The sequence below is a fragment of the Paenibacillus oryzisoli genome, from assembly GCF_001653565.1.
Taxonomy (GTDB): domain Bacteria; phylum Bacillota; class Bacilli; order Paenibacillales; family NBRC-103111; genus Paenibacillus_E; species Paenibacillus_E oryzisoli.
In genome coordinates this window covers 1-57,671 of the sequence record NZ_LYPB01000089.1, presented here as the reverse complement: position 1 = coordinate 57,671, position 57,671 = coordinate 1, and the positions used below count along the sequence as shown (strand labels likewise).

Sequence of the window (57,671 nt, the reverse complement as noted above, 5' to 3'; positions counted from 1 at the left end):
ACGTTGGCGAATACCTCGCCAAAGCGATTGCGCGTGATGGCGAAGGCGCGACGAAGCTGATCGAGACGACGGTTATCGGCGCTGAGAGCGACGATGCGGCTCGTAAGATCGTGAAGTCGATCATCGGATCGAGCCTCGTGAAATCCGCCGTATACGGCGCTGACGCGAATTGGGGCCGGATCATTGCGGCTGTCGGTTACTCCGGGCAGCCGGTGAACGTGAACACAGTTGATATCCGCCTCGGCGATATCCCCGTGTTAGAGCAATCGCGCCCCGTGAAGTTTGACGAGGAAGCGGCGTTGGCATATTTGAAAACAGATACGATTCAAATTCATGTGAATTTACATATGGGCGAAGGCAAAGCAACGGGCTGGGGCTGCGATTTGACCTATGATTATGTCCGCATTAATGCGGCATATCGGACGTAAGGGGGAGCTTCAGTGAAAAACAATTGCTTTGTGATGAAATGCGGAGGCAGCACGCTTGCGGCGCTGCCTGCTAGTTTTTTTGAGGATATGCGTCACCTTCAAGAAGAGGGCATTGTTACGGTCATCGTACATGGCGGCGGGCCTGCGATTTCGGACACACTTGGGAAGCTCGGCATTGAGTCTGGTTTCGTGAACGGCTTGCGGGTTACGAACGAAGCGGTACTGGACGTCGTGGAAATGGTGCTATCCGGCCAAATTAATAAAGAAATCGTACGCCGTATTCAGTTGACGGGTGCGAAAGCGCTTGGTTTGTCCGGTGTGGATGGACATTTGATCGAAGCGAGGGCTGTGGCGAATAGCCACGAAGTCGGTCTTGTAGGCGATGTGACGAAGGTTAATGCGGAGCTGATTCAAGGCATTGTCGGTATGGGCTACATCCCGGTTATCGCGCCAGTTGGTTTAGGTGCAGATGGCGGACAAAGGTATAACATCAACGCCGATACGGCGGCTGGTGCTGTCGCTTCTCATCTTGGCGTGGAGCAGATGGTTGTCGTGACCGATGTTCCTGGCATCATGAAAGTTGTAGATGGCGAGAAGCAAGTACTTCCTGTCGTCAGTGTAGCGCAGATTGAAGAAATGATTACAAGTGGCGACATCTATGGCGGCATGATTCCTAAGGTTCGTGCAGCGATTGCTTGTATACAAGGGCAAGTGCAAGAAGTGGTTATCGTGAACGGTTCGAAGCCGAACGTGTTAAGCAAGGTTTTGAAAGGTGAGGGCATTGGTACGCGTATTGTACGGTAAAGGTACAGGAGCGTTCTAGGTGGTCTGCGAATTGTTGCGAAACGGAACGTCATTCCGCTATTTCCTTGAATTAGAGGAAATTCGAAGTGTTACGGAACATGAGGGCGCTATTTTAGCTAAAAAGGTGCATTAACTCTCCTTTTGGACGAAATAGAGGAACCACGTTCCGTTGGCTCACGCTTTTGACTAGAATGCGATTGAATAGAGGAACCACGTTCCGATAGCTCAGGCATACTCCACCGATCGAGGGCAATCGCCCCATCAACCCAAACAACCCATAAGGAGGGAATGTACATGACAGAACAAGGGAAAAGCTCGTTATTTCCAACCTATGCCAGATATCCGATTACGCTAGTGAAAGGTGAAGGCAGCCGACTGTGGGATGACACAGGCAAGGAATACATCGATATGATGAGCGGGATCGCGGTTGCGGCTCTTGGGCATGCACCACAAGGTGTTAAAGAGAAATTGATTGAGCAACTAGATCAGTTATGGCACGTGGGTAATTTATTTCATATTCCAAATCAGGAAAAATTGGCTGGTCTATTGACGGACAATAGCTGTGCGGATGCTGTGTTTTTCTGTTCCACAGGAGCGGAAGCGAACGAGGCTGCGATCAAAATCGCACGTCGCTACTCACAAAAAGTGCTGAACAATGGCCGTTATGAGATTATCACGTTTAACATGTCCTTCCATGGGCGTACGATTGCTACATTAACAGCGACGGGTCAGGACAAAGTAAAGGAAGGTTTTCTTCCGCTTCCAGAAGGCTTCGTCTATGCGGATTATAACGATATCGAGTCTGTTCGCAGGCTTGTGAATGACCGTACATGTGCGGTTATGCTGGAGTTCGTGCAAGGGGAAGGCGGCGTGTTGCCGGCAGATCCGACATTTGTTAAGCAGCTTGCTGACCTTTGTAAGGAGCATAATCTGCTTCTGATCGCGGATGAGATCCAGACGGGCGTAGGGCGTACGGGTAAGCTTTTTGCCTATGAGCATTATGGCGTAGAGCCGGATATTTTCTCATTAGCGAAAGGTCTTGGCGGTGGCTTCCCAATCGGAGCGATGCTGGCTAAAGGGTACTTGGCGGAAGCGTTCAGCGCAGGTAGTCACGGTTCCACGTTCGGTGGTACACCGATTGCAACCGCAGCGGCTCATGCAACGTTAAGCACGATTATCGACAGTCAATTGCCAGAGCGTGCAGCAGAGTTAGGCGCATATACGGTGAAGACGTTAGAGAGCAAGCTGGCGGGCAATCCGTTAGTGAAAAGCATTCGTGGTATCGGCCTTCTGATTGGAATCGAATGTACACAGCCGAGTGCCGATATCATTAGCGAAATTCATAAGCAAGGCGTGTTGGTTATTCCGGCAGGACCTAACGTGATTCGTTTAGTGCCAGCGTTAACGATACCGCAAGAAGATTTGGATAGGGCGTTAGAAGTCGTGTGCGGTGTCCTCTCTCAGAAGGCATCCACCATTAGCGGCGTCTAACCGAAGTTTATCGTAGAAAGGTTGGATCACATGAATAGCACGGTTAAGGAAGAACTGGCTGCCCAGTTGAAGGGCAAGGATTTTCTTGCTTTAATTGATTATACAGCGGAAGAATTGGAGTATCTGATTCAATACGCAATCGAGTTGAAACGCAAGCAGAAGGCGGGAGAGCCTCATGCGGTACTAGCTGGTAAAACATTGGGCATGATTTTTGAGAAATCCTCCACGCGTACGCGAGTTTCCTTTGAAGTAGGGATGTACCAACTTGGCGGTCAAGCGCTTTTCTTGAGCAAAAATGACCTGCAACTGGGTCGCGGAGAGACGGTATGGGATACCGCTCAAACGTTGTCCCGTTATTTGGACGGGATTATGATTCGTACGTACGAGCACCGTAAGGTGATCGATTTGGCCCGCGGAGCGACGGTGCCTGTTATTAATGGCTTAACTGATCATGCGCACCCTTGCCAAGTCATGGCGGATTATCAGACGGTTTTGGAGAAAAAAGGCCGTTTGAAAGGCATCAAAGTCGCCTATATCGGCGATGGCAACAATATGGTTCACTCCTTAATGATGGGAGCTAGCAAGTTGGGGATGGATTTCGCGATTGCTTCGCCAGAAGGCTATGACGCTGACAAAGAAGTGATTCGCCAATCCAAGGAAAATGCGGCAGAAACAGGCGGAAGCCTGCTCGTTACGCGCGATCCACGCGAAGCTGTTGAGAATGCGGACATCATCTATACCGATGTATGGGCAAGCATGGGGCAAGAAGCGGAGCAGCAGGAGCGGGAAATTGCGTTCAAAAACTTCCAAGTCAACGAGGCTTTGGTGAAATATGCGAAGCAAGATTACTTGTTCATGCATTGCTTGCCTGCACACCGCGGGGAAGAAGTGAGTGAAGGCGTCATCGATGGCGGCCATTCCATTATTTTCGACCAAGCAGAGAATCGTCTTCATGCGCAAAAGGCCATCATGGCCGCGACAATGATATAATTTTTATAAAATGAGAGAGTAGAAACGGAGCGAAGCGTAGACATGGCTAAGGAAAAAATCGTACTCGCCTATTCAGGCGGGTTGGATACATCAGTTATCCTCAAATGGTTAAAAGAAACGTACGACGCAGAAATCATTGCATTCACAGCGGATATTGGGCAAAAGGATGAGCTTGACGGATTGGAAGAAAAAGCACTTGCAACCGGCGCATCCAAGATCTACATCGATGACCTACGTGCTGAGTTCGCAAAAGATTTCATCAACCCGATGTTCCAAGCGGCTGCTCTTTATGAAGGGCAATACCTGCTTGGCACCAGCATAGCGCGTCCTTTGATCGCGAAGCGCATGGTTGAGATCGCTCGCGCTGAAGGCGCAACTGCGATTGCTCACGGTGCAACGGGTAAAGGTAATGACCAAGTGCGTTTCGAGCTGACAGCTGCGGCGTTAGCGCCTGAGATTTCCGTTATCGCGCCTTGGCGTTTGGAAGAGTTCCGCGAGCAGTTCCCAGGCCGCGCAGAGATGATCGCTTACGCTGAGAAACATAACATTCCAGTAACGGCATCCGCTTCGAAGCCTTATTCGACAGACCGCAACTTGCTGCACATCTCCTTCGAGAGCGGCATGTTGGAAGATCCATGGTTCGATCCATCAGCAACGTCCAACAAAGATATGTTCGTGCTGAGCGTTGACCCCGAAGATGCACCAGACCAAGCAGAATACATCGAGCTTGAGTTTGCTGCCGGTGATTGCGTAGCGATTAACGGTACACAGCTTTCTCCGCTTGAAGTGATGGAAACGTTGAACGAACTTGGCGGCAAGCACGGTATTGGCCGTGTGGACATGGTTGAGAACCGTTTCGTCGGCATGAAGAGCCGCGGTGTGTACGAAACTCCGGGTGGTACGATTCTTTTCACAGCTCACCGCAAAATGGAATCCCTGACGATGGACCGCGACGTTATGCACCTTCGTGACTCCTTAATTTCCAAATATGCATCTCTTGTATATAACGGTTTCTGGTTCGCACCTGAGCGTCTGGCTATCCAAGCGCTTGTGTCTGAGAGCCAAAAGAACGTATCCGGTACAGTTCGTCTGAAATTGTACAAAGGTAACGTAATCGGCGCTGGCGTGAAAAGCCCAGTATCCCTTTACAACCCGGATATCGCAACGATGGAAGCTGATCCTACGAAGGCTTACGATCAAGGCGATGCAACAGGCTTCATCCGCTTGAATGCACTGCGTTTGAAAGTCGGTTCCGGCGTAGAACAGAACGCAAAGAAATAAAATTTCAATAGCCTCAGCCGTGGGCTTTCCCTTTGTGGAAAGCCTTTGGGCTGTTCAAGGGCTTGTCCATATAGCCGTGAAGAATGTTAAAACGAGAGGGGTCATGCAAGGTGTCTAAGCTTTGGGGTGGACGTTTCACGAAACAAACCGACCAATTGGTTGAAGAATATACAGCTTCTATTACATTCGACAAAGAGCTTGCTGAAGAAGATATCGAAGGCAGCTTGGCGCACGTGACGATGCTGGGCAAATGCGGGATTCTTCCTGCTGACGATGTAGAGAAAATCAAAGACGGCTTGCTGCAAGTACAAGCTATGATTCGCCGCGGCGAGCTGGAATACACGATTCAGAATGAAGATATTCACATGAATATCGAGAAGACCTTGATCGACCTGATCGGTCCTGTCGGCGGCAAGCTGCACACGGGCCGCAGCCGTAACGATCAGGTAGCGACAGACATGCATCTCTACCTGCGCAAGCGTGTGGTTGAGTTCGTTGGCCTGCTGATCAAGCTGCAGGAAGCCCTGCTTGAGAAGGCGAAGGCTAATCTCGATACGATTATCCCTGGGTATACGCATCTGCAGCGTGCGCAGCCGATCTTGTTCGCGCACCATCTGATGGCTTACGTCAGCATGTTCCAGCGTGATCTCGAGCGCTTGCAGGACAGCTACAAGCGCGTAGACATGTTGCCGCTCGGCGCTGGCGCGCTCGCGGGCACGACCTTCCCGATCGACCGCCATTTCGTGGCGGAGCAGCTCGGGTTCGGACGCGTGTACGAGAACTCCTTGGACGCGGTCAGCGACCGCGACTTCATCCTAGAGTTCCTCTCTAACGCGTCCATGATCATGATGCACCTTTCTCGCTTCAGCGAGGAAATGGTGCTGTGGTCTTCGACCGAGTTCGCGTTCATCGAACTCGATGATGCGTTCTGCACCGGCAGCTCGATCATGCCGCAGAAGAAGAACCCGGACGTAGCGGAGCTTGTCCGTGGTAAGACGGGCCGCGTCTATGGCAACTTGTTCGGTCTGATGACCGTGCTCAAGTCGCTGCCGCTGGCGTACAACAAGGACATGCAGGAAGACAAAGAAGGCATGTTCGATACAGTTCGTACCCTGCAAGGTGCGCTGCAATTGTTTGCACCGATGGTATCCACGATGAAAGTGAACACGGAGCGCATGCGCCAAGCTGTGAACCAAGATTTCTCGAACGCAACGGACATTGCGGATTACCTAGTGAACAAGGGGCTTCCTTTCCGTCAAGCGCACGAAGTGATTGGTAAAACAGTTCTGTATTGCATCCAGAACAAAAAATACTTGCTCGATATGAGCATCGAGGAATTCAAAACTTTCTCTGAACTGTTTGAGTCCGATATTTATGCCGTTCTTCAACCTGAGCAAGTTGTGAACGCACGTAATGTGTTCGGCGGCACGGCGAGTAATCAGGTAAGTGAGGCGATTGGTCGCGCAGAGCAAGTGTTGGCAGAATCCCAGGCATGGTTGCATGACTTTTTAGAGAAAAGCAAATAGATGCCTAAAAAAGCTCTTTCCAGCATCCATAGGATGAAGGATAAGAGCTTTTTTCTACATGCTATGGGATTAGCTAAGAGAAGCGCAATGTGCATGTACAATAGGCTGGCTGCGAATAGGGTCGGGGTGAAGGGAGACGACATCATTGCAGAAGCAGACATTTAGGTTTGCTTTGGTTTTACTGTATAGTTGGGGTGAAAAAGCTGTTGGCGGGAAAGCAGCGTAACTCCACGGTGTTCCAGGGAATAGATGGATTTTATACAGTTATATTTTGAGTTTTTCCTACTAAATGCGCAATAGATGGAAAATCTACAGCTAATTATGTCCTTTTAACCAATATAGACGGGTATAGGCGATTTTAACTACATAATTTCCAGTTAAATTGATTTTCCGAAGCCAACCCCGACAAATAACTGTATATTTTCCATTTAATTCAAATATTCGCCGTAGGCATCTCTTCAAATCATCAACATCATCTGAAATTTTGAGGAAACGTAGTCGGTTACTGCATGTACTATCACCCTACACCTTAAACTGCTGGATAACACCCTGCAACTGAGTAGACATATCGTTTAAGTTTCTAACAGAGGCCGAGATGCCATCGATACTGGCTAACTGTGTTTCGGTCAAAGCAGATATCGTTTGCGCTGTTCCTGCGGACTGATTGGCGGAATTCTCCATCTCAGATAAGGATGACATGATTTGTTGAGAGGTAGCTGACATGCGTTCGGCTTCTGAGGATGCTTGCTGTACCTGCCCTAACACCTGATTAACAGCGCTGTGAATGCGTTCAAAAGCGAACCCCGTTTCCTTCAACGTCCCTACGCTGGATGAGATTTCTTCGTCACCCTTATGCATGGTATCTACGGCGCCGAGTATGTCGGCTTGGATGCCAACGATCAACTCGGTGACCTGTTCGGAGGACATTTTGGAACGCTCGGCAAGTTTCTTAACTTCCCCTGCGACGACAGCAAAGCCTTTGCCATGTTCCCCGGCTCGAGCTGCTTCAATTGAAGCGTTCAGAGCTAACAGGTTGGTTTGTGACGAAATCTCGGAGATGATCGATACGATTTCGCCAATCTGCTGGGAGCGGTCACGCAGCAAGTCAATCGTAGTAGACAGGTCGTCCATGGTAGAGCTAACAATCTGCATCTGCGCATTTGTTTGTTGGATATAAGCATTGCCTTTCTCTGCTTCCAATGCTGTGTTTTCTGATAGATCGAAGGCAATAGAAGAGCTGGACGCGACCTGCTGAATGCTATCGGTTAATGCTTTCATGGCGGATGAGCTTTCTGTGACACGGAGTGCGTGTGTGTTTGTACTGGCTGCGACACCATGCATTACGGAGGAAATATGATTCGCTGCTTGTGCCATCTGTTCTAGGGAATGCGAGACTTGATTGGATTCCTCATTTAATGCACCAGAGCTTGATTTGGCTTGGGAAACGAGCTGCTTGATATAGGCTTTCATCTGATTGAATGATCCAGCCAACTTGCCTATTTCATCACGGTTTAGCACGTTCAAATCGGATATCGATAAATTGCCTGTCGCAATTTGACTGGCTTGACGTTCCACTCGGACGAGAGGCTTAGCGATATGTCTAGCGAAGAGGATAAGAACCAGAAGACCGCCGAGCAAACAACTGACAAGTGTGATGATAATCGTGTTTAATATATCTGTTTGTCCGCCGTTATAATCTTGCATATAGGAGCCGGCAGCCACAACCCATCCCCATAATGGATCTTTCTCCGCGTAGGTAATTTTCATAGCTTCCTTCGTGGAACCGCCAGGTAGTGGCCACATGTAGGTTGTGAATCCACCGTTATTCTCTGCTTTTTGAATCATTTCTTGAATGAAAAGTTGACCATCATTCGATTTTTTATCCCAGATGTTTTGGCCTTCCAAAGAGGGGTGTGCCAGCTCAGTTCCCTTATTATCCAGCACAAAGAAGTATCCATTTTTGCCTAAATCAATTTTGGGATTGATGGGTCTTTTCCCTTCGGTTTTAGGTCCAAGCATCCATACCTTCACTTTCTCTTGCGCTTCTTCCCTGGTAATATTCCCCGATTTAACGGAATCGTCGAGGGATTGAATCAGTTGGATAGACATTTGCACGGCATTCCTTAAGTCTTTTTCGATCAAGGAATTCGTGACATTGGAAGAGACATAGTAGGAGATACTGCCGAGGATGAGAATGGGAATAAGTAGTAAAAGCAGAGATGTTGTCACAATCTTCATCTGAATGTTCATCTGAAAACTTTTTAACATATGGTTAATTTACCTACTTTCTGTATTATTTTGTATGTATTCTTGGCGATTGTTGAAATCCCTTTATTTCGACAAATTTTTTACAGTTCGAGTTAATGGAATCTATGTGAACTTATACCCTGAATTTTGACAAAAAACCCCTCCCGACATCCGTTGGATGCGCGAGAGGAGCTTTTTCGATTGCGTTTGTTGACTAAGTTCCAAGCCATAATACTCCGACAAAAAAAGCTTTCTCTGAAGGTCTACTTCGACCTACGAGAAAGCCTCTGAAAAAACTATCTACTCTTAAATTCAACATAACCTGTATCGGCCCGTACCGTTACCTTTTTGCTGCCGTTGCCGATAGAGCCTTTGGCTTGATTACGGCTGGCTCGCTGTTGAAGGTTCACACCTGGCACATCTAATGTAGCGCTGCCCGTATCTGTGCTGACATCGAAAGTTGCATCTGTAGGAGCAGAATCTAGTTGGATGCGTATGGATCCCGTATCGGATTCAGCGGTAACCGTATCACCAAGATCACGCAGCTTGGCAGTAATCGAACCTGTATCGGTTTTAAGTTTTACATTGCCCTGACCGTCATTAAGATGAATGCTGCCTGTGTCGGTTTGCAGATTTACCGTTTTTCCTTCATAGCGGTCAACCGTAATCGTTCCGGTATCGGTCCTAGCAGTTAGTTTCTCCGCTTTTACTTCCTTGAAGTTGATGCTGCCTGTGTCTGTGCTAACGGTAATGGCTTTGTACATCTTGTCGGGCAGACTGACCTCTGTCCGTAAACGAAGACGTTGACCGCTCAATAAGCTTTTGAGTTCAGTAAGGTCGATGCCGAAGTTAATGTGTGTCTTTTTATTCGTACAGACGTCGACTCGCCATGTATTTGTGCCTTCAGTAGTGGCCTCGACTGTGCAATTCTGAGCGTATTCCGTTCGCGCTGCCCCAACGAGATGAACGCTAATTTCATCCGAGTTGCTAGGGACGAAGGTTACGCCTGTGATATCATTTTCAATAATTAAAGTGTCAATATTCGCTGCGGCAATTTTCTTCTCGATATCTATGTTCGAGGCACCTGTTTCTAAATCTAAGGACTGGAAAGACACGGCTGCTCCAATAAGGCCTATTGCGAGGCAGATAAAGCCAGTCACTAAGAAAAATTTCACTTTACGTTGCATGGCTTAAGCCCCCTTGATCAATTTGGCATTAAATTGGATGTACTTCCAGCTAAGCTTGAAAAACTGTTTAAGCAGCCAAGAGCTAAGCGTCGTGATGATGATGCCTAAGCCAAAGCAGGCAAGAAGTGTGAAGGAGATGAATTGGAAGTCACTCCCAGAGGTTCCGGCTAAGCTAGTAAGCACACCAATAATAGGAGCGATCAGAAGAGCAAATCCGGAAGCGAACAACGCAATCAATGCTGAGCAGACGCCAACCCATGGGCCTACAACGAATACCAGATTAAAGAAACCGAGCATAATTGAAATAATGATCGCCTTAATCCCACTTTCGGGCTTTGTAGTCGGATAGGCAGGTGGGTAAGGTGCGTGATACACAGGCGGGTAATTCGGTTGAGGCGGCTGTGTATAAGCAGGCGGTGCCCAGGTCTCTGGGGCTTGTACGGGAATTTTCGGTCCTATGGCCGGATCGGACTGCTTTGCATAAGAGATAGCTGGCTCCTCAGAATCATTCGAATAAGGAAGATCCTCAGCTGGTGTCACCTCAGAATCAAAAGCATCGATAGGACGCTTAGTAACTTCCTCTTGAACAGGTGGTGTTTCTTTCTGTGCATCCCAGTTCGGTACCCGCGGGTATCCGAGAGACTGTGAAACGTCATCTTCATGTTTGCCATTTTCAACGGCTTTTTGGAATAGTTCTTCGTACACTTTTAATATATTTTGGCGCTCCTTCTCAGGAAGTCCGCGCAGACGATAGTTTAATTCTTTGAAATAATCGACTTTACTCATCGTTATGCCTCCTTCAATACGCTTTCTATAGTCTTATCATAAAAGAAAAAAGTCATAATGACGTAGTAACTACAGTCACATGACCTTCATGATTTCATCACAATTTTTGTGTATCATTGGACAGCAAGCGTACTGACGCCATCTTCCACCATAGGCTTATTGGGCGTGGTGTTCTCTGTTTGGGAATCTTTACGGTTGGCCGCGATAACGGTTGGCACAGGTGAATACTGATCCTTCGAGATTAACTCTCTGCTCACGATTGTGCCATTTTCTCGTTTGGTTCGATAGGTCTCAACCTTGTAACCGACCTTTCCTATGGAGATGGGACGTTCTAATCCTGGTCGCAAGCTCGGATTGTTCACATACTTGATAGGAGGTTGAATTGTTTCTACGATGTTGGAATCGACGTCGTACGTGACGGTTGGTGTTTGATGTCCAAAAAGTTTGACAGTAACCTTGGAGTCTGTCGTTATCGTACGAATCCAGACGTAACTAGTCGTATTGTTGCGAAATTTGAAATTAATATAGCCACTTGCGAATGTGGCATCCTGTCCTAGAGGGGCATAGCTGACTGGGAGAGAATGATTGCGTCGTTCAACGATTTCAAGGCCGCTGCGTAAGACGGCATTATAGAGCGTTGTGGACACCTGACATATACCTCCGCCGATTCCTGGGACAAGACTGCCATTGAGAATAACAGGGGCTTCCTTGTAGCCGAATTTAGCTTCCGTCTGCGCAATAATTTTACTGTAATCAAAGGTGTCGCCTGGTGCCATCAAATAATCCTGAATGGACGTAGCGGTTGCTCGTATATTGTGAACCCTTCCTTCGCCCGATGGGGGAAACGATGTTGTGAATTCGGAAATTTTGCCATCAATACCTTGCCCTTTTAAGGTTGCCATTGTGACAGAGGGACTCAACTCGTAAACGGGTAATGAGAGTCCTAGTGGTGCAGTATGCGTAAGGGTACCCATGCTAGGGGCGATGCTTTGTAGCTGCTCCTGCAAGTGCACGGTATCAATGCGCAGTACATTTTGCTCGGGTTCGTATGCAACCTGATCTTGAGATTGGAGAATGCGTTTGGCGGCAATGGGCTGTTTCGTGTATAACTCTTTCCATGTGTTCTTTATAGTAGTCGTTAGCTGAGTGGGATCCACCGAGACATTCATTGGGATATTCGCATTTCGCAGGGTCCAGCGGGCTTTGGCACGTGCGAAGGGAGATCCGTTAGTTAGTTGTTGGAGGGATTGGGTCAGGGGACCCTTGTCATAACTTATGCCTAGTTGTCCTAGGGGCAATTCTTTGGCCGTAATTTCTGGATAGGATGTATGCAAAAGGACAGGGAAAGCGGCTAGTCGCTTCAATCGCTGCTCAGACTCAGACTGAAATGCCGCATAAGACATTCCACCCACACGCCAACCTGCAATTGTAACATTTTTAGAAAAAGTAGATTGAGATCCGTATAGGTAAAGTGCGGTGCCGCACGTCACGAACACACCAAGCGCGACCGAGAAATAGAGAATGGGGTTTCTGAATGAGCGTGTCATGAAGAGCCACTCCTTTACATACGAATGTGATACGGCCTGTCTCTTTATATGTATCGATGGCAATGCCAATTTAGTACAGAATCCTGATTCGGCTAAAAGTTGTACAATGCATGGTATAATGACGGTATTCCCTACGAATTTCAAAGTGGTTTTAGAAGGATTTTCACCTTTTGTGTCGAATTGATATAGGCTATCTATATAATTAGGATGTGATATTGTGATCGAAATGCAGGACGTATGGAAAACATACGCCAACGGGACCCATGCATTAAGAGGTATTAATGTAAAAGTGGACCGCAATGAGTTCGTCTATGTGGTTGGACCTTCAGGCGCAGGTAAATCTACTTTCATGAAGTTGATGTATAGAGAAGAAAGACCGACGAAAGGTCAAATTTTCGTTAATGGGTTTAACTTAGAGAAGCTAAAACAACGCAAAATTCCTTATGTGCGTCGAAATATCGGCGTCATTTTCCAAGATTATCGCTTACTTCCGAAATTATCGATTTTTGAAAATATAGCTTTTGCCATGGAAGTTATTGAGGCGCCCAAGAAGCAAATCAAGAAACGCACCATGGAAGTTCTTGAGCTCGTGAAGTTGAAAGACAAGGCGAATTCTCTCCCATCGCAGTTATCCGGGGGCGAACAGCAGCGTGTTGCTATTGCCCGGGCAATAATAAACAGCCCTTCCGTCATTATCGCGGATGAACCGACAGGAAATTTGGACCCTGAAACATCGTGGGGCATTATGAAGTTGATGGAGGAAATTAATTTCCGCGGGACCACCATTGTGATGGCTACACACAACAAAGAAATCGTAAATACGATGCGTAAGCGCGTGATTGCGATTGAGAATGGCCTTATTGCTCGCGATCAAATCCGGGGGGAATATGGCTATGAAGATTAGTACAGCTTCTCGACATCTGCGAGAAGGTACGAAAAATGTCGTGCGAAATGGTTGGATGACGTTCGCATCGATTAGCTCCATCGCGATTTCTCTATTTATTCTTGGTATTTTCGTACTTATCACCCTGAATGTAAATGATGTTGCTACCCAAATTGAGCAGCAAGTTGAGATTAACGTGTACCTGGAGGTAAACACCGCTCAGGATCAAATCACGGCGCTCGAAACGCAAATCAAGGCCATTCCTGAAGTGAAAACGATTAAATTCGTTTCGAAGGAAGAGGGACTTGTCTACTTGCGCGAAAAGTTAGGGGATAGCGGGAAAGCCCTCTTAGACGGCTTCGAGGGGGATAACAATCCACTGAACGACGCCTTTACGATTGAAGTGGATGATCCGCGGAATGTGGCCGTTGTAGCCGATGGGATCTCAGCGCTTAACGTTGGCAAGGATCCGAAGCCTATTTATAAAGTAAACTACGGTAAAGGAACCGTGGAGGCGCTATTTAAAGTAACGAAGATTGCGCGTTGGATTGGCATGGGGATCGTTGTATTGCTTTCCTTTACAGCGGTATTCTTGATTGCAAATACGATCAAAGTTACGATTTTGGCCAGAAAACGTGAGATTTCAATTATGAAGCTCGTGGGTGCGACGAACTCTTTTATTCGTTGGCCGTTTTTTATTGAAGGTGCATTGCTTGGACTAATTGGTTCGGCTCTCCCAACTGCCGTTATTCTTGCTGGTTATTGGAAGTTGCTTAACCTGAGCTCCTTGAATTTGAACTTATTGATGATTCAGTTAACACCATTTGAAGATATTGCACCAACGCTGACTGTGCTTCTTATTGGCTTAGGCATTGTAATCGGCGTATGGGGTTCCCTCATTTCCGTCCGCAAGTTCCTCCGCGTGTAAGGAAACCTTGAATGAAACTGGGCAGAGTATTCCTCTGTCTCCTTTTTCATCTTTTCTTTCGGTTTTCTCATTTTCATAGATTCATAGATTCCTAGAGACAGAACGTAAGAGATTCAAACCATACAAGGGGCATCAATCGCTTAAAAATGGGGAGGCTACGTGCTTGAAGAAGAAGATTCTACCTGTCGTTTTAACATTAGGTATGGCGATATCGCTGACTATACCTCATGCAGCCAGTTATGCTGCTTCGGCAACGGACAAGATCGATCAGCAGTTGACGCAGCTTAAGAAGCAGAAGGCGGAGGCGCAGCAGAAGTCCAACAGCGCCCAAAACCAAATCACAAAAGTTCAGTCTGAGAAAGATCAGACAACGAAGGATATGAATGCGCTAGTCACCCAGGTGAATGAGGCGAGCAAGAAACTAACGAAACTCAATGAACAAATTGATCAAGTGTCCGATGCTCTGGAAGCGAGCGCTAAACAATTGGATGAAGCCGAGGCACGTGTTGAAAGCCGCGACAATATGCTGAAATCCCGCGTTCGCTTGATGTATATGAACGGTTTCGTTTCTTATATGGATGTGGTGCTGAGCGCAACAAGCTTCTCGGATTTCCTGAATCGGGTCGAAGCGTTGAAAGCTATCGTCAACCAAGACAAAGAAATACTAGAGTCGAATATGAAAGATAAAGAGACTGTCACGCAGAAGAAGGCAGATACGGAGAAGCAGCTGGAGAACGTGAAGGGTCTTTATGCGGAAGCGGATGCACTGCGTGACGATTTGCAAGCGAAGGAAAAAGCGAAAGAAGTGAAGATCGCTTCTCTTTCCAAGCAGGAGCGAGAGCTCGAGGAAATATCGGAAGAAAGCGATAAAATGATTACGCAGCTGGCGAAGCAAGAGGCCGATTTGCAAGCGAAGAAACGGGCTGCACAGAATGCGAAATCACCATTTACTTATTCAGGCGGTAAGCTTGGCTACCCTTTGACTGTACAGGCACCAATGACCTCTGATTTCATAGCGCGGATTAACCCCGTAACTGGGCGGGCAGAGAACCATAAGGGTATCGATTTAGGTACGGCAAAGGGTACGCCAATCCTAGCTGCGGAGAATGGATCAGTTATTTATGCTTCGTGGATGAACGGGTACGGGAATTGTGTTATCGTCGACCATGGGAATGGCCTTTGGACATTGTATGGACACATTATGAATGACGGTATTTATGTGAAAGTTGGGGACGTCGTGAAGCGCGGCCAAAAAATAGCGGGTGTCGGCTCTACGGGACAGTCAACGGGCAATCACTTGCATTTTGAAGTAAGGAAAAACGAAGTGCCTGTTGATCCTAAACCGTATCTTCGATAGGACAAGCCTGTTACCACTAAGGAAGCTTAAGTTTTCGGTTAGTTCCGGAAGCGGGCTTTCTTATTGGTGATAAAGCTGTATGCTGGACGCGGTCAGTGATTCTAGAATACCTGCGTTTAGAGGTTTTTTCATAAAATGGGTAGGGCTTGTCATATACTATAAATAGGCCAACTCAAATTCGGTTTTAGGAAAAAGGCGGTGAATCGGTTTTGCAATTCAAAGGTCGTACAGTCATTGTATTTGTTTTGTTAGCTATGTTTGCAAGTAGTATTGTTACATTAACGATTGTAGATCCTTCCTTTACTTGGGGGCAGAAGGAGCAATCAACAGGAGGTTCGGCTACCTCTGTATCTGCTTCGTCAGGTCTTTCGAGCAAGGATTTAAACAAGATCGCAACAACGTTTCAACTCATTGAAAGCAAATATTTGAAACAGCCTGATCATGATCAATTGGTTAACGGAGCAATTAATGGGATGTTGGAATCATTGGAGGATCCTTTTTCCGTTTATATGGATCAGAAGGAAGCGAAGCAATTCGATGAGAGTATTACGTCCTCTTTCCAAGGCATCGGGGCCGAGGTATCGCTAGAGGATGGTAAATTCGTCATTGTATCACCGATTAAAGGTTCACCTGCCGAGAAAGCAGGCATTCAATCCAAGGATGTTGTCCTATCTGTGAATGGCGACAAGTTGGACGGGCTTACCTTGAATCAAGCTGTCATGAAAATCCGCGGACCGAAGGGCACGCAAGCTAAGCTGGATTTACTTCGTCAAGGAACGGGTGATCCGGTTCAAGTCATCGTGGTTCGAGACAATATTGATGTTGAAACCGTCTACGGTGAAATGATGCAGGATCAGATAGGCAAAATCGAGATTCGTCAGTTCTCCTCGAACACGGCTGTTCGTTTTGCGGAAGAGTTGAAAAACTTAGAAGCCAAAGGGATGAAGGGACTTGTCATCGATGTTCGTAATGATCCAGGTGGTCTACTGAATGTTGTCGTGGATATCGTGAATCCTTTCGTGAAGAGCGGGGCTTCCATTCTCCAAGTGGAGAATCGGGATGGTAAACGTGAACCAACTCCTTCTACGGGCAAAGGAAAGAATTATCCAGTCACGGTTTTGATTAATAAAGGAAGCGCCAGCGCATCGGAGATCCTTGCAGGTGCATTCCAAGAAGCAGTAGGCAGTAAGATCGTTGGTGAAACGTCCTACGGTAAGGGAACAGTTCAAGTGACGTTCGAGAAGGAAATGGGCGATGGCAGCAACATTAAGATGACGGTCTACAAATGGCTAACGCCAAATGGCAACTGGATTCACAAAAAAGGCATTACGCCAGATATCCCGATTGAGCAACCAGCGTATTTCAAAGCAGCGCCTCTTACGAAGAAAGATGTGCTGAAACAAGATAACAACAGCGACGATGTGAAGAATTTGCAGTTGATGCTTGCAGGGATTGGCTTCAATCCGGAGCGGACAGATGGCTACTTCAGCGAGAAGACAGCTTTGGCTGTTAAAGCGTTCCAGCGGACGAATGATTTACCGGTTACGGGTGAAGTAGATACGAATACAGCAACCAAGATCGAAAAAGCGATCTTAGAGCAAATTCGTGATCCGAAGAATGACTCGCAATTAAAGGCTGCCGTCTTCCAAATTCAGAAGCAGCTTGGGAAATAATGACCGTTAGTTAATGGAAATTGTGCGAAGCGGCAGGAAATAGGCTTTAACAGTCGAAATAGTGTAGGAAGGTTGCTTAGGCGGCCTTCCTATTTCTTTTTCAAGGAGCCTAGATTCGTATGGATGTGTGGTTTCAATTATTGGACAGAGGGCTGCTGGCCGTGGGGCAGTTGTTTACGAATCCTTTCTACTATATAGGTATTGTTTTTATTGTGTTACATTACAGAAAGCAAATTCAACTAGAACGCAAGCTGTTTCACACGCGTCTTCACTCCTTGCTGAACGAAACGTGGCGCGTGGTGCTGTGGGGTTGGTTAGGCGGGTTGGGAGCGTCTATTTTGCTCCTGTTCGTCGGAGTCAATATCCAAATGGACGTCGTGCTCGTGCTTTGGATCATCACTGTCGTGCTGATGTTATTCCGGATACGATTCCTGTGCTTAGCTTATGCAGTAGGAATTCTAGGAATCGTTCAGGTTATCTTCTCTTGGTTTCCTAATACGGACAGTCTGCGTGAGTCCTATGCGCTTCTCGCTGCCATTGCAAGTGCAGATATCCCATCGCTGTTGGTCATTGTTGGCGTGCTTCATCTGTTGGAAGGCGTGCTCGTTGGTTTCCAAGGCGCGCGAATGGTGACTCCGCTGTTCCTAGAAGGGAAACGCGGGCAAATGATTGGGGCCCAGCAGTTACAGGGCTTCTGGCCAGTCCCTTTGTTTCTTCTTGTGCCAATGGCAGGGGGCAGTGAACTGGGCTTGCCGTGGCAAACGTTGTTCACCTCGAACTTAAGCGCAGGCTGGACGATGCTCGCATTCCCAGCGATGATCGGCTTCACGGAGCTGACGATTTCGAAGCTGCCGAAGAGGCAAGCGCGTTATAGCGCGAAGCTGCTCTACGCTTATGGGCTCGTGCTGCTAGGCGCAGCTGTTGCCGCACATTACTGGACGCCGCTGGTGATGCTTGCTGCGATTCTTAGCATAGCCCTGCACGAAGGGCTGCTGTTCTACAACCGGTGGATGGAAGCGAAGCGGACGCCTTTCTACATCCACTCGGAGCGGGGGTTAATGGTGCTCTCGGTTGTTCCGAACAGCCCGGCTCAGCAACTAGGAATCAGCGTTGGGGAGATCATTCACAAGGTCAATGGGTACAAAATAAAGACAAAGACGGATCTGCATGCGGCCATGGGGCTCAACTCCGCTTTCTGCCGATTAGAGGTGCTGAATGAACAAGGGGAGGTTCGCTTTCTGAAGCGTGGGATTTTCGCCGGAGATCATCATCAACTAGGCATTCTGTTGGCACCGGATCAAGATGTGCTGTACTTCTTGGAGCAGCGTCCCATGCACCTATTTAGTTATCTGCGAAGCAAGTTAACAGGCTTATTGCCGAATGACACGACGAAGTCATTGTGAGAAGAGTTATCCTCGTAAGTAGAGAAATCTACGGGTGAGGATGGCTCCTTTTTTTAACTATTCATGCAAAAACGGATAGATAAATAGACAGCTAGATAGATGGATGGACAGATGGACAGATGGAATTTATACAGTTATATTTGCTGATTTTAGAATATGACGAGCAATAACTGGATTTCCTGTAGTTAATTTTCTCTGTTTTGCTCAAACGGAGCGGATTAGGGAAAATTAGCTACATGTTCTCCAGTTATTTTGATTTTGGAGGAGGAAATGGCCAAAATAACTGGAGTNTGGACAGATGGAATTTATACAGTTATATTTGCTGATTTTAGAATATGACGAGCAATAACTGGATTTCCTGTAGTTAATTTTCTCTGTTTTGCTCAAACGGAGCGGATTAGGGAAAATTAGCTACATGTTCTCCAGTTATTTTGATTTTGGAGGAGGAAATGGCCAAAATAACTGGAGTTTATACAGTTACTGGCGGCAACCACAACCACAACCACAACCACAACCACAACCACAACCACAACCACAACCACAACCACAACCACAACCACAACCACAAACAAAGCCCCACCTCCACATGAGTGGGAATAGGGCTTCTATTCGGTCTATTATATCATTTGACAGGCGTTGTTGGTGCGATATCGTTCCGCAGGACAATGATTTCTACGCGGCGGTTCTTGCTGCGATTCGCATCGCTAGAGTTGGCTACTTGGGGCATGGTGTCTGCATAAGCAGTGGCGATGAATTTGTGATCATCCAAATTAGCGGTATCGCTGAAATAGCGAAGTACAGAAAGGGAACGGGCAAACGATAATCCCCAGTTATCCTTATAAGGCGAGCCTGGAGCAAGGGGCAAATCGTCTGTATGCCCTTCGATGCTAACTTTACTCTTTAAAGTTGGGAAGAGGGAAGCCAGCTTTTGCAGAATCGGGAAGGAAGGTGCCTTCAGATCAGCTTTTCCTAAATCGAATAGGAATAAGTCATTGAGCGTAATCGCAACACCGCGTTCCGTATCAGAAGCGGACACTTGCGCCTCTAAGTTTTGATCCTTAATATAGGCTTGGACTTGTTTCAGGAGATCCTGAAGTTCCTTTTCACGCTTTTCTTTCTCGCTGTCTTCCGTCTTCGTCTTGTCTTGCTCTTCCTTCTGATCATCCTGATTCTGATGTGTTAAATCTTTATCCTTGCTGTCCGCGTCCCCCTGCTTCGGGGTCATCGAGCCACTGATACCTTGATTTTTATCTAAAATAGAGTCAGCTTTTTGGAATTGTAGGTTTAAGGCTTGTGCCAAAACGGCATACTTTTGAACATCCACTTTACTCATCGCATACATAATAATGAAAAATACGAGCAGTAGCGTAATTAAGTCCGCGTATGTAATGAGCCATCTTTCATGATTAACATGTTCTTCGTGCTTCTTACGGCGTCTCGCCATTCCTGTCGTCCTCCTCTACGGCTTTTTTCGACTTGTCATGGAGGAAGGAGTTCAGTTTTTTCTTAATCAATTGCGGGTTCTCACCAGCTTGTAAAGCAAGGATACCTTCAAGCATGAGTTCCATTTCATTGACCATTTCTTTACCACGGACTTTAATTTTGTTAGCGATGGGTAAATAAACTAAGTTGGCGCTCATAACACCATATAGAGTAGCTGTGAACGCAACGGCGATAGCTGGACCAAGGGAAGACGGCTCTTCTAGATTGCCGAGAACGTGGATAAGTCCCATAACCGTACCGATAATCCCCATGGTTGGTGCATATCCGCCTCCAGCTTCGAAGACCTTTGACATGTTAGTAACCTGATGTTCGATGGCGTCCATTTCGAGCTCAAGAATTTGTCTGGTAAGTTCGGGATCAGTGCCGTCTACGACCATAAGCAATCCGTCTTTGAGGAAAGGGTTTTCATGCTCTTGAGCGCGCTGTTCTAGGGCAAGTACGCCTTCTCTACGTGCGATGGAGGCCATATCAACAAGTTCGTTAATTGTTGCGGCAGGATCTCGTTTGACTTGCATAAAGGCAATGCTCAGTGCTTTAGGGATTTTGGCTAAAATAGAGCCAGGGAAACTTACAGCAACTGCACCGAAAGTTCCACCGAAAACGATGAGCATTGCACTGGGAATGATCAATGAGTTGATATGACCGCCATCCCACATGTACCCGCCGATTAAGCCCGCAAGTCCTAATAGTAATCCTAATACTGTTGTCAAATCCATGACTGTACCACTCCTAATTATCATAAAAAGAATAGGGTCCAAAAATGCAGGAAAACCGCCTTGCATAAGGCTATAACAGATAAAGCTGTTTGCATCCATGATTCAAAAATAGTATAATGGAAAAACGAGAACAAACATTCTTATGTTGGATAGTTATAACAATCCTTCATATATGTACGAATAAGTTCCATAAACTTCTTTATCGGAATGTTTATTGGGAAAGTTTATAGGATAAAAGTTCGATTTATTTCGACAATGAGGGTGATAATGGATGAGTGAACTTGTCATGAGCTCTAAGAAATTTGAGCTTGTATCCGATTTTCTTCCACAGGGAGACCAGCCTCAAGCAATTGAGGAGATCGTTCAGAGTATACAAGCCGGCAACAAGCATCAGACGCTGCTCGGTGCAACGGGAACAGGAAAAACGTTCACGGCTGCACAAGTAATAGCGAAACTAAACCGACCAACGTTGATTATTGCCCACAATAAAACTTTAGCTGCGCAGTTGTGCAGTGAATTTAAAGAGTTTTTTCCTCATAATGCTGTTTCCTACTTCGTTAGTTACTATGACTACTACCAACCCGAAGCCTACATCGCCTCCTCCGACACTTACATCGAGAAAGATTCCAGCATCAATGAAGAAATCGATAAACTTCGTCACTCGGCGACAAGTTCTTTGTTCGAACGCCGTGACGTCATTGTTGTTGCCAGCGTGTCGTGTATTTACGGCTTAGGGTCACCAATCGAATACGGCAATTTATTGTTATCGTTGCGGGTGGGGATGGAGAAGTCTCGGACGGAGATCTTGCATCGTCTCGTGGATATTCAGTATCAACGTAATGATATGAACTTTGTTCGCGGTACATTTCGTGTGCGTGGAGATGTTGTGGAGATTTTTCCAGCTTCGCATAGTGAGCATGCAGTACGTGTTGAGCTATTTGGGGATGAGATTGAGCGGATTACGGAGATTAATGTCCTAACGGGTGAAATTATTGGGCAACGCGATCATATCGCGATTTTTCCGGCGTCTCACTTTGTGACAGGCGAGGATACGATGAAGCGCGCGCTCGTGAACATTGGTCAAGAGCTCGAGGAGCGTTTGGCAGAGTTGAGGGAGCAAGGTAAGCTGCTAGAAGCACAGCGATTAGAGCAGCGTACGCGCTATGATATGGAAATGATGGAAGAGATGGGCTTCTGCTCAGGTATCGAGAATTACTCAGGGCCACTGACATTTCGTGAGCGAGGGGCAACGCCGTATACGTTGATGGATTATTTCCCGGACGACATGCTGTTCATGGTGGATGAGTCCCACGTGACGTTGCCACAAATTCGCGCGATGTTTAATGGAGATAAAGCACGGAAAGATGTACTGGTTGATCATGGTTTCCGCCTGCCTTCCGCACTGGATAACCGTCCACTGCGTTTCGAGGAATTCGAAGACAAAGTCAGTCAGATTTTATATATATCAGCAACACCAGGGCCTTATGAGCTAGAACATTGCCCTACCATGATTCAACAAATTATTCGTCCAACAGGATTGTTGGATCCAATTATTGAGGTTCGACCAACCAAAGGTCAAATTGATGATCTAATCGCTGAGATTCAAGACCGTGTTCGTAAAGACGAGCGTGTACTTGTGACCACCTTAACGAAGAAGATGTCTGAGGATTTAACGGATTATTTCAAAGAAATTGGTATTAAGGTACGTTATTTGCATTCGGATATTAAGACTTTTGAACGGATGTCGATTTTGCGTGATTTGCGTTTGGGGACGTTCCATGTGTTAATCGGTATCAACCTCCTTCGAGAGGGTCTCGACTTGCCGGAGGTTTCACTGGTTGCTATTCTGGATGCGGATAAGGAAGGGTTCCTGCGTTCGGAGCGTTCATTGATCCAAACCATTGGCCGTGCAGCACGGAACTCGGATGGCCGGGTCATCATGTATGGGGATAAGATCACCGATTCCATGGAGAAAGCGATCTCGGAGACCAATCGACGCCGCGCCCTACAGGAAGCTAACAATGAGAGATTGGGTATCACACCTCAGACGATTGCCAAGAAAATTCGCGATGTGATTGAAGCAACGAAGGTTGCCGAGCAGAAGTCCGACTATCTGGCAGATGTGAAGGGCGCCAAGATGTCGAAGAAAGATCGTGCGTCCCTTATTGAGCGCTTAGAAGTTGAGATGAAAGAAGCGGCGAAGAATCTACAGTTCGAACGTGCAGCCCAGCTGCGTGACGCGATTATGGAAATGAAAGCTGACGCCTAAGTAAGAGGGTTTCGGCTTCACATAGGAGAGGAAGGTTATCTGTGTCTAGAGATCAGATCGTTATTAAAGGAGCTAGAGCTCACAATCTTAAAAATATTGATGTCACCATTCCACGTGACAAGTTCGTCGTACTCACGGGCTTGAGTGGATCGGGGAAATCATCACTGGCCTTTGATACGATTTATGCAGAAGGACAGCGGAGATACGTAGAGTCACTGTCTGCCTACGCACGTCAGTTTCTTGGGAATATGGATAAACCAGATGTCGATTCCATTGATGGTTTGTCACCGGCTATATCCATTGACCAGAAAACCACGAGCCGTAATCCGCGTTCCACAGTTGGAACGGTAACGGAAATATACGATTATTTAAGGCTGCTTTTTGCTCGCATTGGGCGGCCTCATTGTCCTACCCATGGTATCGAGATTACTTCGCAAACCGTGGAACAGATGGTAGACCGGATTATGGAGTATCCAGAGCGCACGAAGATTCAAATTCTAGCACCGCTTGTTTCGGGGCGCAAAGGTGAGCATACGAAGTTATTTGTGGATGTTCAGAAGCAAGGATTTGTGCGGGTTCGCGTCAACGGGGAAACCCTAGACCTTTCCGAGAAAATTGAGCTCGACAAAAATAAAAAGCACACCATTGATGTAGTTGTTGACCGTATCGTGGTCAAAGATGATGTCTCTACACGTTTGGCAGATTCCTTGGAAACTGCGCTTAAATTGGCGAATGGTCGTGTCATCGTTGATGTCATGGAGAAGGAAGAACTTCTGTTCAGCCAGAATTTAGCATGTCCAGAGTGCGGATTCAGCGTTGAAGAGTTGGCGCCGAGAATGTTTTCTTTCAATAGCCCTTTCGGAGCTTGTCCAGATTGTGATGGCTTAGGCAGTCAGATGATCGTGGATCCAGATCTGCTTGTTCCAGATAGAAAGCTAACAATTGAAGAAGGCGCATTTGAAGCGTGGGCAGGAAGCACGTCCAATTATTATCCGCAGTTTCTTGCTGCTGTCTGTGAGCACTATGGGATTCCACGCAATGTCCCTGTGTCGGAGATTAGCGCCGATCAGTTGAAGGTGATCCTCTATGGAACAGGCGGCGAGAAGATCCGATTCCGCTATGAGAATGATATGGGAGCTTCCAAGGAAGCGTTAGTTCCCTTTGAAGGGATTATTCGGAACTTGGAACGCCGATTCAAAGATACGTTCTCTGAGGGCATTCGTGAGCATATTCAGACCTATATGAGCACCAAACCTTGTCCCAAATGTAAGGGACAGCGCTTGAAGCCTGAAACACTTGCTGTAACGATTAATGGCAAGAATATTGCCCACGCTACTTCCCTTTCCATTGGAGATGCGGAGGAATGGTTTAAAGGCTTGCAATTAAATGAACGTGAGCTGACGATTTCCAATTTGATCCTGAAGGAAATTAGAGCTCGTTTAGGCTTCCTTGTCAACGTTGGTCTTGATTATTTGACGATGCATCGCGCCGCAGGCACTTTGTCGGGTGGAGAGGCACAACGGATTCGCTTAGCCACACAAATTGGCTCAAGCTTGATGGGCGTGCTGTACATTCTAGATGAGCCAAGTATCGGACTGCATCAACGAGATAATACGCGATTGATACAGACGCTTGAGCATATGCGTGATCTGGGAAATACGTTAATTGTCGTTGAACATGATGAAGACACGATGATGGCAGCCGATTACATCATTGATATTGGTCCTGGGGCTGGTATCCATGGCGGGCAGGTAATTGCTCAAGGTACGCCAACAGAGCTGATGAAGGACGATAACTCCCTAACAGGACAATATTTGAGCGGCAAACGGTTCATTCCGATTCCTGCTGTTCGACGTAAGCCGAATGGCAAGTGGATCGAAGTGAAAGGTGCCAAAGAAAATAATTTGCGAAATGTGTCGGCAAAAGTTCCTTTGGGCGTTTTCACATGTGTGACGGGTGTATCCGGATCAGGCAAGAGTACGTTAATCAACGAAATTTTGTTTAAGACGTTATCTCGTGATTTGAATGGTGCTAAAGTTCGCCCTGGTGAACATAAAGAAATTGTCGGATTAGAGCATGTTGATAAAGTTATTGATATTGATCAGTCGCCAATTGGACGCACACCGCGCTCCAATCCTGCGACTTACACAGGCGTGTTTGATGATATCCGTGATGTATACGCGAATACGAACGAAGCGAAGGTACGTGGCTATAAAAAGGGACGCTTTAGTTTTAACGTGAAGGGCGGCCGTTGTGAAGCTTGTCGAGGAGATGGCATCATCAAGATCGAGATGCATTTCTTGCCAGACGTTTACGTACCTTGCGAGATTTGCAAGGGCAAACGCTACAACCGCGAGACGATGGAAGTGAAGTATAAGGGCAAGAGCATTTCGGAAGTGTTGGAGATGACGATTGAGGACGGCTGCGAGTTCTTTAAGAACTTGCCGCGCATTCATCGCAAGCTGAATACACTTCTGGATGTCGGCCTGGGCTACATGACCCTCGGCCAGCCAGCAACTACGCTGTCAGGCGGCGAAGCTCAGCGCGTGAAGCTCGCGGCGGAGTTGTACCGCCGCAGTACGGGCAAGACGATCTATATTCTGGATGAGCCCACGACGGGGCTCCACATCCATGATATCGATCGTCTCCTGAAGGTCCTTCACCGCCTCGTAGAGAGCGGTGAGACCGTTCTGGTCATCGAGCATAACCTCGATGTCATTAAGACGGCGGACCACCTCATCGATCTAGGACCCGAAGGTGGTAACCGCGGGGGCTTGATCGTGGCGGCAGGTACGCCAGAGGATGTCGTTAAGGTGGCCGGGTCATATACCGGCCAATATTTGAAGCCGATCCTTGAGAGGGATCGCGTGCGCTCGGAAGACTATGCGAAGCGTATGGAGGTCCTAGAAGGATCAGTTAGTTAAAAGCGAACAAAAAGCTTGGAATTTGGCATTTCATTTGCCAATTCCAAGCTTTTTTATTATGCAAGTGACAAAAATACCGAAAAGTTTGCTAAGACTTAATAGAATGATACAGGCTTCGACAATTTAACCCTCTATCAATCGGGATAGAAGTAGGCCTATAATAATAGTAAGTAACAGTGAACATCTCCCTCTCCCTAACCGTTAACTTGATGATTGAGAGATATAGCAGTTCTAATCTAATTCATGTTGTGGAGGCTAATAATGAAACCGACGTTAGAGCTTCAGGAAATTGTATCTGCTTTAGGAATTGATCCTTTCCGATTTCTAGCCTGGCAAGAAAAAGAGCTAACCTACACGAGGCTGACTGAACTTCCAGAAGATGAGGAACACCGAGATGTATTAGCTGTGTAAGAATGGTGCCAAATCGCAATGGAACAAGCCTGTACAGTTCACTTACTGTACGGGTTTTTGTTGTTCTTGCAGAGAGTAATAATTAGTCGTATGGATGGACATTTTATACAGTACATGGGATATGAGAGAATTCCGCCTATGCATCCCTGTCAAATAGGCCTAATCCCAAACAAAAGGTGACAAACTTGTTACACATCGATGCAACCACTTGCATCTCGTGTCCAATCGAGCTAACATAGTATTAAAATAGCAGGACGTGTGCCTTGCACCGAGTTACTATAAGGAGGTTTCACCATGTTATTAGCAGAAGCAGCTGAAGCATCAACAAGTACGTATACTAGCTTTGACATCTATGTGTTGATCTTCACAGTGATTATTGCCATTGCGGTGATCAGACAATTAATTAACCCTAAAAGAAATCTGTTTGCACTAGGATTTGGAACTGTATCTCTACTCGTATTTCTTTTCATGGATGTTATCATGATCAAAGGCTGGTAGTACATACAAGTAAAACAAAAGCCCTCAGGACTGTAGATCGGATGATCTCGAGCCTGTGGGCTTTTTGTGTACCTACTATGGAATTACACCCACCACATTTCACCAAGTGGTTCCTTGATGAGTACTTGTTGTAGGTTTTGTACAGCTTTGGAGAAGCCTTCGTCAACGGACATCAAGCCGTCTTCATGCTCGATACTAACGACATAGTCATAACCAACCAGACGCAATGCGGAAATGATGTCTGCCCATACTTTCATGTCGTGACCAAAGCCAACGGAGCGGAACTGCCAAGCGCGATCCAACATGTTCGTGTAAGACTGCATATCCGTGACACCATGACGGTTCGTGTTGTTGTAGTCATGCGAGGTATCCTTCGCATGGAAGTGATGGATTGCGTTCGCGCGTCCAAGGATTTGAACTGCTTGAACAGGGTCAATTCCTTGCCACCACATGTGACTTGGATCTAGGTTGGCACCGATGGCCTCGCCTGCAGCTTCACGAAGGCGAAGAAGCGTTGCTGGAGTATGTACGGAGAATCCGCCGTGCAATTCTAAACCGATTTTGATATTGCGATCAGCTGCAAATTTACCGGTTTCTTTCCAGTAAGGAATGACTTTATTCGTCCATTGCCAATCCAAGATCTCTTGGAAATCATTCGGCCAAGGAGCTACTGGCCAGTTCGGATATTTGGCATCCTCATGGTCACCAGGGCAGCCAGAGAATGTGTTAACAACGGGAACTTCAAGGCGTTCAGCCAATTCAATCGTTTGTATAATAGCATCGTGAAACTCTTTCGCGATGTGTTTTTGCGGGTGAAGAGGGTTACCGTGAGCGCTAAGTGCGCTAATTGTCAAACCGCGGGACTCTACCGCATGTTTAAAAGCTTTAAGTTTCCCTGCATCAGCAAGTAATTCCGCTGGGTTGCAATGCGCAGTACCTGGGTATCCACCAGTACCAATCTCAACAGCGTCCAAGCCTTTCGCAGCAATATAATCCAGTGCTTCCTCGAAAGGTTTTCCACCGAAAAGAACCATAAAAACGCCTAACTTCATTCGATTACACCTCCATAATTGTTAAAACAAATCAGTTCAAATTATACCACTATCATCCAGTAAAATGAAGCAAGCCTTTATAGATTCGAAGCACCGTATCATAATTCGAACTATAAATAATAACCGAGAACGTAACGAGTGTTTGCGTAACGAAGCAGCGGAAGTAGAAGTATGCTTTGGTTACCTTTTTCTTATTCACGGTCGTGAGCTTGAAAATATTCTCGATGGCGATAATGATGCCATGGTACAGCCCATAGAGGAAGTACAACCACGTAAAACCATGCCACAGGCCCATCAGTACCATGATCAGGATGGATAGGCTGGCAGTAAGCGCAGTGGAGGGCGTTTTACGCGAGAAGAACATGAAGATGTGATCCCGGAAGAAATCCCCCAGCGTCGCATGCCAGTTCCGCCAAAACTGCGTCATGGAAGGTGAGAAGAGCGGTTTTTTGAAGTTCTCAGGCATCGTGTACCCCATTAATCGGCCAAAGCCAATGGCCATATCGGAATAGCCGGAGAAATCGAAATAAATGAGCGCATAGAACCAAATTAATAGAAATAAAGATTCCCAAGTATGAAGCTCATGCTTCAGCACACTGTCGAATACCCCAGTCATCCAAGTGACGACGACAATCTTTTTAAATAAACCTAGAATAATACGCTTCACACTGTCTTCGAAAAGTCTAGCGTCTACGGTGTAGGGCTTTTTACTATCGGCCATGAAATCCCGGAATTTCAGAATAGGCCCGGAAGTGAAAGTCGGAATGAACAACAGATAGTTGGCATAATCAATTGCCGGCACTTCGCCATCTTTTCCAAAGAAATAAGCGAAATAATACGAATCAATGACTTTCAGAACGTTGTAAATAAGTCCGAGATAAATGATGGCGTCGAACAGCGGGGAGGTGAACACTCCCATGACGAAAAAGCGAACACCGAGAAAGACACCTACGATATTCGCGGCGATGCCGAAAATAAAGGTCGCTTTCCGCCACAGCGTCGTCCGGCACAGATACACAAACCCGAAATAATTAATTATCGTAAAAGCCGCATAGAAAACGACCAGTTTCTTACTGAACAACAGGAGGAAGCACAGACTGAATATGATCATCAAAATCCGCTTATTATCCGCCCACTTGCGGGTGAGCATCAGAACGGCAATCATGCCACTCATCGCGACCATCGCGTTCATGTGCATATAAAACATGGCTTAAGAACTCCTCTTCTCGCTTGCTAAATCAAGATCTTAGAACTTTTCGTAAATGAACAATCCCTTGCCTGTAAAATAAATGAAAACTAAGTAAAGCATCACGAGGTAGATGAGGATTTCGCCGGTTTTCCTAAGGAATTTAACCATGTGTCAACCTCCTTCGTAAATAGCGGTGCGCCATCTTCGCGGTTCAAGTGAACGAGGTCGTGGAAATAACGCGGATCGTACGTGTGCATCAGATCAAGTGTTGGCACATTCGCAGCCTTAAGCTGCGTATTGACCGCTTCTTTCAATGACGCTACATAAGGCGGATCGGCATAGCCTTTGTTCCACGGCATCCAGATGACACGCAGTGCGAGCTCATGCTCATCGGCATACTGGATCACCCACTGTAAGGCATCCAGATTGTCTTGAAAATCTTTCAGGGTCATAGCGCCGAAACGCTTGTCGTAGTCGTCCCACTTGAGCTTTAATGCAGCATCATCCTTGCGGCCTGGGTACAGTTCCTTATCGATCCAGCGTGGCTCAAAGGCCAGGCTGCCTTTGCTTAAATTGCGAGCAAACTCTACACCGGAATCGCGGAAGTAATCACGGTACGTATACACATAAGGTTGGTACCAAGGTTTAAACCACTGATATGTGGGATCCGTTTCGAGTGGGTCTAGCATCGTATGCACGTCGATTCCTATCACAAGCTCTTCCTGTACTTGGTACAGGTTGTCCTTCAGGATGCCCTTTAGATCCGTGAGTTTCCCGTAGGAGAGCCCCATCTCAACCAAATGAGCGTCAGACTTCTCCTCGATATAAGCACCCGTAACAGCCGAATTACCGAAGAAAACCGGACCCGTATGGGACCAGCTATGGTGGTAGAGCGTTTTGGTGAAGTCGTTTTTGTAAAAACGGCGTGAAGACGCCATCGGGTTCCACCAGGAGATGAGCAGGTCGGAGACGACGATGGCGAACAATAGGCCGAGCGCAAAGCTATTTTTTTTGAGAAAGGCAGCGGTTGCTTTCAATAGAATCACTCATTATCTTCGTAGTGGTTAAAAGGAAAACCCAAGGACTCGTTCGTAGGAGACGAGCACCCTGGGAAATTGAAATAAGAATTACAAAGCCTTCTCTTGCCAAGCGTGGTACTGTTCACGGAATGTGGCAGGCCATTGCCCCTCGTCCAGACCGTACTGTGCGAGGAAGGCGAAAGCCCAGCGTTCGATACCGAAGCCTACGCAGCCTGTGACGGCGTTACGTTTGCCCATTTTAATATTAAACGCATTACCGAACGTGTTGCTATGGAAATTGACGGAAGAACATGCGATCGATTTCTTCACATGCGGAATGTTCAAGCGAAGCTCGTACTTCATCTCCTGGTTGCGCTGGAAAGATGCTTTCACTTGGAAATCATTCGTGAAGAACGGATCGTTCGCAATCTCCAGCAAGCTGTCTACTTCCCACTCAACCGCCAACTCTTTCAAGTATTCGATCGATTTCAAGCGGTTTTCTTTGACAAAGTCAGGCTTGCCGACAAAAATAATTTCACGCATCGAGAAGTCGAGTAAACGACCGAAGTCGGAATGGTTCTTGGACTCGAAACGATGACATTTCGCAATCGCGGTCACGACAATGCCGTCGCCTTCCAAAGTCTCATTCTCAAGACCTTCGTAGCAGTGGTAGCACGTTGAAGGGTTCATCATGAAGTTAGGCTTCACCATGTTATTATCCAATGCCAAGGGCTTTTCTTGATCCCAGCCTCCTGCTTCGCGAATCGTTTGTGAGAACGCCTCGATGACATCGAGATCTTCGCGCAAATGCGTCACGAAATGAATGTGCTCTGGGAACGAAGTGAAATGATTCGTTTTGTTCAACGTATGGCTGTTGATAACCGCAGGATATTGTTCTTCTTGAACACCTTCGAATCGTCGCGCGATTTTGCTGACGAACGAATAATCAAGGAAACGCATCAAGCTGGAGAAAGGCTCACGGAAGATGAAGAGACCTGGTTCTAACACTTTAATCGCTTTGCGCTCAGCGAGCTCGGCAATAATATCGCCTTCATACGGCGTGTTCACTTTATTTTCGAACAAGATATTTTCTTTGAAGCCGAAGTCACCATGGGAGAAGCGCTCAATCAAGCGTTCAACCCGCGCAGTAATCCCCTCATCGCCATTCGGCGAGTTGTGGGTGATGATGATGTGCCCATCGATCAAAAGGATTTCTTGGATATGCTCATCAGCAAAAGCAGAAGCATATTTGACTTGTCCGTGCTGGCTTTCCGCCAGACCGGCCAAAGATATTTTAACTGTCGTCATGCGTCCATTACCTCGCTGTCTTCTTGGAAATAAATTCGGCAATTTCATTCACCGTGTTCATCGGATAGAGCATCAAATCTTGGTTCGTTACTTGCAGGTTGTACGTTTTCTCAATGTGAGCGATGAGTGCAGTCGCCCCAACGGAATCAATAAACCCATAATCGAACAGATGTACATCAACATCGAAATCATCATCGTCCTCGGCAATTTCGTAACGTTCCCGAATATGCTGTTCAAGCTCATCTAACAAATTAGACATGGGGAAAGCCTCCTGGTTCAAAGAAAGTTTTGGGTAATGTAATAGGGTTACTGCGCATTCGCGACAGGGCCGGTAAAAGTAAGTGTGGTCACGTCCCCGTATCGAGTCAGTGTGTAAGTCATCGTAGCTGCATCATAAACAACTTTCGTACCATCAGAAGTACTGAACTTGAGCTCCGTAGGACTAAAGAATTTAATTTGCTGCATACCTGCTGATTCAAGCTTCAACTGATGCGTACTACCTTCACTTGTAAGGGTCAAAGGAACATTTGAACGGACAACATGGAACTCTTGTGGAGATGGACCAACTCGAATCTTGGTATGTGAAGCTAATCCAAGGTATAACTTGTTTTCAATCGTCGTGTAGATGTTGGAATCACTTTTCAGGGAATAGAGGGCTAGTTTATCACCCTTCTCGATGATGACCCCTAAGGTGTTCGTATACTCCTCGGATAAACTAGATACACCAGATGAATCAACCGACAGCGTAGCATGGAAATGCGGACTGCCGCCACTTAGTTGATCTTTCAGTCTGTCCCAAAGGTAGGAACCCCAGGATTGGCTGATTTTCACATCGCTTTGCATAGCGGTTAAGAACGATTTGGCCATCTGTGTTTCGGACATAAAGTTATAATCATGCTTCGTGCGAAGCTTGTCAAAGTATTCGGCGAATTCCGTTAAATTAGCAATTTTCTGAGGCTCAGGAAAATGGTATTCAATATGTTCGAAATAATCAATCGGCATATCGAGCTTAACCATAGATTCGAACACATCCGTGTTCGCATAATCGCCAGCAGGCCGTAGGACGGGCGTAGGCGCATGAATGAGCATCGTCGCATCGGTCTTTCCTTGTTGGTCTTGCAATAGGAAGGGAAGCGACCAGATCGATTCTGGACGAGCGAGCACAGGTGACTCCGATGGTAAGAATCCGAAGTTGTACCACATGCCTTGGGCTTTCTCGGTAAGCAGGGTCTGATCGTGATCTTCGTTATTAATGCGCCAGGTGTGCTGGTTCGTTCCAGGATGTAACCATGGAATACCAAGCTTATCGAAGGCCTGTTGATGCAGGTTGAACTCAATTCTCTCGTCATCAGTACTCTTAAAATTATGCACAAATGTATGCGGATTTAGTTCTAAATGCTGGTCTTTGGCATACGCAATAAATTCATTTAATTCCGATTTATAAGGAAAGTGCGGGTTATCGATCGACACAGGAGATCCGAATTCGATACCGCCCACAATAAGATCGTCAGTGCCATCATGGTTGAGGTCCAGCCAAAGCGGGACGGAATAATGTCCAGCAACCAAAGCATGGTTGCCGACTTGGTTTAAGGTTGTCCCTTCGAGGGGGCCCGAATCTGCCCAAGCGCCACCGGTTTCTTGGGTGAACACTTGGAGGTCCCCATCGCTGCTGCCGACCACGAGATCTAGTCGGCCGTCTTGATTCATATCACGCACCGCTGGCGCGGCGTGCGTGGCCTTGTTCGGCAGCGTGATGATCGCGCTGCCTCCGTTCAGATCCAGGGCCGCTTCGCTGCGGCCCTGATACAGCCACACTCGTCCATCGGCTGCGCCTAGGACGAGGTCGAGCTTGCCGTCGCCGTTCACGTCGGCGACGGCCGGCGCTGCAGGCCCTCCGGGCAGCTGCAGCGGGGTACCGCCCGCGAGCATTGCCGCGGGCTTGCCGAACCTGCCGCTCGCGAGCTGCGGCAGGAGCCACACCCCGCCGGACTCGTCCGAGACGACGAGGTCCGTGCGGCCATCCCCGTTCACGTCGGCGGCGTGAACGGCACTGTAAGGGCTGAGCTGGAGCGGCGCGCCGCTCTCCAGCAGCAACTTCACTGGCGCGCCGAACGTGTCGGGCAGCGCCATGCCCTTCGGAGGCGGCTCGCTGACGTAAGCCGCCTCATCTCGACCTTGATTCGTGTAGACATACACGAATCCATCTGCGCTGCCGACGACGAAGTCCATGCGGCCGTCGCCGTTCAGATCCGCCGCGGCTGGGTACGCGCGGTAGGGCAGTTCAATCGCGCTCGCCAGATCGCGATACGGCCCGTACGTGGCTTGCCGCAGAGGAATGCCGGCAGCCATCACATGCAAGCCGCTCGCGTAGCCGGAGCCAGGCAGCTCCCCGACGAACGACGGCTTCGCGTTCGTTCCCGTGTTGAGCTGCACCGTCACGCTCTCGCGCCATTCACCCCAGTAGAAGGCGCTGCGCACGAGTGTAAACGAGGGAACCTCGTTATACTCCTTCAGCTTCTCCGCCCAAGCGATGCCGTCCTTTTGCCCGATTGACGGCATCGCCTCGAAATGGTTCTGGAACGCCATTGCTGGCCGTCCATAAGGGCCCAAACTCTTTTTCACGCTATAACCCAGTGTTTCTTTCGAGACATAAGCGAGCAGCTCACTGCGATACTGCATGTTAGCCGCCGCCCAAGCGAAGTTAAAATACGGCTCGATCGGCAACGCTCTTTTATTGAAGTAAGTCGTTCCGGGTGTGGGTTTGCTTGCCGCTTGGTATTTCTCTGCAAGTTGAGCAAAGCCTAATTTTGGATCAAAACCACTCTTCATATCGAAGCCGGTAGGGAAGTAACGATTCGGCAGGAAATTACTGCTGATGAGCACGGCACCTTTGCCGATGCGATTTTGCATGACCAGAGAGATAGGCTTATTCAAATCAGAAGGGTTAGCCATGCTTACAATCGTTTGTCCAGTGGAAGGACTGAAGCCATACCCCAGTTGAAACCCGGGCATATCTTCCATCGTGTTATGTTTAAGATAATTGGTTGTAAATAATTGAAACGTTTGTTGAATGCCCTGTAAATTAACAGGTACCTGCGGATAGCTGAGAGTCAGCGAATCGCCTGATAACAACAGTGAGCCGAATTTGCTCGACGGCATCTTTTTCAAATCAACAAGCCCAGCAGCACCGAGGAAATCTAGCGGAAACCGTTCGGCAAACTCATTTTCCAACAATAAATGTCCGCCCTGCTTCACGAATGTAATTAGCTTATTCACTTGTTGGGACCATGCCGCATCTTGGGCTAGCCCTGGATCCAAATATAGTGCATCATAGGAGCCTAGCTGGCGGACCGACATAGAGCTTAAGCTTTCTCTATCAATCTGAACACCTACTTGCAAGGTCTGATCAAAATTACTATAAGCAGCGGTATCGTAAGCATCCCCGTTCGTTGCGTATAGAAGCTTAGTTTCCTCGACTTTTGGCAAAAATAGAAGGATTAGCACGATGACTAAGAAGCCAAGGATTAACCCGATTAGTAGTTGGGTTACACGAATTTTCGACAAATTCAAAGGGATCCCTCGATTGCTAGAATGGTTAATATAGCTCACTATCCTTGCCATTATAGCATTCATTGGGTACGTTTGTTAACTTCTAAAGGCATGGAAACGGATTGGATTGTCGGATATTGGCTTTAGGCGTAGTTATTCCCCTGCCCTAGATTCCTACCTATCGTTTCTGTTACACTAAAGAGAAGAGTTTGAGGATCACCGAGGTTGATATTGAAAGGATTTGCTGCCATGCGTACGATACGCAGAGAAGATGTAGAATTATTGGCCCCTGCGGGGGATTGGGATTGTTTGCGAGCGGCGGTTGCCAATGGGGCGGATGCTGTGTTTTTTGGTGTGGAGAAATTTAATGCGAGAGCGAGAGCGCATAACTTTACGATGGCAGAATTGCCGGATATTATGTCGTTCCTTCATCTATATGGTGTTCAAGGTTTCTTGACGTTTAACATTCTCGTATTCGAGGAAGAGTTGAATGATGCGAAGCAGCTGATTGATGCGTGTGTTGATGCAGGTGTAGATGCGGTGATCGTGCAGGATTTGGGCTTGGTCAAAATGATTCGTGAAATCTCACCCGATTTCCCGATTCACGGTTCAACGCAGATGACGATTACATCGCCAGAAGCGGTTGAGTTTACGAAGCCGTTCGATATCGAGCGTGTCGTTCTGGGTCGTGAGAATAACTTGAAACAAATTAAACAAATCGGCGATCAAGCGAAGCTTCCGATGGAAGTCTTCGTGCATGGTGCGCTTTGTGTATCCTATTCGGGACAATGCTTAACTTCCGAAATGTGGGGAGGCCGTTCGGCGAACCGCGGAGAATGCGCACAGGCATGCCGTTTGCCGTACGATCTCATGGTCGACGGTGAGCATAAACCGATGGGTGACGTGACTTATCTGTTGTCGCCAAAGGATTTGGCGGCGATTGAAATCGTGCCTGAGCTGATTGAAGCGGGTGTTCGTTCTTTTAAAATTGAAGGGCGTCTCAAGACCCCTGAATATGTGGCCAATGTCGTGAGCAAATATCGTCGCGCGATCGATCGTTATTTCGACGGGCAGGATGCTCGACCGTCTAAGGAAGAAGTGCGTGAGCTTCAGCAGAGCTTCTCACGCGGATTTACCGTTGGGTTCCTGCAAGGGACGAACAACAAGCAGTTGGTTGACGGCACGTTTCCGAAAAGTCGTGGGGTGTTCGTAGGCCGCATCAAGCAGATTCTGCGAGATGCCGTGATCTGTGAGCTGGAAGCGCCGCTGAAGCGCGGTGATGGTTTGGTATTCGACGCCGGGGATCCGACGAAGAAGGAAGAAGGCGGGCGCATCTACGATTTGCGCCGCAAGGGAGAGAAACTCGAAGGCGAAGCCGAGGGTGGCTTGATCGAAATCGTCATGGGCCGCAACGATGTTGAACTTGGCCGTCTGCACGTGGGCGATCGCATCTGGAAGACGAATGATCCTGCGCTCGACAAACGTCTGCGCCAGACGTTCGAGACCGATAAGCCTTACCGGACATTCCCGGTAAGCGTGAAAGTAACCGGCGTCCTTGGCGAGACGCTCAAGAGCTGGTGGACGGACATACGCGGCGGTCATACCGTCTTCGTACAATCCGAGCTTCCGCTAGTTCAAGCGGAGAAAAGACCGATGGATGAACAGCTCTTCACGGAGCAGTTCGGTCGCCTTGGCGGCACGATTTATGAGCTTGCCGAGCTGGATGTCCAGCTCGACGGTGCGTTGATCGTGCCGATGCGTGAGCTGAACAGCATGCGCCGCATGGCTGTGGAGCTGATGGAAGACGAGCGGCAGAAGCCACGCGCGTACATCAAGCGGGAAGTCGGCGTGTACGACGACGTGCCGGCTGCTGTAACGGAGCATCACGCGGCTGTTACCGCGGCCAATGCACCTGTCCTATCGCCCGCGGATCGCAGCGCAGTCGAGTTGACGGCACTATGCCGTAACCTGGATCAGGTTAAGGCCGTACTAACGACAACGGACGTCGGATTGATCTACGCTGATTTTGAATTTATTAAGCAGTTCCCTGCCGCTGTCGAAGCCGTTCATGCCGCTGGGCGCAAAATCGCCCTCGTTACGCCACGGATTCATATGCCAGGGGAAACGGGCTATTTTAACAATATACTCAAACTGAAGCCAGATGCGGTTCTGATTCGGAATACAGGCGCAGCCTATTATTTCTTGAAGCACCGCTTTGAGAATCCGGATGCCCCACAACCGCAGCTGATCGGTGATTTCTCATTGAATATCGCCAACCATAAGGCAGCAGATTTGTTCTTGGCTGCTGGGCTTTCCAAGGTTACGCCTTCGTATGACTTGAACATTCAGCAGATGGTTGACTTGCTTCGCCGTTCGGAAACCTCCAAGCTCGAAGTCGTCATTCATCAACATATGCCAATGTTCCACACCGAACACTGCGTATACTGTACCTTCCTGAGTGAAGGCACGGATTTCACGAACTGTGGACGTCCATGCGAAGAGAAGCGCGTATCCTTGCAGGACCGTGTTGGGATGTCTCATCCTGTTCGCGTAGATGAAGGTTGCCGGAATACCGTTTACAACGCGATAGATCAGTCCGGTGCGGAGTATTTGAACCACTTCATGGATCTGGGCATCCGCTCGTTCCGTGTTGAGTTCTTGGAAGAGACACCGGAGAAAGTAACGGAAATTCTTGATTTGTATCGCCAAGCGATCGATGGCCAAATTAGTGGCACACAAGTGTGGCGTTCTCTGAAGGCGACGAACCAGCTGGGCGTAACCAAAGGTACTTTGGTGAAATAGGCAACTATAGTTATAGCATGATTTGTAGACCGTCTCTCGACAATGATGTCGTGGGGCGGTTTTTCTTGTTGAATTTGTCCACACTTTATTGAAATGAACGCATAGTTTGTGAACCGTAGCGGCTGTATAATTAGCAACATCACTAATGTAAACGCTTACTTAATCATAAGAATCAGAGAGGAATGATGATTGATGTATCGGAGTAAATCGCGGCGATGGATTGCTGCATGTTTGTCGTTGTTAATGGTTTTTTCTGTGCTTGGCGTATTTCCTGTCAAGGCGCGTGCGGATTCACCGTCTGTGCTCCTTAACAGCGGATTCGAGCAAGTAGGTTCGAATGGAAAGCCTGCCAGCTGGACGGATTGGAACGTGACGGGGATCTCGTCGTCTACGACGACGGTACACAGCGGCGTTTACAGTGTACAGGTATTCGATCCAGACAGTACGACGACATCTGTTGACTTGCGCAGCGTGAGGATTCCGGTGACGGTCGGCAAGGAATACGAGGCCTCTATCTATTCTTATAATAATCCGGGTAAAACAGGTGGTACATATCTCTATCTCGAGTTTTTTAATGCGAGCAACGTTTCGCTCGTGGCGCCTAGAGACACGAATTCAACCGTGAGCCAGTGGAAGTCTCTCTATGTTTCTCAAGTTGCGCCTGCTACTGCTGCGTATGCCGTATTGAGGCTTTATTCCGGTAAAGCAGATGTAGGCACTTCCTATTTTGATGATGCTGCGTTTGGTGAGGTCATCCCCCCTAAAAACAGCGGATTTGAGCAAATCACGAATGGAAGACCTGTTGGCTGGGGGGATTGGAGCGGGGCATGGACGACGATAGCACCGTCTACGACTACGGTTCACAGCGGTGTCTACAGCGTGCAGTTAACGGATCCTGATACTACAATATCCGTTGATCTGCGCAGTCAGGTCATACCGATTACGGGTGGAAAAGAATACGAGGCCTCTATTTATTCCTATAATACCCCAGGCATGCAAGGGAGCTCGCATCTTTATTTGGATTTTCTGAATGCCGCGGGCGCATCAATTACGAGTGTCACACCCCGAGACACGAATTCAACCACAGGTCAGTGGAAACAGCTCTTTGTTTCACAAGTTGCCCCTGCTGATGCGGTCTCTGTAAGATTGAGACTTTATTCAGGGAAAGGGGACATGGGGACTTCCTATTTCGATGATGTTACCTTCAAGGAAGTGATTTCCAATCCGAATATACTGCTGAAGAATGGCGACATGGAGATGTTGGCGAACAGCATGCCCAGGTTTTGGACGTCTCTGTATGGCGGGGATATTGCCGCTTCACAAGTAAGGAAACACTCGGGTGATAACAGTCTGCGAATCACGGATGCGGATGCCAGCAACGGTTTTGGTGTGCGAAGCCAACTCATTCCTGTTACGCCGGGGGTCAACTATCAAGCGGAGGCTTTTGCTTATAACGAGTCCGGCAGTCCTACGGTTTTTCTGGAATTTTGGAATGATGCCAGTACGAATACCGCAAACAATATATCGAATGTGCTTGCGACAGGCAGTACCTTGAATGCTTGGAAACCGATCCGTGCTTCCGGTGTCGCGCCTGCGGGGGCAAAGTATGCCTCAGTCAGGCTATGGTCAGGTGCTGCCAACGTGGGTACGACTTATTTTGACGATGTTAGCTTCAGCGAGACGCCTCCGGATGCAAGCGCCAACTTAAATAACGGTGCCTTTGAAAAGCTGGACAACACAAGACCGAGTCAATGGCGCGCGGTTGACGGCGCTGTGGAAATAGCGAATGCACCCGTGTACGAAGGGACACACAGCGTGAAAGTCACGAATACCGCTGGCCAAAAGTCTGCGCTGCGCAGCCATCTTATTTCCGTATCACCGGAGATGACGTATACCTCGGGTGTGAGCGCCTTTGCAAGCGGGGGGACGGCCAAGCTGGAGCTTGAATTTTGGGATGCAGATAAGGTATTCCTGTCATCGCAATCTCAGACCGGGGTCTCGGGTAACGTATGGGAGCCGATCACGCTAACGAGTGCAACCCCGGGTCAGGCCGCTTATGTCAGCTTGCGATTAGGCACGTCTGAGACAACGGGCGGGACAGTTTATTTCGACAGTGCCACATTCATAAGATCTGGCACAGTCACCAATAGCAAGACTAGGACGACGCTGTACAGCACTGAGAAAGTTACGGCCGCGCGCCAAAATGTGGCCCAATTGCAATGGGCGAAAAGTATGAAGGACGCCGCCGTTTCCAAAGCGGATACGTATTTGGCCAAAGGATTGGATTTTCTGTGGGATGCGATTCCAGGGCAGACGCTTCCGAGAAGCTATGCCGTGAATCAGGCGTTAGGCAGCCCTGTGACGGGCAAAGCCGTTGAGCAGTTCGGCAATTATCCGTATCAAGCGAATCCGCTGAACGAGCCATGGAAAATCATAGACCCTTCCAGCGGATACAAATTTCCTACGAACGATTTCGGCGCTTTTTACAACAGCGGCTTGGATGAGCATGGCATGTTTCGACCGGAACTCGCAGATCGAAGTCTGCTTGTTAACACGCTCTATCCCGAGAAAGGGCCGACTTGGGGCGTAGATGATGGACTTGGCTGGGTAGATGATCAAGGGAATCGCTACACTTTCATTGCGTACTATGTCCACTGGTTTGTGTGGTATCGCGAGAATTCGTTGATTACGCAGGCGTTGGTTGCCTTCCGCGACGCGTACTTATATACCGGCGATGTCAAATATGCCCGAGCAGGTACGATCATGCTTGATCGTGTGGCGGATATGTATCCGGAGATGGATGTAAGCAAGTATGACCGGGCGGCCTTCATCAATTCATGGGGCAAGTCGGTCGGTCAAGGCAAAGTCGTAGGAGGCATTTGGGAAACGGAGAATATCAAAACCTATTTAAGCGCGTACGATGCCTTCTTCCCAGCGATGGATGACCCGGCGACAATTCAATTTTTGCAGCAGAAAGCGGTTGATAAGCGGAACACCAATGCGAAAAATAGCGGGTCCGCGATCCGTCGCAACATTGAGGATGGCATTGTGAAACAAGTGTTTCCGGCCGTGAAAAAGACGCAGATTTTAGGCAATGACGGTATGCACCAAAGCGCTTTGGCCATGGCTGCCGTGGTCTATGATACGCTACCGGATACGAAGGAGTGGCTGGACTTTATTTTCCAAACCGGCGAAGTCTTGTTTAATCCAACTCGGTTGACAGGTGGGAATATTCTCAACTCCTTAGTTGCCAATGTGGATAGGGATGGGAACGGGAATGAAAGTTCACCCGGATATAACTTGCTGTGGCTTCAAACACACCGGATGACGGCTGATATTTTGGAAGGCTACGACCTGTATCCTGGTGCCGATTTGTATCAAAATGTGAAGTTTCAAAAAATGTTCTCGGCAATGAATCCTCTTTTACTGAGCGAGAAATATACAGCTAACATCGGGGATACCGGGCGCACGGGCAATCCGTTTCTCGTCTATCGCATGTCGGATCTCGTCAAAGCTTTCGATAAATACGGCGACCCGATTTATGCCCAGCTGATCTATTTCATGAACAATAATACGACGGATGGCATTCATACGGACGTATTTGCGGCCAATCCGAACGCGATCGCTGATCGTATACAAGCTGCCATTGGTCAATACGGTCTCCTGGATTTAAAAAGTATAAATGAAAGCGGTTATGGCTTTACGGCTTTGCGGGATGGGGAAAGCCCTGACGTTACTTATGGAACGCGGCTTGGTTTTGGCGGCATGACGGTGTCGGCACAGAGCAAACCGCTGAAGTTTGTCGAAGAGTCGGGTTCTGTTCTAATGGAAGCGACGCAAAACGGGGAAATGGCAACATTTGAGTTCGATGTTCCCCAAACCGACGACTATGATCTCGATATATTGGCGATTAAGGCATCAGCGTCCGGCATATACCGCGTTTCGATTGATGGGCAATTTGTCAAAGACCTGGATTTCTATGGGGAAGATTCAAGTTCATACATGACGTTGACGCGGCTGAATTTGACACAGGGCACGCATCAGATCGCATTTGTAGGCAACGGGAAGAACACGTCATCCAGCGGCTATACCATGGGTATTCGCGTATTGAGCTTGCTGAATGAGGATGCACGAGTCTTGCGTGATGCACAGACGGTTGCGAGGAACACGCTGAGAGACGTATGGATGTTCTATGGGCGCGACTCGACCCACGGCCACCGAGATACGCTGAACATCGGCATGCATGCCTTCGGCCTTGATTTGTCGCCGGATTTGGGGTATCCCGAATACGCGGATAATGTCGACATGCACCGGGCGCAGTGGGTGGTTAACACGATCAGCCATAATACGGTAAACGTCGACGCGCGCAAACAGAATGAGAATGTAGCGGCTGCGGATCCGAAACATTTTGACAGTACGGACTTGGTGAAGCTGATTGATGTGGAATCCTCGGATGTGTATCCGCAGACAAGTTTGTACAAACGGACGACGGCCATGATTAAGGCTGATGAGGAGAACTCCTATACCGTCGATCTGTTCCGAGTAAAGGGAGGAAATGATCACTATTTCAGCTTCCATGGCGCAGATGGAACCGTGTCAACGGAAGGCTTGAATTTCACTGCACAGCCGACAGGAACCTACGCGGGAACTAATGTGGCTTATGCTCAGCGTTATGATGATATCGACGGGCCTCTTTATATGGGCAGTGGTTTTCAATATTTGAAAAATGTGGAGCGCGATGCCTCGCCATCGGAACAATTCAGTATCGACTGGAACGTGAAAGATACATGGAATGTGTATGGCCAAGGCAGCGGGGCTGCAACAAATGTTCACCTGCGTTTAACGATGTTGGGTAATGTGGACGATGTCGCGATGGCTGATGGCGTACCGCCGACGAATAAGGTGGGGAATCCGGCAACATTAAGGTACATGATTGCACACCGCAACGGCACGAATTTGGATAGTCTATTTACTTCGATTATTGAGCCGTATAGAGGAGAGCGCTTTATTACCTCCATTACGCCATTGGTTGTGAAAGATGGTAGTCAGGTTGCGCCAGACAGCGAGGTTCGGGCTGTTCGTGTGACTTTGCAGAACGGCAGAACGGATTATATCATCAGTTCTCTGGATGAAACCAAGGCTTACTCGGTTGAATTGCCGGATGCCGACTATACATTGGCGTTTAAAGGCTTCTTGGGCGTGTATTCGGTGCAAGATGACGGGAAAGTCAACACCTATCTGCATGACGGTTCGTATCTCCGCAAGGGTGATGAAGACGGGCAGGAACAAGTGGGAGCGATTATTGGAACGGTCACTAGCTTTACGCAAACGTTATCGCAGCATAATGAGATTATTGTAGAAATTGCAGGGCTTGCTGACTTGCCTGCTGATTTGGTTGGGAAGAGTGTCATCATCCAGAATGATGGCGTCGGCAATGCCGCATACACGATTCAAGGTGTAACCATGGTGGACGACACTCACTTGAAGCTCGATATCGGGGATATTACACTGGTTCGATCTTATAAGGATCCCAATGACTTTAGCAAAGGATTTATGTATAACATTGCGGCTGGCGCTTCATTCCGGATTCCACTTACGTACACGTCGAGCCAAAATGCCTCTGTTGACCCGCCAGTAGATGGCGGGTCAGGGGGCAACCCTGGTAATACTCCCGACGATACATCGGGAGGTACCCCTGGGGGTGTGTCTGGTGGTATATCGAGTGGTGGACAAGCGTCAGCTGGACAGTCATTTCAAATTCACCCAAGTGGCACTCAAATTACGAATATAATAGCGGGATTTGAGAAGACGGCAGACGGACGCACCATAGCTAGTCGTGTTATTGAAGAGGCAGCCTTCTTGAAGGCGGCGGAAGCCTTGCAGGATGGGAAACAAACGATCGTAGTCGAAGTGCAAGATGTAGAGGCTGGCGCGAAAATCCATTTGCCGGCGTCGGCCGTGAGCGCAGCGCAAAGTAAGGCTCCAAATGCATGGTTGCGTCTGCAGCAGGATATCCTGACAATAAATCTGCCACTCGCATCCGTTGACGTAAACGAATTATCCAAGAAATTAGGGGCAAAAGCCGAAGACATCCAACTGACCTTGTCGGTTAGTCCGGTTGCCAGCACAACAGCCAGTGTCCTCCAAGAATACGCAGAGCAGGCTGGCGTGAAGCCTGTCGCTGGCCTGATCGAAATTACACTGAACGCGGAAGCGGGTGGCCGTCAAACAAGTGTAGGTGATTTTAACGGTGCTTACGCGACAGGCACATTCAACGTGACGGGTGCCACCGATACGAAGAAATTGACGGCAGTTTCTGTTGACCCGCTGACAGGGCAGCTGCGCTTTCTTCCGGCGATCATCACGGTCACGGGAAATACGGCACAGGTGACGGTTAAAATGAAAACAACCGGGATCATTACTATCGTTGAATCAAATAAATCCTTCGAAGACCTGAACAACCACTGGGCGAAGTCAGCCGTGGAGCTATTGGCTTCAAAGCTCGTTATTCAAGGAACGACAACGAATGAGTTTGCACCGCAAGCTCAAATTTCCCGCGCCCAATTCGCGGTGTTGCTTGCTCGTGCACTCAGTTTGCCTCAGGGGGAAGCGGGCACCTATTCCGATATTCAATCGAGTGACTGGTTTGCGGGTGAGGTCGCTGCAGCGACACAGGCAGGAATCATTGATGGTTTTGACAATGGTACCTTTCAACCAGATGCGAATATTACGCGCGAGCAAGCGGCGGTGATGATCACGCGAGTGCTGAAATTACTGGACAAAAAACCGACCGAAACCAGCAAAGGACTGTCGGCATTTACGGACAGTGGACAAATAAGCAGTTATGCGAAGAATGCGGTTGCTGATGCCGTCAATGCAGGTATCATTAATGGGGTAACCGATCGTGCCTTTGTGCCGGGGGAGAATGCCACTCGTGCGGAAGCGGCCGTTATGCTCATTCGACTGCTGCAGTATGTTGCGTTTATAAATAACTGATGAGGAGAAGGTGCCTGCGGGCACCTTTTTCAATTTCAACAGAATGCAATCAAGTTCACAATTTAGACACATTATTTTAATCTATTTTTCAGATTTGCTTAAGGTTGGTTTATTGTTCCACCCGTATAGTGATGATGGATAATATGTACATAAGAAATGGGGGATCTTGGATGCTAGAGGTCAAACAAGTCAGCAAGCTGTACGGAAATGATCGCGGCGTGCATAACATCGACTTCTCGATGCAGCGCGGTGAGATCGTCGGCTTCTTAGGGCCGAATGGTGCTGGCAAAACAACGACGATGCGCATGATTACAGGTTACCTGAATCCAACGCATGGTGGAATCTGGGTGGACGGCCACTCGATGGCCGACAATCCGAAGAAAGCGCGCCGCAAGATCGGCTACTTGCCGGAAACACCGCCCCTGTACCCCGAGATGACGGTACAGTCATACCTGCGCTTCATCGCCAACCTGCGCGATGTGCCTGCGCGCGAGCAAAAGCTGCGTGTCGGCGAAGCCATCGACAAGCTTGGACTGCAAGGTCGCGAGAAGCAAATTATTCGCTCCCTCTCCAAGGGCTACAAGCAGCGCCTCGGACTCGCGCAAGCGATCCTGCACCAACCGGATCTGCTGATTCTGGACGAGCCCACGTCGGGCCTCGATCCCAAGCAGATCATCGAGATCCGCCAGCTCATTCATGAGCTGGGCGAGAACCACACCGTGCTGCTGAGCACGCACATCTTGCCAGAAATTAACGCGATTTGCAACCGCGTTCTTATCATCAACCAAGGCCGCGTCGTCCTCGACGAGCGCCCGGAGCATCTCGGCCGCACGATGGGCGAGACGTTCGAGGTATCGCTCGAGGTCAAGGGACCTCGCGAGCGGATCTTAACCGAACTGCGCAGCCTCCCGTCCGTCGGCCAAGTCAAAGAAGTCGACGCGCCGGAAGCGGGCAAAGCGGCACCGCCAGCACTTGCCATTGAATCTTTGGAATTTCCAGAATCTGCGAAGTCTACGGACGTTACTGACGAAGCCGCCGATGCTCCTGCAGTTGTCCTTTCATCCGCTGCAGCCGCACCGTTCGAGTCCGTCAAGCTCCTCGTCACCGCGGCAGATCGCGCAGAAGACATTCGTGAAGCGGTATTCTTCCGCCTCGCTAGCGCAGGCTTGCCGATTCTAGCGATGAAGCGGGAAAGTCTCAGCCTAGAGGATATCTTCCTCAAACTGACGACCGACGAGCCGGCTGACACGAGCAGCATAGACCAAGAGGAGGGTGACACCGATGCGTAGAATCTGGGCCATTTGCTCCAAAGAGCTGCAAATGTATTTCTTTTCGCCAGTTGCATATGTGGCATTTGCCTTCTATGTGCTGTTGTCGAGCTTTTTCTTCTATATTAATTTCGTGGCTGGACAGCCGCCGATTGTGGATGCGCGCTCCATCGTGGGCAACACCACCTTCATCTATCTGTTCATTATCCCACTATTAACGATGCGTCTGGTTGCAGATGAGTTCCGCCAAGGTACGGATGAACTGCTTCTAACTTCACCTACGGGAATTAGCGAAATCGTGCTGGGCAAATATTTGTCCGCATTGATTGTGCAAGTCGGCTTAGTGGCAATCTCCTTAGTATATCCGCTTATCATGTCATCCTTCGGTACATTGGATATGCCGGTTACGTGGTTATCGTACCTCAGCATGTTCCTATTAGGCTGCGCCATGATGGCGATTGGCTTGTTTGCATCCAGCTTGTCGAATAATCAGATGGTTGCGGGGATTACGGGTTTTGTTATTCTGCTCTTGTTATGGCTGCTTGATTGGGTCAGCTCCACAATGACGGGTAAATTGAAGGATTACGTAGGTCAATTCTCATTGACCGGTCACTTGAGCAACCTCCAAAAAGGCGTATTCCATGGCGGCGATATCCTCTTTTACATTACATTAACAGCCCTGTTCCTGGTCCTTTGTATACAAGTCCTTGAAAGAAAGCGTTGGAGGTGAGCGGAATGAATAAATGGATACGGGGAACGAATGCGACTGTTTTATCCATCGCGGTTATCGGCATTTTCATTATTCTGACAATCTTCCTACACTCGCTTAAGGGCTTTCAGGTCGATTTGACAAAGAATAAAAATTTCACGCTCTCCGAGCAAACAACCGCTGCACTCAAAAATCTCAATCAAGATATCCACGTCATTGCCTTCACGAATAGTGGGGATGGCAACGATTTTGTGACGCGTCAAGTCACGGATATGGTGCAGGAGTACAAGAAGCAAAGCAGTAAAATCACATACGATGAGTACGATATGCTGAAGCAGCCTTCGATGGCGAAGCAGTATGGGGTAGATCAAGGTGGAACGATTATTTTTGAAATGGGCACCAAAAAGCAAAACATCAACTTCTACGAACTGTTCGTCGGACAACAGGACGGGTCCTATACGTTCTCAGGTGAAGAGAAGTTTACACAAGCGATTCAAAGCCTGACATCTACGGAGAAACATACGGTTTACCTGCTGTCGGGTCATCAAGAATATCCGGCATCCGCCATGAGTATTTTCAAAAGCAGCCTGGCGGCGGCTAACTACGACGTGAAGGATCTCAACCTCTACGTGGAGGGTAAAATCCCGGATGATGCGCAAATGCTCATGCTGCTTGGTCCGCAGAACGATCTGAATGACAAAGAAGCAGAGCTCATTCAGACCTATTTGAAGGGCAAAGGCAAAATTTATATCGCGCTGGGCTTCAATAAGGACATGGCGACGAAGTGGAAAAATATCGATGCCATCATGAAGACCTTTGGCGTTCAAGATCAGCACGCGATTGCCATTGAAACGAAGCAAACGTCTTTGTATGACCCTTTAACAATTATTCCAGAGTATGGTTCACATGACATTACGAATAAATTGTCCAGCAATAATTTGATTACCATGCTTTCCCTTGCGGTTAGCTTAAATGCCGATGAAAGTGCGCCGGACTACACCAAATCCCTGTTGTTGACCACAACGGATAAGGCTTATGGAGAAACGGACATCAACTTGCTAGCGCAGTCCAAGACAAAGCAGGATACAACAGATGTCAAAGGTCCGTTGAACTTGGGTTATGCGATCGCTGACAAAGATAACAAACCGAAGGCTGTTGTTCTCGGTGGCTCCACGTTCATCTTAGATCAAGATATCCAGAATCAAGGGAATAAGGATTTTGCTTTGAACAGCATTAGCTGGCTGCAAGAACAGAAAGACCAAATTACGATCCGCCCACGCCAAGGGGATGCGTTCCAACAGGCGATGATTACGCCTAGCCAAGCGAATACCATTTTCCTCGTTACGATCGTATTCATGCCACTCTTGTTCCTCGTTATTGGCGGCCTAATCTGGTGGAGGAGGAGAAGAGGATGAAACGGTTTATTCCTACCATTCTGTTAGTTGTCATTTGCATCGGTGGTTTCTGGTACGCCTCAAGCAAGGACTTCTTCCAAGAGAAGAAAGATGAACCTAAGTCCCTTCTAACCCTGAAACAAGAAGAAGTGAAGACGGTCTCAGTGAAAACGGAGGAGGGGCAGATTGAATTAAGCCGCACGGCCAATGGTTGGGATATGCAAAAGCCAGCGGCTGCGCCGGTTAATTCGAATGGCGTTGACTCTTGGTTAGATATGTTAGGCCTAGTGACGTCGACTAAGCTTGTGGAAGATCAAGCAACGAATCTAGCCGAATATGGTCTGGATAAACCGGTTGGCACCTATGAAGTTAACCTGAAGGATGGCTCTAAACAGGGATTGCTTGTAGGGACTGCCCTGCCGATCGAAGGCTTCTCTTACGTTCAAGTGGAAGGCTCATCTGCTGTGTATCAAGTCAGTGATCAATCGCTCTCCTCGCTGAACAAAACGCCAGTCGACTTTGCTAATACAAGCCCGATTCAAATGGAGACCGACAAGGTGCAAAGTGTCAAGTTGACATGGAAGGGCCAGTCGTGGACGCTTGCAAAGACAGATAAAGACAAAGTCGCTGCGGATGCAGCTTGGAAGCTCGGGGATAAAGAGATGAAGGGCACGGAGGCAAGTCCGCTCCTCGATCAGCTAATCTTCCTGCATGCGGGCGAATTACCGCAAGCGGCAGCTGCGAAACCTACAACAGGTGGAGAGCTCAAAATGGAGATAGCCATGACCGTAGACGGGAAAGACGTTACCGATGTCTATGAAGGTAAATTGAGCGGCGAACAAGTGTGGTTAGCTAAGCAGGGTGGGCAGTGGGCCTACGCGCTAGCTCTCGAAGATATTCAAAAGCTAGCAGATGCGTATGCAGGTAAAACAGCGCAGCCAGCTTCCTAAACAAAACTGCTTCCTACAGTGATTCTGCTGTGGTGAAGCAGTTTTTTTTGTTAAAACGACATAAAACGGCATTTTTTGGGAAAAATAGAGAAGAGGAAAGGAGGTCACATGCACATGTACAACACGCAAGAGAACCAAGCCATTTCAGGTAAAGAGCTTTCGTATCTGTCCGATACATTCAAGAATGAAGAATTGTTAGCGAAGCTTTGTGTACAAGGCGCGGTGAACAGCCAAAATCAGTCTTTGAAACAAACCCTGTCTCACCTATCTCAAGAACGCTTGCAAAATATGAGTATCCTAATCAATGCTCTGCAACAGCAATCCGGCATGACCCACTAATTCGAACCTACAAGGAGGTGCAAGACGCATGTATCAGCAAAATTCGCAACAACCGCACCAAGGGCAGCAAGTTGATTTAGAAGATCTCGACTTTGCCAACTTCGTCCTGTCTGAATTGAAGCGCAGTGCGCGTGAGTATACAACAGCTGCATTGGAAGCGGCTAATCCTAGCATTCGGCAAACCTTTGAAACATTACTGCAAAAAACATTGGATGATCAAGCGCTTGTTTTTCAAGAAATTCAAAGCCTTGGCGGTTATCAAATTCAGCAGGCAGATCAGCAGATGATCGAGCAAGAGATTCAGAAGCAGAGTCAGACAGCCTTACAAGTACAATCCATCGTTGGGCAGCATGTTGGCAGAACTACTTCAGCAAGCATCACTCAACAATCTCAACAATCTCAACAGCATCAATCGTACCAAACACAGTCCCAGCAGCAGTCCGAGCAACAGTACCAACAAAGACAAACGTACAGTCAGCAACAAGGACAACCCAATACAGGTCAGAACCAAGTTGCGGCAATGCACCAAGCACCAATTGCAGCCCCTACACCTTCGTTCCAACCCGTGAACTATGCCAACCAGTATCCGAATGCAGTGTACAACAATCAACAAGGTCGAGGCCAAGGATATACACCAAGTCAGTCGCAGCAACAGTCCTCTTCTTATAACCAAACTTCAACAAGGAGCTACCAAGATCCCAATCCGGGCCAGGAGCAGTCGAACTACGGTCGTGGATCCCAGGGATATGCAGCTTCTTCTAGCCATGCCAATGAGCATACGGGTATAACGGGGGCAGGCAGAGCTGCGCAAGCACGCATTGTTTCCCGCACACAGCAAGGTATGCCATCGTCCAGTTCCGAAGGGAACTCTTACATGAATAGATCACAAGAAGGTAATAAATATAACTTCTAAACAAGCGTGATCACGATTAGAGCATTCCCAAGCAACCCATATGCAGACATCCTGGCCTTCTTTGGCAGGGTGTCTTTTTGTGTTCTTCCCGCAATTTGTCCCACTATTTTTCTAATTCAGGAATGTGTACGGCTTGGCTTACATATATAAGAACATAGGATGTCCAAACTTAGGGAAAAGGGAGCTTAAGCTGATGAAAAAAACGTGGGTATATGGTGCGGCTACTTTAGTGGTATTGGGAGCATTAACAGCGTGCGGTTCCAAAGATGAGGTCATCCCGTCCGTAGCAACAGGGGCGAAGGATGCAGGCACTTCAACAACAGTTCAAGTCAAGACTGAAACAGGAACAGGGACAGGAGCGAAAACATCAACGACAACGACAAATGCGAAGCCTGCCATTGATGCCAACTATAAGGTCGATGGGAAGAATGTCACGATTACGTACCAAACGTCTAATTTCAAATTATCCGAAGACGATATGGATAAAGCGAACGTACTGGGAGTGGGACATCTCCACCTGTATGTGGATGGGAAACAGAAAGCAATGATTGGTAAAACGGGCCCGTTAACCCTCACGAATTTAACAACAGGGACACATGAAATTAAACTCGAGTTGCAGCAAAATGATCATAAAGATCTCAATGTGGAGAAAATTCTCAATATTATTGTAAAATAACGAACATTTGTGCGTATTAAGGCGCAAATGTAGCTTCCATGAAGCCCGGATACGTTCAGTTGCATATTCCTCTCAAAGACGGGCGATTAGCCCGTCTTTTGTCATTTGACACACCAGAATACGTAGCATAGACTGTTCTTAGTATGGCAGAATTGCCGCCTAATCGGAGGGAAACAATTGATCGTCGATATACGCAAGTGGAAACATGTTTTTAAGCTCGACCCCGACAGAGATATCTCAGACGAGGCGCTGGATCGGCTCTGTTTATCGGGCACAGATGCCATTCTTGTAGGTGGATCCTCCGGTGTGACGTTCGATAACACGGTAGATCTTCTATCGCGAATTCGCCAATATGAGGTGCCGGTCGTCTTAGAAATATCGAATCAGGAAGCGATTGTGCCTGGTTTTGATCTATTTCTGATACCAGTTGTGCTGAATGCAGATGATCCGAAATGGATCGTAGGGCAGCATCATGAGGCGCTGAAGGAATATGGCGCATTACTGAATTGGGATGAGATTCTAGCCGAAGGCTACATTATATTGAATAAAGAAGCGACGGCAGCTCAGCTGACCTCAGCGCGAACCAACTTGGATGCGAAGGACGTAGCGGCATATGCGCGTATGGCGGACAAGCTCTTTCATATGTCGATTGTGTATGTGGAATACAGCGGTACCTTTGGGGATATGGAGCTTGTGCGTCGGACGCGGCAGGTGCTTGAGAATGCTCGTTTATTGTATGGCGGCGGGATTGATTCATTAGAGAAAGCGCAGCAAGCAGCCGAAGCGGCAGATACCATCGTAGTCGGCAACATTATATATAGTGACTTGGAGCAGGCGCTTCAGACCGTGAATGTGAACTTTGATAGAAATGGAAGGTAACTCTAACGTGAATGAAACTGTCAATATTTTAGAAGCAATCAAGAAGTTGAACCCCCAGCAGCGCAAAGCTGTAGAAGCCGTAGATGGCCCTCTCTTAATTATGGCTGGAGCGGGAAGTGGCAAGACGCGGGTGCTCACGCATCGGATCGCTTACCTGATTGGCACGCGCAAGGCGGCACCGTGGAACATTCTAGCGTTAACTTTTACGAACAAAGCAGCTCGTGAAATGCAAGATCGTGTAGGCAAGCTAGTTGGCGGAAGCGGCGCAGACATATGGGTATCCACTTTTCACTCCATGTGTGTGCGCATGCTGCGCAAAGATATCAATCGGATCGGCTTTTCCTCGAACTTTACAATCCTAGATTCAGGCGACCAGCTGTCTGTCATCAAATCCTGCTGCAAAGAGCTCAACATCGATACGAAGAAACATGAGCCCAAGGCATTCCAAGCAGCCATTTCCACAGCCAAAAATGAACTTATCTCTCCTAAACAATTTGAAGACAAAATCGGTGATTACTTCGATGGACTGACTTCGAAAATTTATACCCTGTACCAGAAGAAACTTAGAGCCAACAACTCCTTGGATTTCGACGATTTGATTATGGCGACGATTCATTTGTTTAGGGAAGTTCCAGAAGTGCTGGAATTTTATCAGAACAAATTTCAATATATTCATGTGGATGAGTATCAGGATACGAACAGAGCGCAGTATATGTTGTGTAAGATGATCGCGTCCAAGCATAAACGCATTTGTGTCGTAGGGGATAGTGATCAGTCTATCTACCGTTGGCGCGGAGCGGATATTAGCAATATCCTCAATTTCGAAGAAGATTACCCTGATGCAACGGCAATTCTGTTAGAGCAGAATTATCGTTCGACTTCGAATATTTTGCAGGCAGCGAATAAAGTCATCGGTAACAACTCGGGTCGTAAACCGAAGAATCTTTGGACAGATAAAGAAGGTGGCGTGCCTATTAAGCTGTATCAAGCGGATTCCGAGTATGATGAAGGTTATTTCGTCACGAATGAAATCAATAAGAATAGGTCTGGTGGCAAGCGATTTGGCGACCATGCGATCCTATACCGTACGAATGCACAGTCACGGGTGATTGAGGAAATTCTCATTAAATCAGACATTGCCTATACTATTGTCGGCGGGGTCAAGTTCTATGATCGTAAAGAGATTAAGGATATTTTGGCCTATCTGAGACTGATCTCCAATCCTAACGATGATATATCCTTGAACCGTATCGTAAATGTACCGAAGCGGGGCGTTGGAGGTACGACGCTAGATAAAGTTGCAGAAATGGCCGGGCGCAGAGGGATTTCCCTATTCGCAATGTTGGAGGAAGTCGACTCACTAGAAATCAATACGAAGGCGAAGCATGCCCTAGCTGATTTCCGTGAAATGGTTGATAACCTCAATCGCATGGTCGACTACCTTTCCGTAACAGAGCTGACCGAGAAGATTCTTGAAATGTCTCAGTACCGATTGGAAATGGAGCGCGAGAACACGATTGAATCCAAGGCTCGTCTCGAAAATATAGAAGAGTTTCTGTCCGTGACCATGGACTTCGAGAAGCGCAATGAGGATAAATCCCTCATTTCCTTCCTTACCGATCTGGCATTAATCGCGGATATCGATACGTTGGATAAGGACAAACCTGCAGAAGAGCAGGACGCTGTTGTCCTCATGACGATGCACAGTGCCAAAGGATTGGAGTTCCCGGTTGTCTTCATCATCGGGATGGAAGAAGGCGTCTTCCCTCACAGCCGTGCGTTCGCCGACAACGAAGAACTCGAAGAGGAGCGCCGTCTTGCCTATGTGGGCATCACGCGCGCCGAGCAAGAGCTATTCCTCACGTGCGCGCGCATGCGCACGCTCTTCGGCCGCTCCGCCGCGAACGCGCCGTCGCGATTCCTGCAGGAGATTCCGAAGGAACTCCTGGAAACCGTCTCCGCTGGCGGCAGCAGCGGGGGCTTCTCCCGAGGCGGCCGTTCCGGCGGCACCTCGTCCTGGGGCAGCGGCGGGAGCGCCGCTGCATCGTCGAGCCGCGGTGGCAGCGCCACCGGCTCGACTGCCTGGGGCACACCGTCCGCCTTCGGTGGGCGGACAGCAACGCCGTCCTCCTTCAGCGGACGGCCAAGCCCTGCGGCTGCGTCAAGCCCAGCAGCCGCGCCGAAACCGGCTGCGTTCCGTGCTCCGCAGCCTGCCGCAGGCAGCGGTGCGACGGACTACAAAGCCAGCGACCGCGTGTCGCATGGCAAGTGGGGCGTCGGCACCGTCGTGTCCGTGAGGGGCGCGGGTGATGACACCGAGCTGCAAATTGCTTTCCCGGCACCCGTTGGCTTGAAGCGCCTGCTCGCCAAATTCGCTCCGATCACGAAAGTGTAGGAGCCTCTGCTTTGTTAAGCCTTGCTTTGTCCCATAACCATTCCCATTGAGAGAGGAAGAGTCCGCATGACCGATAAACTCGCGGTAATGAAAACCCTCATCCAAGAAATCAACAAGCATAATCATAATTACTATACGCTGGATCAGCCTACGATCTCTGACGCGGAGTGGGATGCACTATATGATAAATTGTCCATACTGGAGCAGGAAACAGGGGTAACTCTGCCGGCTTCGCCTACCCATCGCGTAGGTGGAGATATTCTCAAAGGCTTTGAACCCCATCGTCATCTAGCACGTCTCTGGAGTCTCGACAAAGCACAGAACGCCGGTGATTTGGCAACCTGGCATGCGCGTGTACTCAAGCTGATTGCTGATTACAATAGCAAGAACCCAGATACACCTTTGCCAGATCCGACTTACGTGGTAGAGCTTAAGTTTGATGGCCTTACACTGAATCTTACCTATGAACAAGGTCATCTGGTCCAAGCGTCCACGCGGGGGAACGGTACCGTTGGCGAGGGCATTTTGGCTCAAGTCAAAACGATCAAATCGATCCCCCTAGAGATCCCTTACGATCAAGGGACAATAGAAGTGCAAGGCGAGGGTGTCATGTTCCTGTCTGTCTTAGAAACGTACAATCAGACGGCAGCAGAGCCGCTCAAAAACGCACGAAACGCCGCAGCAGGAGCCCTGCGTAATCAGAACCCCAAACTGACCGCAGAGCGCAAGCTGAACGCTTTCTTCTATAATGTGGGGTATAGCAGTGACCTCCAATTTGACAATCATGCCGATATGGTACAGTTTCTGCGCGACAACCTGTTTAAAGTGAACAACCGTACGCGGTACTTCTCCACAATGGAAGAAGTAAGTGCAGAGCTTGAACGCATTGCAGAAGAGCGATCCAGCTTCGATTTCCTCATTGACGGAAGCGTTGTGAAGCTGACGGACATGCGCACACGAGAAGTGTTCGGCTACACGGACAAGTTCCCGCGCTGGGCGATTGCTTACAAGTTCGAAGCTGAAGAAGCGATGACAACGCTGCAAAGTGTTTCCTGGGAAGTCGGCCGCACTGGCAAAATCACACCACTAGCCCGCGTAGAAGCTGTCGATCTCGCTGGCGTAACGGTGCAGAATTGTACGCTTAACAACGTTGGCGACATTGAGCGCAAGAACCTCAAACACGCGCTCGGCAGCCTCGTCTACATTCGCCGTTCGAATGACGTCATTCCAGAGATTCTCGGCAAAGTCACCGAGGAGAATGACGGCCAGGAAATCGTGGCGCCGACGCATTGCCCGTCCTGCGGCAGTGAGCTCGAGATGCGTGGAGCGCATCTCTTCTGTCTCAACCGACTCGGCTGTTCTCCGCAACTCGTCGGCCGGATGGCGCATTTTGCTTCGCGCGATGCGATGGACATTGAGTTTTTCAGCGAGATGACCGCTTCACAGCTGCATCAAGAACTGGGTGTCCGCGATCCTGCGGATCTGTACACCTTGCAATTCGACGATCTCGTCAAGCTCGATCGCTTTGGCGAGAAGAAGGCGCGCAACCTGCTTGGCGCCCTCGATAAGAGCAAGTCCCGCGACCTCGCGTCTTTTCTGTATGCTTTAGGCATACCCAACTCGGGCAAGACCACCACGAAAGTGCTGGCTGATCACTATCGCAGCCTTTCGCGCATCATGGAAGCGACGACAGAGGAGCTTATTACCCTTCCCGACGTGGGCGGTATCGTAGCGGAGAGCATTCACTCGTTCTTCCGTGACCCTGTGATGGTATCCAGCATTGAGCGGATGCTAGCCGCAGGCGTGAACCCCGTCGCAGAAGAAGCGCCAGTCATCGTAGCTAGCGAAGATAATCCGTTCTTCGGCAAAACGATCGTCCTTACAGGAACGCTTTCCTCTATGGGTCGTGACGAGTGCGCGAAGAAGCTCGAAGCCATGGGTGCCAAAATCACTGGCAGTGTCTCCAAAAAGACGGACATCGTGATCGCAGGCGAGAGCGCAGGCAGCAAGTTGACCAAAGCGCAGGAGCTAGGCATTCGAATCATTGAAGATGAGCAGGAGCTTTTGCAACTGCTAGGTGAAGCTTAATCTATAGAAGAGAGGTGGCAGCGCCATGCCGACAAATAACCTACATATCGTCAATGGAGACTCATTTGGCAATAAGCTGAGCGAATCTGGTATCGAAGGTGAGATTTTGGTGTGGCGCGAGTCGCTCTATGAGGGGCCTATTGGCACGGGGATGACAGATAGTACCCTTTTATCCCAAAGAGCTTTGTATATGAATAACCGTTACGGTATACCCTTAGATACTTTCGCGTCGCAGACTATACAGCAGGAATCGAGGCTAGATACGCTCACGAATGAAGTGGACGAGGTTGTCCTATGGTTTGAACATGATTTATATGACCAATTGATGCTGTGTTATCTGCTTGCGAGAATCGATGGATTGCCTCGTCGTTCCTTCCAACTTTCGTTGATATGTATAGATGCGTTCCCTGGGGTAGACCCTTTCTATGGCTTGGGCCAGTTAACCGTGGACCAGACTCTAACTCTACATGGTACATGGTTGCCTGTTGCGACAGCGCAGCTAGACCTTGCCCGCCAAGTGTGGACAGCCTATTCGGCTTCTGAGCCTCATCTTATGGCAGCTTTATTAGAACAAGATCTATCGCCTCTCCCTTTTCTTCAAAAGGCCCTAGAGGTCCATGCAGCTCGCTTTCCTTCTATGCAAAATGGCTTGTCAGCCATTCAGCAGCTGACGCTGGAGCTGTTAGGGGATGAAGAAGTGTCTCCTTCATCTTTATTTCAAAACCTTTCAGAGCAAGCCAGCCACTATGGCTTAGGTGATTTGCAATTCTTTGGCCTTTTGAATGGGCTTTGGCATTGCGAGCAGCCCCTCATCCAAGTGTTTGGTGGTGATAAGCTGCCGAGTTACAATGAAGCATGGCCGCCACAATTTGAAAATTACAGAGTAAAGATAACAGAATTGGGTAAACTTATTCTTACGTGTAAGCAAGATCATATCTTTCTGAACGGAATCGACGAATGGATTGGTGGCGTACATTTGCTTGGTAGGAAGAACGTTTGGCGTCAAAATGCAGTAAGAACAGGCTTTGCTAAGCTGTAAGATAATGTATTATAAAAGATGCTTGCATTTGGTTTTGAAACCTGATAATATATGTTCTTGTCACCGCAAGAGCGATGCATTAACGCTTTAAACGGTAACGCAATAAAGCTCTTTGAAAACTGAACAAATGAATGAAGCATATCAGCAAATTCAGTCACGCAAGTGACTACAATTGAGATTGCAAAATCTCGCTAGCTTCAAATGAGCAAGTCATCTTTCTACTATGGAGAGTTTGATCCTGGCTCAGGACGAAC

40 protein-coding genes (1 of these 40 running past the window's edge) are annotated in these 57,671 nt (G+C 48.2%); 28 read left to right on the top strand and 12 right to left on the bottom strand.

Annotation, left to right across the window (positions count from 1 at the left end):
• From argJ to argH, 6 genes are all read left to right on the top strand, one after another.
• A protein-coding gene (gene argJ, locus A8708_RS28595) for a bifunctional glutamate N-acetyltransferase/amino-acid acetyltransferase ArgJ (RefSeq protein ID WP_068669431.1) crosses the window boundary here: on the top strand, positions 1–428 show its end. Its footprint begins 799 nt before the window's first position; the window shows 428 of its 1,227 coding nt (coding positions 800–1,227); its start codon lies off the left edge, out of view; it ends in the stop codon at positions 426–428.
• Between the two features lie 33 nt (positions 429–461).
• Entirely contained in the window at positions 462–1,232 is a 771-nt protein-coding gene (gene argB / locus A8708_RS28590) for an acetylglutamate kinase (RefSeq protein WP_068669671.1), read from the top strand.
• Positions 1,233–1,526: 294 nt separating this feature from the next.
• On the top strand, positions 1,527–2,723 hold the full coding sequence (locus A8708_RS28585) for an acetylornithine transaminase (RefSeq protein ID WP_068669429.1): 1,197 nt from the start codon (positions 1,527–1,529) through the stop codon (positions 2,721–2,723).
• A 30-nt stretch (positions 2,724–2,753) separates the two neighbouring features.
• Entirely contained in the window at positions 2,754–3,713 is a 960-nt protein-coding gene (gene argF / locus A8708_RS28580; protein WP_068669427.1) for an ornithine carbamoyltransferase, read from the top strand.
• 42 nt (positions 3,714–3,755) lie between these two features.
• On the top strand, positions 3,756–4,994 hold the full coding sequence (locus A8708_RS28575) for an argininosuccinate synthase (RefSeq protein WP_068669425.1): 1,239 nt from the start codon (positions 3,756–3,758) through the stop codon (positions 4,992–4,994).
• A gap of 110 nt (positions 4,995–5,104) precedes the next feature.
• Complete coding sequence (gene argH, locus A8708_RS28570; protein WP_068669416.1) at positions 5,105–6,520, top strand: argininosuccinate lyase; 1,416 nt, start codon at positions 5,105–5,107, stop codon at positions 6,518–6,520.
• Positions 6,521–7,042: 522 nt separating this feature from the next.
• Here the strand turns inward: argH and A8708_RS28565 are convergent.
• The 4 genes from A8708_RS28565 to A8708_RS28550 form a co-directional block, all read right to left on the bottom strand.
• A complete protein-coding gene (locus A8708_RS28565) occupies positions 7,043–8,770 on the bottom strand; it encodes a methyl-accepting chemotaxis protein (RefSeq protein ID WP_204787660.1) in 1,728 nt (575 codons plus the stop codon).
• Between the two features lie 293 nt (positions 8,771–9,063).
• Positions 9,064–9,954: a DUF4097 family beta strand repeat-containing protein gene (locus A8708_RS28560; protein WP_068669412.1), complete on the bottom strand. Its 891-nt coding sequence runs from the start codon at positions 9,952–9,954 to the stop codon at positions 9,064–9,066.
• A 3-nt stretch (positions 9,955–9,957) separates the two neighbouring features.
• Positions 9,958–10,740, bottom strand: a complete 783-nt coding sequence (locus tag A8708_RS28555) for a DUF1700 domain-containing protein (RefSeq protein WP_068669410.1) — start codon at positions 10,738–10,740, stop codon at positions 9,958–9,960.
• Positions 10,741–10,853: 113 nt separating this feature from the next.
• Positions 10,854–12,287, bottom strand: coding sequence for a VanW family protein (locus A8708_RS28550; RefSeq protein WP_068669407.1), 1,434 nt, complete (start codon positions 12,285–12,287; stop codon positions 10,854–10,856).
• A gap of 217 nt (positions 12,288–12,504) precedes the next feature.
• Here A8708_RS28550 and ftsE point away from each other — a divergent pair, with 217 nt between their 5' ends.
• From ftsE to A8708_RS28525, 5 genes are all read left to right on the top strand, one after another.
• Positions 12,505–13,191, top strand: coding sequence for a cell division ATP-binding protein FtsE (ftsE, locus tag A8708_RS28545; protein WP_056611468.1), 687 nt, complete (start codon positions 12,505–12,507; stop codon positions 13,189–13,191).
• A complete protein-coding gene (gene ftsX / locus A8708_RS28540) occupies positions 13,181–14,098 on the top strand; it encodes a permease-like cell division protein FtsX (RefSeq protein ID WP_068669405.1) in 918 nt (305 codons plus the stop codon). The genes ftsE and ftsX overlap by 11 nt, the downstream gene beginning before the upstream one ends.
• Positions 14,099–14,261: 163 nt before the next feature.
• Positions 14,262–15,455, top strand: coding sequence for a murein hydrolase activator EnvC family protein (locus A8708_RS28535; RefSeq protein ID WP_068669402.1), 1,194 nt, complete (start codon positions 14,262–14,264; stop codon positions 15,453–15,455).
• Between the two features lie 209 nt (positions 15,456–15,664).
• On the top strand, positions 15,665–17,128 hold the full coding sequence (locus A8708_RS28530) for a S41 family peptidase (RefSeq protein WP_068669400.1): 1,464 nt from the start codon (positions 15,665–15,667) through the stop codon (positions 17,126–17,128).
• Positions 17,129–17,247: 119 nt separating this feature from the next.
• Positions 17,248–18,531: a PDZ domain-containing protein gene (locus tag A8708_RS28525; protein ID WP_068669398.1), complete on the top strand. Its 1,284-nt coding sequence runs from the start codon at positions 17,248–17,250 to the stop codon at positions 18,529–18,531.
• 622 nt (positions 18,532–19,153) lie between these two features.
• Here the strand turns inward: A8708_RS28525 and A8708_RS28520 are convergent.
• Together A8708_RS28520 and A8708_RS28515 are read right to left on the bottom strand one after the other, a co-directional pair.
• A complete protein-coding gene (locus A8708_RS28520; RefSeq protein WP_068669396.1) occupies positions 19,154–19,975 on the bottom strand; it encodes a flagellar motor protein MotB in 822 nt (273 codons plus the stop codon).
• Positions 19,959–20,750 carry a flagellar motor protein gene (locus A8708_RS28515; protein WP_068669394.1) on the bottom strand — a complete coding sequence of 264 codons (792 nt, stop codon included), beginning with the start codon at positions 20,748–20,750 and terminating at the stop codon, positions 19,959–19,961. Before A8708_RS28515 ends, A8708_RS28520 begins: the two co-directional genes overlap by 17 nt.
• 271 nt (positions 20,751–21,021) lie before the next feature.
• On the opposite strand from A8708_RS28515, the gene uvrB reads away from it, so the two are divergent.
• From uvrB to A8708_RS28500, 4 genes are all read left to right on the top strand, one after another.
• The gene (gene uvrB, locus A8708_RS28510; protein WP_068669392.1) at positions 21,022–23,019 is read left to right on the top strand and encodes an excinuclease ABC subunit UvrB; all 1,998 of its coding nucleotides are present in this window, start codon (positions 21,022–21,024) and stop codon (positions 23,017–23,019) included.
• Between the two features lie 41 nt (positions 23,020–23,060).
• A complete protein-coding gene (uvrA, locus tag A8708_RS28505; RefSeq protein ID WP_068669390.1) occupies positions 23,061–25,943 on the top strand; it encodes an excinuclease ABC subunit UvrA in 2,883 nt (960 codons plus the stop codon).
• Between the two features lie 261 nt (positions 25,944–26,204).
• A complete protein-coding gene (locus tag A8708_RS35655) occupies positions 26,205–26,354 on the top strand; it encodes a hypothetical protein (protein ID WP_157265097.1) in 150 nt (49 codons plus the stop codon).
• Positions 26,355–26,648: 294 nt separating this feature from the next.
• A complete protein-coding gene (locus A8708_RS28500) occupies positions 26,649–26,852 on the top strand; it encodes a hypothetical protein (protein WP_068669388.1) in 204 nt (67 codons plus the stop codon).
• A gap of 83 nt (positions 26,853–26,935) precedes the next feature.
• On the opposite strand, the gene A8708_RS28495 is transcribed toward A8708_RS28500, so the two are convergent.
• From A8708_RS28495 to A8708_RS28470, 6 genes are all read right to left on the bottom strand, one after another.
• Positions 26,936–27,904, bottom strand: a complete 969-nt coding sequence (locus tag A8708_RS28495; protein WP_068669386.1) for a sugar phosphate isomerase/epimerase family protein — start codon at positions 27,902–27,904, stop codon at positions 26,936–26,938.
• A gap of 52 nt (positions 27,905–27,956) precedes the next feature.
• Positions 27,957–29,111: an MBOAT family O-acyltransferase gene (locus A8708_RS28490; protein ID WP_068669384.1), complete on the bottom strand. Its 1,155-nt coding sequence runs from the start codon at positions 29,109–29,111 to the stop codon at positions 27,957–27,959.
• A 101-nt stretch (positions 29,112–29,212) separates the two neighbouring features.
• Entirely contained in the window at positions 29,213–30,130 is a 918-nt protein-coding gene (locus tag A8708_RS28485; protein WP_068669382.1) for a hypothetical protein, read from the bottom strand.
• 90 nt (positions 30,131–30,220) lie between these two features.
• A complete protein-coding gene (locus tag A8708_RS28480; RefSeq protein ID WP_068669380.1) occupies positions 30,221–31,420 on the bottom strand; it encodes a class-II aminoacyl-tRNA synthetase family protein in 1,200 nt (399 codons plus the stop codon).
• Between the two features lie 7 nt (positions 31,421–31,427).
• Entirely contained in the window at positions 31,428–31,679 is a 252-nt protein-coding gene (locus A8708_RS28475) for an acyl carrier protein (RefSeq protein WP_068669378.1), read from the bottom strand.
• Positions 31,680–31,726: 47 nt separating this feature from the next.
• Positions 31,727–34,990: an FG-GAP repeat domain-containing protein gene (locus A8708_RS28470; protein WP_239696882.1), complete on the bottom strand. Its 3,264-nt coding sequence runs from the start codon at positions 34,988–34,990 to the stop codon at positions 31,727–31,729.
• A 228-nt stretch (positions 34,991–35,218) separates the two neighbouring features.
• Between A8708_RS28470 and A8708_RS28465 the strand changes: the two genes are divergently transcribed.
• The 13 genes from A8708_RS28465 (at position 35,219) to A8708_RS28405 (ending at position 57,417) form a co-directional block, all read left to right on the top strand.
• Positions 35,219–37,771 carry a DUF3656 domain-containing U32 family peptidase gene (locus A8708_RS28465; protein ID WP_068669670.1) on the top strand — a complete coding sequence of 851 codons (2,553 nt, stop codon included), beginning with the start codon at positions 35,219–35,221 and terminating at the stop codon, positions 37,769–37,771.
• A gap of 192 nt (positions 37,772–37,963) precedes the next feature.
• Positions 37,964–44,767, top strand: coding sequence for an S-layer homology domain-containing protein (locus A8708_RS28460; RefSeq protein ID WP_068669374.1), 6,804 nt, complete (start codon positions 37,964–37,966; stop codon positions 44,765–44,767).
• A gap of 170 nt (positions 44,768–44,937) precedes the next feature.
• Entirely contained in the window at positions 44,938–46,056 is a 1,119-nt protein-coding gene (locus A8708_RS28455) for an ABC transporter ATP-binding protein (RefSeq protein WP_068669373.1), read from the top strand.
• A complete protein-coding gene (locus A8708_RS28450) occupies positions 46,049–46,765 on the top strand; it encodes an ABC transporter permease (protein WP_068669372.1) in 717 nt (238 codons plus the stop codon). Before A8708_RS28455 ends, A8708_RS28450 begins: the two co-directional genes overlap by 8 nt.
• 5 nt (positions 46,766–46,770) lie before the next feature.
• Positions 46,771–48,159 (top strand): GldG family protein, encoded by a 1,389-nt coding sequence (locus A8708_RS28445; RefSeq protein ID WP_068669371.1) that lies wholly within the window; start codon positions 46,771–46,773, stop codon positions 48,157–48,159.
• Positions 48,156–49,088: a DUF4340 domain-containing protein gene (locus A8708_RS28440; RefSeq protein WP_068669369.1), complete on the top strand. Its 933-nt coding sequence runs from the start codon at positions 48,156–48,158 to the stop codon at positions 49,086–49,088. Before A8708_RS28445 ends, A8708_RS28440 begins: the two co-directional genes overlap by 4 nt.
• 114 nt (positions 49,089–49,202) lie before the next feature.
• A complete protein-coding gene (locus A8708_RS28435; RefSeq protein WP_068669367.1) occupies positions 49,203–49,427 on the top strand; it encodes a hypothetical protein in 225 nt (74 codons plus the stop codon).
• Between the two features lie 28 nt (positions 49,428–49,455).
• On the top strand, positions 49,456–50,340 hold the full coding sequence (locus tag A8708_RS28430) for a spore coat protein (protein WP_068669366.1): 885 nt from the start codon (positions 49,456–49,458) through the stop codon (positions 50,338–50,340).
• 193 nt (positions 50,341–50,533) lie between these two features.
• On the top strand, positions 50,534–51,016 hold the full coding sequence (locus tag A8708_RS28425) for a DUF6130 family protein (protein WP_068669365.1): 483 nt from the start codon (positions 50,534–50,536) through the stop codon (positions 51,014–51,016).
• A 177-nt stretch (positions 51,017–51,193) separates the two neighbouring features.
• Positions 51,194–51,895 carry a heptaprenylglyceryl phosphate synthase gene (pcrB, locus tag A8708_RS28420; RefSeq protein ID WP_068669364.1) on the top strand — a complete coding sequence of 234 codons (702 nt, stop codon included), beginning with the start codon at positions 51,194–51,196 and terminating at the stop codon, positions 51,893–51,895.
• Positions 51,885–54,290: a DNA helicase PcrA gene (pcrA, locus tag A8708_RS28415; protein ID WP_068669363.1), complete on the top strand. Its 2,406-nt coding sequence runs from the start codon at positions 51,885–51,887 to the stop codon at positions 54,288–54,290. The genes pcrB and pcrA overlap by 11 nt, the downstream gene beginning before the upstream one ends.
• 66 nt (positions 54,291–54,356) lie before the next feature.
• Entirely contained in the window at positions 54,357–56,378 is a 2,022-nt protein-coding gene (gene ligA, locus A8708_RS28410) for an NAD-dependent DNA ligase LigA (protein WP_068669361.1), read from the top strand.
• Between the two features lie 25 nt (positions 56,379–56,403).
• On the top strand, positions 56,404–57,417 hold the full coding sequence (locus A8708_RS28405) for a DUF1835 domain-containing protein (protein ID WP_068669359.1): 1,014 nt from the start codon (positions 56,404–56,406) through the stop codon (positions 57,415–57,417).
• Positions 57,418–57,671 lie beyond the last annotated feature (254 nt).

Coding starts and splice junctions, on each gene's coding strand:
- A8708_RS28515 (WP_068669394.1), bottom strand. CDS start 20,750: ATGGATTTGACAACAGTATTAGGATTACTATTAGGACTTGCGGGCTTA.
- argB (WP_068669671.1), top strand. CDS start 462: ATGAAATGCGGAGGCAGCACGCTTGCGGCGCTGCCTGCTAGTTTTTTT.
- A8708_RS28460 (WP_068669374.1), top strand. CDS start 37,964: ATGTATCGGAGTAAATCGCGGCGATGGATTGCTGCATGTTTGTCGTTG.
- ligA (WP_068669361.1), top strand. CDS start 54,357: ATGACCGATAAACTCGCGGTAATGAAAACCCTCATCCAAGAAATCAAC.
- A8708_RS28430 (WP_068669366.1), top strand. CDS start 49,456: ATGTATCAGCAAAATTCGCAACAACCGCACCAAGGGCAGCAAGTTGAT.
- A8708_RS28440 (WP_068669369.1), top strand. CDS start 48,156: ATGAAACGGTTTATTCCTACCATTCTGTTAGTTGTCATTTGCATCGGT.
- A8708_RS28475 (WP_068669378.1), bottom strand. CDS start 31,679: ATGTCTAATTTGTTAGATGAGCTTGAACAGCATATTCGGGAACGTTAC.
- uvrB (WP_068669392.1), top strand. CDS start 21,022: ATGAGTGAACTTGTCATGAGCTCTAAGAAATTTGAGCTTGTATCCGAT.
- A8708_RS28575 (WP_068669425.1), top strand. CDS start 3,756: ATGGCTAAGGAAAAAATCGTACTCGCCTATTCAGGCGGGTTGGATACA.
- A8708_RS28450 (WP_068669372.1), top strand. CDS start 46,049: ATGCGTAGAATCTGGGCCATTTGCTCCAAAGAGCTGCAAATGTATTTC.
- A8708_RS35655 (WP_157265097.1), top strand. CDS start 26,205: ATGAAACCGACGTTAGAGCTTCAGGAAATTGTATCTGCTTTAGGAATT.
- A8708_RS28480 (WP_068669380.1), bottom strand. CDS start 31,420: ATGACGACAGTTAAAATATCTTTGGCCGGTCTGGCGGAAAGCCAGCAC.
- A8708_RS28455 (WP_068669373.1), top strand. CDS start 44,938: ATGCTAGAGGTCAAACAAGTCAGCAAGCTGTACGGAAATGATCGCGGC.
- A8708_RS28425 (WP_068669365.1), top strand. CDS start 50,534: ATGAAAAAAACGTGGGTATATGGTGCGGCTACTTTAGTGGTATTGGGA.
- A8708_RS28525 (WP_068669398.1), top strand. CDS start 17,248: ATGGATGTGTGGTTTCAATTATTGGACAGAGGGCTGCTGGCCGTGGGG.
- A8708_RS28495 (WP_068669386.1), bottom strand. CDS start 27,904: ATGAAGTTAGGCGTTTTTATGGTTCTTTTCGGTGGAAAACCTTTCGAG.
- A8708_RS28550 (WP_068669407.1), bottom strand. CDS start 12,287: ATGACACGCTCATTCAGAAACCCCATTCTCTATTTCTCGGTCGCGCTT.
- A8708_RS28585 (WP_068669429.1), top strand. CDS start 1,527: ATGACAGAACAAGGGAAAAGCTCGTTATTTCCAACCTATGCCAGATAT.
- A8708_RS28560 (WP_068669412.1), bottom strand. CDS start 9,954: ATGCAACGTAAAGTGAAATTTTTCTTAGTGACTGGCTTTATCTGCCTC.
- A8708_RS28520 (WP_068669396.1), bottom strand. CDS start 19,975: ATGGCGAGACGCCGTAAGAAGCACGAAGAACATGTTAATCATGAAAGA.
- A8708_RS28500 (WP_068669388.1), top strand. CDS start 26,649: ATGTTATTAGCAGAAGCAGCTGAAGCATCAACAAGTACGTATACTAGC.
- ftsX (WP_068669405.1), top strand. CDS start 13,181: ATGAAGATTAGTACAGCTTCTCGACATCTGCGAGAAGGTACGAAAAAT.
- A8708_RS28490 (WP_068669384.1), bottom strand. CDS start 29,111: ATGTTTTATATGCACATGAACGCGATGGTCGCGATGAGTGGCATGATT.
- pcrA (WP_068669363.1), top strand. CDS start 51,885: ATGGAAGGTAACTCTAACGTGAATGAAACTGTCAATATTTTAGAAGCA.
- A8708_RS28555 (WP_068669410.1), bottom strand. CDS start 10,740: ATGAGTAAAGTCGATTATTTCAAAGAATTAAACTATCGTCTGCGCGGA.
- argF (WP_068669427.1), top strand. CDS start 2,754: ATGAATAGCACGGTTAAGGAAGAACTGGCTGCCCAGTTGAAGGGCAAG.
- A8708_RS28565 (WP_204787660.1), bottom strand. CDS start 8,770: ATGAACATTCAGATGAAGATTGTGACAACATCTCTGCTTTTACTACTT.
- A8708_RS28435 (WP_068669367.1), top strand. CDS start 49,203: ATGTACAACACGCAAGAGAACCAAGCCATTTCAGGTAAAGAGCTTTCG.
- A8708_RS28405 (WP_068669359.1), top strand. CDS start 56,404: ATGCCGACAAATAACCTACATATCGTCAATGGAGACTCATTTGGCAAT.
- A8708_RS28445 (WP_068669371.1), top strand. CDS start 46,771: ATGAATAAATGGATACGGGGAACGAATGCGACTGTTTTATCCATCGCG.
- A8708_RS28465 (WP_068669670.1), top strand. CDS start 35,219: ATGCGTACGATACGCAGAGAAGATGTAGAATTATTGGCCCCTGCGGGG.